This window comes from Streptomyces sp. NPDC096323 (assembly GCF_040302845.1).
GTDB lineage: Bacteria > Actinomycetota > Actinomycetes > Streptomycetales > Streptomycetaceae > Streptomyces.
Window position 1 is genome coordinate 799,127 of sequence record NZ_JBEOSI010000002.1, and the last position, 57,154, is coordinate 856,280.

General features: G+C 71.0%; 52 protein-coding genes and 1 riboswitch (1 of these 53 only partly in view). Of the genes, 32 read left to right on the top strand and 20 right to left on the bottom strand.

Annotated elements, in window-relative coordinates; all coding sequences use genetic code 11:
* From sucB to ABTX18_RS07575, 3 genes are all read right to left on the bottom strand, one after another.
* Positions 1–273, bottom strand: partial view of a 2-oxoglutarate dehydrogenase, E2 component, dihydrolipoamide succinyltransferase gene (sucB, locus tag ABTX18_RS07565; RefSeq protein ID WP_352121794.1) — the beginning only. Its footprint begins 1,557 nt before the window's first position; the window shows 273 of its 1,830 coding nt (coding positions 1–273); it begins with the start codon at positions 271–273; its stop codon lies beyond the left edge, outside the window.
* A gap of 60 nt (positions 274–333) precedes the next feature.
* The gene (gene lpdA, locus ABTX18_RS07570; protein WP_136330087.1) at positions 334–1,722 is read right to left on the bottom strand and encodes a dihydrolipoyl dehydrogenase; all 1,389 of its coding nucleotides are present in this window, start codon (positions 1,720–1,722) and stop codon (positions 334–336) included.
* 327 nt (positions 1,723–2,049) lie between these two features.
* Positions 2,050–3,603 carry a leucyl aminopeptidase gene (locus tag ABTX18_RS07575; protein WP_352121795.1) on the bottom strand — a complete coding sequence of 518 codons (1,554 nt, stop codon included), beginning with the start codon at positions 3,601–3,603 and terminating at the stop codon, positions 2,050–2,052.
* 228 nt (positions 3,604–3,831) lie between these two features.
* On the opposite strand from ABTX18_RS07575, the gene ABTX18_RS07580 reads away from it, so the two are divergent.
* Positions 3,832–4,689 (top strand): endo alpha-1,4 polygalactosaminidase, encoded by an 858-nt coding sequence (locus ABTX18_RS07580; RefSeq protein WP_352121796.1) that lies wholly within the window; start codon positions 3,832–3,834, stop codon positions 4,687–4,689.
* Positions 4,690–4,717: 28 nt separating this feature from the next.
* Here the strand turns inward: ABTX18_RS07580 and ABTX18_RS07585 are convergent, their stop codons facing one another.
* Entirely contained in the window at positions 4,718–5,497 is a 780-nt protein-coding gene (locus tag ABTX18_RS07585) for an adenosylcobinamide-GDP ribazoletransferase (protein ID WP_352121797.1), read from the bottom strand.
* Between the two features lie 88 nt (positions 5,498–5,585).
* On the opposite strand from ABTX18_RS07585, the gene ABTX18_RS07590 reads away from it, so the two are divergent.
* A complete protein-coding gene (locus tag ABTX18_RS07590; protein WP_352121798.1) occupies positions 5,586–6,347 on the top strand; it encodes a hypothetical protein in 762 nt (253 codons plus the stop codon).
* On the opposite strand, the gene ABTX18_RS07595 is transcribed toward ABTX18_RS07590, so the two are convergent.
* The 4 genes from ABTX18_RS07595 to ABTX18_RS07610 form a co-directional block, all read right to left on the bottom strand.
* The gene (locus ABTX18_RS07595; protein WP_352121799.1) at positions 6,290–7,006 is read right to left on the bottom strand and encodes a hypothetical protein; all 717 of its coding nucleotides are present in this window, start codon (positions 7,004–7,006) and stop codon (positions 6,290–6,292) included. The genes ABTX18_RS07590 and ABTX18_RS07595 overlap by 58 nt on opposite strands.
* Positions 7,003–8,886 (bottom strand): phosphatidylglycerol lysyltransferase domain-containing protein, encoded by a 1,884-nt coding sequence (locus ABTX18_RS07600; protein WP_352121800.1) that lies wholly within the window; start codon positions 8,884–8,886, stop codon positions 7,003–7,005. The genes ABTX18_RS07595 and ABTX18_RS07600 overlap by 4 nt, the downstream gene beginning before the upstream one ends.
* Positions 8,887–8,981: 95 nt before the next feature.
* The gene (gene cobT / locus ABTX18_RS07605) at positions 8,982–10,106 is read right to left on the bottom strand and encodes a nicotinate-nucleotide--dimethylbenzimidazole phosphoribosyltransferase (RefSeq protein ID WP_352121801.1); all 1,125 of its coding nucleotides are present in this window, start codon (positions 10,104–10,106) and stop codon (positions 8,982–8,984) included.
* A 309-nt stretch (positions 10,107–10,415) separates the two neighbouring features.
* Positions 10,416–11,618, bottom strand: a complete 1,203-nt coding sequence (locus ABTX18_RS07610) for a bifunctional adenosylcobinamide kinase/adenosylcobinamide-phosphate guanylyltransferase (protein WP_352121802.1) — start codon at positions 11,616–11,618, stop codon at positions 10,416–10,418.
* Between the two features lie 128 nt (positions 11,619–11,746).
* On the opposite strand from ABTX18_RS07610, the gene ABTX18_RS07615 reads away from it, so the two are divergent.
* On the top strand, positions 11,747–11,992 hold the full coding sequence (locus ABTX18_RS07615; RefSeq protein WP_352121803.1) for a hypothetical protein: 246 nt from the start codon (positions 11,747–11,749) through the stop codon (positions 11,990–11,992).
* 67 nt (positions 11,993–12,059) lie between these two features.
* Here the strand turns inward: ABTX18_RS07615 and ABTX18_RS07620 are convergent, their stop codons facing one another.
* From ABTX18_RS07620 to ABTX18_RS07630, 3 genes are all read right to left on the bottom strand, one after another.
* The gene (locus tag ABTX18_RS07620) at positions 12,060–13,151 is read right to left on the bottom strand and encodes a S1C family serine protease (RefSeq protein ID WP_352121804.1); all 1,092 of its coding nucleotides are present in this window, start codon (positions 13,149–13,151) and stop codon (positions 12,060–12,062) included.
* A 79-nt stretch (positions 13,152–13,230) separates the two neighbouring features.
* Positions 13,231–13,983, bottom strand: coding sequence for a class I SAM-dependent methyltransferase (locus ABTX18_RS07625; RefSeq protein WP_352121805.1), 753 nt, complete (start codon positions 13,981–13,983; stop codon positions 13,231–13,233).
* Between the two features lie 89 nt (positions 13,984–14,072).
* Entirely contained in the window at positions 14,073–14,672 is a 600-nt protein-coding gene (locus ABTX18_RS07630) for a DUF3043 domain-containing protein (RefSeq protein WP_352121871.1), read from the bottom strand.
* Between the two features lie 296 nt (positions 14,673–14,968).
* On the opposite strand from ABTX18_RS07630, the gene ABTX18_RS07635 reads away from it, so the two are divergent.
* The 5 genes from ABTX18_RS07635 (at position 14,969) to ABTX18_RS07655 (ending at position 21,631) form a co-directional block, all read left to right on the top strand.
* Positions 14,969–15,751, top strand: coding sequence for a PspA/IM30 family protein (locus tag ABTX18_RS07635; protein ID WP_352121806.1), 783 nt, complete (start codon positions 14,969–14,971; stop codon positions 15,749–15,751).
* Between the two features lie 9 nt (positions 15,752–15,760).
* Positions 15,761–16,039, top strand: a complete 279-nt coding sequence (gene pspAA, locus ABTX18_RS07640) for a PspA-associated protein PspAA (RefSeq protein ID WP_352121807.1) — start codon at positions 15,761–15,763, stop codon at positions 16,037–16,039.
* A 152-nt stretch (positions 16,040–16,191) separates the two neighbouring features.
* Positions 16,192–17,463: a sensor histidine kinase gene (locus ABTX18_RS07645; RefSeq protein WP_352121808.1), complete on the top strand. Its 1,272-nt coding sequence runs from the start codon at positions 16,192–16,194 to the stop codon at positions 17,461–17,463.
* Entirely contained in the window at positions 17,460–18,155 is a 696-nt protein-coding gene (locus ABTX18_RS07650) for a response regulator (RefSeq protein ID WP_352121809.1), read from the top strand. Before ABTX18_RS07645 ends, ABTX18_RS07650 begins: the two co-directional genes overlap by 4 nt.
* 323 nt (positions 18,156–18,478) lie before the next feature.
* On the top strand, positions 18,479–21,631 hold the full coding sequence (locus ABTX18_RS07655) for an efflux RND transporter permease subunit (protein WP_352121810.1): 3,153 nt from the start codon (positions 18,479–18,481) through the stop codon (positions 21,629–21,631).
* 76 nt (positions 21,632–21,707) lie between these two features.
* Here the strand turns inward: ABTX18_RS07655 and nadA are convergent, their stop codons facing one another.
* Positions 21,708–22,916 carry a quinolinate synthase NadA gene (gene nadA, locus ABTX18_RS07660; RefSeq protein WP_352121811.1) on the bottom strand — a complete coding sequence of 403 codons (1,209 nt, stop codon included), beginning with the start codon at positions 22,914–22,916 and terminating at the stop codon, positions 21,708–21,710.
* 224 nt (positions 22,917–23,140) lie between these two features.
* Between nadA and ABTX18_RS07665 the strand changes: the two genes are divergently transcribed.
* Complete coding sequence (locus ABTX18_RS07665; protein WP_024488899.1) at positions 23,141–23,497, top strand: HesB/IscA family protein; 357 nt, start codon at positions 23,141–23,143, stop codon at positions 23,495–23,497.
* Between the two features lie 91 nt (positions 23,498–23,588).
* On the opposite strand, the gene ABTX18_RS07670 is transcribed toward ABTX18_RS07665, so the two are convergent.
* Positions 23,589–25,061 carry a hypothetical protein gene (locus ABTX18_RS07670; RefSeq protein ID WP_352121812.1) on the bottom strand — a complete coding sequence of 491 codons (1,473 nt, stop codon included), beginning with the start codon at positions 25,059–25,061 and terminating at the stop codon, positions 23,589–23,591.
* Positions 25,062–25,193: 132 nt separating this feature from the next.
* The gene (locus tag ABTX18_RS07675) at positions 25,194–25,391 is read right to left on the bottom strand and encodes a hypothetical protein (RefSeq protein WP_352121813.1); all 198 of its coding nucleotides are present in this window, start codon (positions 25,389–25,391) and stop codon (positions 25,194–25,196) included.
* 190 nt (positions 25,392–25,581) lie between these two features.
* Between ABTX18_RS07675 and ABTX18_RS07680 the strand changes: the two genes are divergently transcribed.
* Positions 25,582–26,556, top strand: a complete 975-nt coding sequence (locus ABTX18_RS07680) for a carbohydrate kinase family protein (RefSeq protein WP_352121814.1) — start codon at positions 25,582–25,584, stop codon at positions 26,554–26,556.
* 6 nt (positions 26,557–26,562) lie between these two features.
* Here the strand turns inward: ABTX18_RS07680 and ABTX18_RS07685 are convergent, their stop codons facing one another.
* Positions 26,563–27,945, bottom strand: a complete 1,383-nt coding sequence (locus ABTX18_RS07685) for a cysteine desulfurase/sulfurtransferase TusA family protein (RefSeq protein WP_352121815.1) — start codon at positions 27,943–27,945, stop codon at positions 26,563–26,565.
* Positions 27,946–28,216: 271 nt separating this feature from the next.
* Between ABTX18_RS07685 and ctaC the strand changes: the two genes are divergently transcribed.
* From ctaC to ABTX18_RS07705, 4 genes are all read left to right on the top strand, one after another.
* Entirely contained in the window at positions 28,217–29,185 is a 969-nt protein-coding gene (gene ctaC, locus ABTX18_RS07690; RefSeq protein ID WP_352121816.1) for an aa3-type cytochrome oxidase subunit II, read from the top strand.
* Positions 29,182–30,918, top strand: coding sequence for an aa3-type cytochrome oxidase subunit I (gene ctaD / locus ABTX18_RS07695; RefSeq protein ID WP_352121817.1), 1,737 nt, complete (start codon positions 29,182–29,184; stop codon positions 30,916–30,918). The genes ctaC and ctaD overlap by 4 nt, the downstream gene beginning before the upstream one ends.
* Complete coding sequence (locus ABTX18_RS07700; RefSeq protein WP_352121818.1) at positions 30,915–31,313, top strand: cytochrome c oxidase subunit 4; 399 nt, start codon at positions 30,915–30,917, stop codon at positions 31,311–31,313. The genes ctaD and ABTX18_RS07700 overlap by 4 nt, the downstream gene beginning before the upstream one ends.
* Positions 31,314–31,435: 122 nt before the next feature.
* Complete coding sequence (locus tag ABTX18_RS07705; protein WP_352121819.1) at positions 31,436–32,692, top strand: L,D-transpeptidase; 1,257 nt, start codon at positions 31,436–31,438, stop codon at positions 32,690–32,692.
* Positions 32,693–32,738: 46 nt separating this feature from the next.
* Here the strand turns inward: ABTX18_RS07705 and ABTX18_RS07710 are convergent, their stop codons facing one another.
* Positions 32,739–33,140, bottom strand: a complete 402-nt coding sequence (locus tag ABTX18_RS07710; RefSeq protein ID WP_352121820.1) for a response regulator transcription factor — start codon at positions 33,138–33,140, stop codon at positions 32,739–32,741.
* Positions 33,141–33,342: 202 nt separating this feature from the next.
* Here ABTX18_RS07710 and ctaE point away from each other — a divergent pair, with 202 nt between their 5' ends.
* From ctaE to ABTX18_RS07740, 6 genes are all read left to right on the top strand, one after another.
* On the top strand, positions 33,343–33,963 hold the full coding sequence (gene ctaE, locus ABTX18_RS07715) for an aa3-type cytochrome oxidase subunit III (protein ID WP_136328381.1): 621 nt from the start codon (positions 33,343–33,345) through the stop codon (positions 33,961–33,963).
* Positions 33,964–34,019: 56 nt separating this feature from the next.
* Positions 34,020–34,829 (top strand): cytochrome bc1 complex diheme cytochrome c subunit, encoded by an 810-nt coding sequence (gene qcrC, locus ABTX18_RS07720; protein WP_352121821.1) that lies wholly within the window; start codon positions 34,020–34,022, stop codon positions 34,827–34,829.
* Entirely contained in the window at positions 34,826–35,878 is a 1,053-nt protein-coding gene (qcrA, locus tag ABTX18_RS07725) for a cytochrome bc1 complex Rieske iron-sulfur subunit (protein WP_352121822.1), read from the top strand. Before qcrC ends, qcrA begins: the two co-directional genes overlap by 4 nt.
* Positions 35,875–37,500, top strand: coding sequence for a cytochrome bc1 complex cytochrome b subunit (qcrB, locus tag ABTX18_RS07730; protein ID WP_352121823.1), 1,626 nt, complete (start codon positions 35,875–35,877; stop codon positions 37,498–37,500). Before qcrA ends, qcrB begins: the two co-directional genes overlap by 4 nt.
* A 121-nt stretch (positions 37,501–37,621) precedes the next feature.
* On the top strand, positions 37,622–38,686 hold the full coding sequence (trpD, locus tag ABTX18_RS07735; protein ID WP_352121824.1) for an anthranilate phosphoribosyltransferase: 1,065 nt from the start codon (positions 37,622–37,624) through the stop codon (positions 38,684–38,686).
* 88 nt (positions 38,687–38,774) lie between these two features.
* A riboswitch (SAM riboswitch) is annotated at positions 38,775–38,892 on the top strand.
* Between the two features lie 173 nt (positions 38,893–39,065).
* A complete protein-coding gene (locus ABTX18_RS07740) occupies positions 39,066–40,445 on the top strand; it encodes an aminotransferase class V-fold PLP-dependent enzyme (protein ID WP_352121825.1) in 1,380 nt (459 codons plus the stop codon).
* Positions 40,446–40,569: 124 nt separating this feature from the next.
* Here ABTX18_RS07740 and ABTX18_RS07745 read toward each other — a convergent pair whose 3' ends face one another.
* Together ABTX18_RS07745 and ABTX18_RS07750 are read right to left on the bottom strand one after the other, a co-directional pair.
* Positions 40,570–40,851, bottom strand: coding sequence for an Lrp/AsnC family transcriptional regulator (locus ABTX18_RS07745; protein ID WP_136328375.1), 282 nt, complete (start codon positions 40,849–40,851; stop codon positions 40,570–40,572).
* Complete coding sequence (locus ABTX18_RS07750) at positions 40,848–41,585, bottom strand: rhomboid family intramembrane serine protease (RefSeq protein WP_352121826.1); 738 nt, start codon at positions 41,583–41,585, stop codon at positions 40,848–40,850. Before ABTX18_RS07750 ends, ABTX18_RS07745 begins: the two co-directional genes overlap by 4 nt.
* 160 nt (positions 41,586–41,745) lie before the next feature.
* On the opposite strand from ABTX18_RS07750, the gene ABTX18_RS07755 reads away from it, so the two are divergent.
* The 5 genes from ABTX18_RS07755 to ABTX18_RS07775 all read left to right on the top strand — a co-directional run bounded on the left by ABTX18_RS07755 (position 41,746) and on the right by ABTX18_RS07775 (position 47,270).
* Complete coding sequence (locus ABTX18_RS07755; protein ID WP_014156692.1) at positions 41,746–41,988, top strand: hypothetical protein; 243 nt, start codon at positions 41,746–41,748, stop codon at positions 41,986–41,988.
* 37 nt (positions 41,989–42,025) lie between these two features.
* Positions 42,026–43,387: an NYN domain-containing protein gene (locus ABTX18_RS07760; protein WP_352121827.1), complete on the top strand. Its 1,362-nt coding sequence runs from the start codon at positions 42,026–42,028 to the stop codon at positions 43,385–43,387.
* 281 nt (positions 43,388–43,668) lie between these two features.
* Positions 43,669–44,694, top strand: a complete 1,026-nt coding sequence (locus tag ABTX18_RS07765) for a C40 family peptidase (RefSeq protein ID WP_352121828.1) — start codon at positions 43,669–43,671, stop codon at positions 44,692–44,694.
* A gap of 237 nt (positions 44,695–44,931) precedes the next feature.
* Positions 44,932–45,966, top strand: a complete 1,035-nt coding sequence (locus ABTX18_RS07770; protein WP_352121829.1) for a C40 family peptidase — start codon at positions 44,932–44,934, stop codon at positions 45,964–45,966.
* Positions 45,967–46,016: 50 nt separating this feature from the next.
* On the top strand, positions 46,017–47,270 hold the full coding sequence (locus ABTX18_RS07775) for a hypothetical protein (protein ID WP_352121830.1): 1,254 nt from the start codon (positions 46,017–46,019) through the stop codon (positions 47,268–47,270).
* On the opposite strand, the gene ABTX18_RS07780 is transcribed toward ABTX18_RS07775, so the two are convergent.
* The gene (locus ABTX18_RS07780; RefSeq protein ID WP_352121831.1) at positions 47,227–48,498 is read right to left on the bottom strand and encodes a glycosyltransferase 87 family protein; all 1,272 of its coding nucleotides are present in this window, start codon (positions 48,496–48,498) and stop codon (positions 47,227–47,229) included. The genes ABTX18_RS07775 and ABTX18_RS07780 overlap by 44 nt on opposite strands.
* A gap of 101 nt (positions 48,499–48,599) precedes the next feature.
* Here ABTX18_RS07780 and ABTX18_RS07785 point away from each other — a divergent pair, with 101 nt between their 5' ends.
* A complete protein-coding gene (locus ABTX18_RS07785) occupies positions 48,600–49,742 on the top strand; it encodes a glycosyltransferase family 4 protein (protein WP_352121832.1) in 1,143 nt (380 codons plus the stop codon).
* Between the two features lie 57 nt (positions 49,743–49,799).
* On the opposite strand, the gene ABTX18_RS07790 is transcribed toward ABTX18_RS07785, so the two are convergent.
* On the bottom strand, positions 49,800–51,596 hold the full coding sequence (locus ABTX18_RS07790; RefSeq protein WP_352121833.1) for an AMP-dependent synthetase/ligase: 1,797 nt from the start codon (positions 51,594–51,596) through the stop codon (positions 49,800–49,802).
* A 282-nt stretch (positions 51,597–51,878) separates the two neighbouring features.
* On the opposite strand from ABTX18_RS07790, the gene ABTX18_RS07795 reads away from it, so the two are divergent.
* From ABTX18_RS07795 to ABTX18_RS07820, 6 genes are all read left to right on the top strand, one after another.
* Positions 51,879–52,685, top strand: coding sequence for a metallophosphoesterase family protein (locus tag ABTX18_RS07795; protein ID WP_352121834.1), 807 nt, complete (start codon positions 51,879–51,881; stop codon positions 52,683–52,685).
* A gap of 96 nt (positions 52,686–52,781) precedes the next feature.
* Positions 52,782–53,231 carry an SRPBCC family protein gene (locus tag ABTX18_RS07800; protein ID WP_148017697.1) on the top strand — a complete coding sequence of 150 codons (450 nt, stop codon included), beginning with the start codon at positions 52,782–52,784 and terminating at the stop codon, positions 53,229–53,231.
* Between the two features lie 4 nt (positions 53,232–53,235).
* Positions 53,236–54,450, top strand: coding sequence for an ArsA family ATPase (locus ABTX18_RS07805; RefSeq protein ID WP_352121835.1), 1,215 nt, complete (start codon positions 53,236–53,238; stop codon positions 54,448–54,450).
* A gap of 82 nt (positions 54,451–54,532) precedes the next feature.
* A complete protein-coding gene (locus ABTX18_RS07810; protein WP_352121836.1) occupies positions 54,533–54,991 on the top strand; it encodes a DUF5304 domain-containing protein in 459 nt (152 codons plus the stop codon).
* A gap of 73 nt (positions 54,992–55,064) precedes the next feature.
* The gene (locus ABTX18_RS07815) at positions 55,065–56,006 is read left to right on the top strand and encodes an ROK family glucokinase (RefSeq protein ID WP_352121837.1); all 942 of its coding nucleotides are present in this window, start codon (positions 55,065–55,067) and stop codon (positions 56,004–56,006) included.
* Between the two features lie 78 nt (positions 56,007–56,084).
* Complete coding sequence (locus ABTX18_RS07820) at positions 56,085–56,894, top strand: endonuclease/exonuclease/phosphatase family protein (protein ID WP_352121838.1); 810 nt, start codon at positions 56,085–56,087, stop codon at positions 56,892–56,894.
* Positions 56,895–57,154 lie beyond the last annotated feature (260 nt).

Sequence of the window (57,154 nt, forward strand, 5' to 3'; positions counted from 1 at the left end):
GGCGGCCGGGGCGGCCTGGGCCGCGGGGGCGCCGGTGCCGTCGTCGATGACGGCCAGCTCGGCGCCGACCTCGACGGTCTCGTCCTCGGCGACCTTGATGGAGGCCAGAATGCCCGAGGCGGGAGCCGGGATCTCGGTGTCGACCTTGTCGGTCGACACCTCCAGCAGCGGCTCGTCGGCCTCGACGCGCTCGCCCTCGGCCTTCAGCCAGCGGGTGACAGTGCCCTCGGTGACGCTCTCGCCGAGCGCCGGAAGGGTTACGGAAACCGACATGGTTTCAGTTGCTCCTAACGAAAATGCGGAAGTGGTCGGTCGTCGCGCCCGGTCGACTGATCAGTCGTGGGAGTGCAGCGGCTTGCCGGCGAGGGCCAGGTGCGCCTCGCCCATCGCCTCGTTCTGCGTCGGGTGGGCGTGGATGAGCTGCGCGACCTCGGCCGGCAGCGCCTCCCAGTTGTAGATCAGCTGGGCTTCGCCGACCTGCTCGCCCATACGGTCACCCACCATGTGGACGCCGACCACGGCACCGTCCTTGACCTGGACGAGCTTGATCTCGCCCGCGGTCTTCAGGATCTTGCTCTTGCCGTTGCCCGCGAGGTTGTACTTCAGCGCGACGACCTTGTCCGCGCCGTAGAGCTCCTTGGCCTTGGCCTCGGTGATGCCGACGGAGGCGACCTCGGGGTGGCAGTACGTCACCTTCGGGACACCGTCGTAGTCGATCGGAACGGTCTTCATGCCGGCCAGCCGCTCCGCGACGAGGATGCCCTCGGCGAAGCCGACGTGCGCCAGCTGAAGGGTCGGGACCAGGTCGCCCACGGCCGAGATCGTCGGAACGTTGGTCTGCATGTACTCGTCGACGAGGACGTAGCCGCGGTCCATCGCGACACCCGCCTCCTCGTAACCGAGGCCCTGCGAGACCGGGCCGCGGCCGATCGCGACGAGGAGCAGCTCCGCCTCGAAGGTCTTGCCGTCGGCCAGGGTCACCCGGACGCCGTCCTGGGTGTACTCGACACCCTGGAAGAAGGTGCCGAGGTTGAACTTGATGCCGCGCTTGCGGAAAGCGCGCTCAAGAAGCTTCGAGCTGTTCTCGTCCTCGACCGGGACCAGGTGCTTCAGGCCCTCGACGATGGTGACGTCGGTGCCGAAGGACTTCCACGCGGAGGCGAACTCGACGCCGATGACGCCGCCGCCCAGCACGATCGCCGACTTCGGCACGCGGTCCAGCTTCAGCGCGTGGTCCGAGGAGATGACGCGGTTGCCGTCGATCTCCAGGCCCGGGAGCGACTTCGGCACGGAGCCGGTCGCCAGGAGCACGTGGCGGCCCTGAATGCGCTGGCCGTTCACATCCACCGAGGTGGCGGAGGACAGACGTCCCTCACCCTCGATGTAGTGCACCTTGCGGGAGGCGATGAGACCCTGCAGACCCTTGTACAGGCCCGAGATCACGTCGTCCTTGTACTTGTGGACGGCCGCCATGTCGATGCCCTCGAAGGTGGCCTTGACACCGAACTGGTCGGCCTCGCGCGCCTGGTCCGCGATCTCACCGGCGTGCAGCAGGGCCTTCGTGGGGATACAGCCGTTGTGCAGGCAGGTGCCGCCGACCTTGCCCTTCTCGATCAGAGCGACGTCCAGGCCCAGCTGCGCTCCGCGCAGGGCCGCGGCATAACCGCCGCTGCCACCGCCGAGGATCACTAGGTCGAAAACGGTGCTGGCGTCGTTCGCCACGTCACGTCCTCCATGCATGTGCGCCGTACGCCGGGGCCCCGTCATCGGGGTGTGACCGGCCGGTCGGCTGGTGTGCGGCCGCTTTTGTCATTCGGCCCTGTGGTGGGGGCCCTGTCCTGCCGAGAACCCATCTTCGCACTTGTCGACGGCGGGCGGGACGCGGGGCCCGTGTCCGGGACGGATGATCGTCCGTCCCAGGGGGTTACCGCTGCGTAGAGCCGTACGGATTTCGTCGAGAGCGAAACCCGCCCGGCCCCTGCCGCGGTGCCGTGGATGCAACACGTACGGCCCCGGACGTATGCCCGGGGCCGTACGGCGACGGTGACCTCAGCCGAGGTCTCCGGCCGCGGTGCGCTCCGCCAGCTTCACCAGGGTGCGGACCGCCGATCCGGTGCCGCCCTTCGGCGTGTAGCCGTACGGGGCGCCCTCGTGGAAGGCCGGGCCCGCGATGTCCAGGTGCGCCCAGGCGATGCCCTCGCCCACGAACTCCTGCAGGAACAGACCGGCCACCAGGCCGCCGCCCATCCGCTCGCCCATGTTGGCGATGTCGGCGGTCGGGGAGTCCATGCCCTTGCGCAGGTCGGCCGGGAGCGGCATCGGCCAGGAGGCCTCGCCGACCTCTTCGGCGATCTCGTGGATCGAGGTACGGAAGGCGTCGTCGTTCGCCATGATGCCGAAGGTGCGGTTGCCCAGGGCCAGCACCATCGCGCCGGTCAGGGTCGCCACGTCGACGATCGCGTCCGGGTTCTCCTCGGAGGCGCGGGTCAGCGCGTCGGCGAGGACGAGGCGGCCCTCGGCGTCCGTGTTGAGGACCTCGACGGTCTTGCCGCTGTACATGCGCAGCACGTCACCGGGGCGGGTGGCGTTGCCCGACGGCATGTTCTCGGCGAGTGCCAGCCAGCCGGTGACGTTGACCCGCAGGCCCAGACGGGCGGCCGCGACGACGGTCGCGAACACGGCGGCGGCGCCGGCCATGTCGCACTTCATCGTCTCGTTGTGGCCGGCCGGCTTCAGGGAGATGCCGCCCGAGTCGTAGGTGATGCCCTTGCCCACGAGGGCCAGGGTCTTCTCCGCCTTCGGGTGCGTGTACGCGAGCCTCACCAGGCGCGGGCCGCGGGACGCGCCCTGGCCGACGCCGAGCAGACCGCCGAAGCCGCCCTTGACGAGCGCCTTCTCGTCGAGGACCTGCACCTTGATGCCGTGCTCCTTGCCGGCGGCGGTGGCCACGGCGGCGAAGGACTCGGGGTACAGGTCGTTCGGCGGGGTGTTGACCAGGTCGCGGGCGCGGTTGATCTCCTCGACGAGCGCGAGGGCGCGCTCGGCGGCGGCCTTGAAGGCCTTGTCGCGCGGCTTGGCGCCGAGGAGGGCGACCTCGCCGAGCGGCAGCTTCGCACCGTTGGGCTTGTCGCCCTTGGGGGCGAGCTTGTTCGCGCCGCCCTGGTAGGCGGTGAAGGCGTACGCGCCCAGCAGCGCGCCCTCCGCGATGGCCTCGGCGTCCTCGACCGAGCCGACGGGCAGCGCGAAGCCGGCCTTCTTCGACCCGGCGAGCGCGCGGGCGGCCGCACCTGCGGCCCGGCGCAGCACCTCGGCGTCGTACGCGCCGTCCTTCTCCGGGACCGGGCCGAGTCCGGCCGCGATGACGACCGGGACCTTCAGGCCGTCGGGCGCGGGGAGCTTGGTCAGCTCGCCCTCGGCACCGGAGGCGCCCAGGGTCGCCAGGACGGTGGCGAGCTTCCCGCCGAACGCCTTGTCCACGGCCTCGGCGCCCGGCGCGAGGACCAGGGCCCCGGACTTGGAACCGGCGGCCTTGGCGACGCCGACGACGAGCGCGTCGGCGCGCAGCGTCGCCGCACCGGCAGTGCTGAGAGTGAGAGCAGTCACGGTGGTGAAATCTCGCTTCCGTTGAGTTCTTTTTCGGCCTGTGTTGGTCGAGGGGGTGGCCGACCGGGCCCGGCGCATCGTAGACGCCGCCGCGATGTGCCGGGAATGAGCCTACGCGCGCCTTTGCTGCCCGATTACGGCGGCGGGCCGTCAGCGCTCCGCGGCAGCCGTACGGTTGTCACGCCGGGATGATCTTTCCCGGCGAAAGGCCCTAGCCTGGGGAGAACGATGGACGACCGGATGGCCGCCCGGATGAGCGGCCGGCCGGCGGCGCTGCCCGTCACCGTACTGATTCTGTGGACGATGCTGGCCGGCTGCACCTCGGCGCCCGGGGCCGCCCCGTCGCCCGCCCCCTCCGGGAGGTCCGCCGCGGCGCGCTGGCAGCCGGAGCCGGGCACCGACTGGCAGTGGCAGCTCTCCGGCCGGCTGGACACGACGGTGGACGCCCCGGTGTACGACATCGACGGCTTCGACCACGACGCGGACCAGGTGGCCCAGCTGCACCGCAAGGGGCGCAAGGTCATCTGCTACCTGTCCACGGGCGCCTGGGAGGAATTCCGCCCGGACGCGGCGAAGTTCCCCGCCGCGGTCCTCGGCAAGGGCAACGGCTGGAAGGGGGAGCGCTGGCTCGACATCCGGCGCACCGACGTCCTGGAGCCGTTGATGGAGCGCCGGATCGCCATGTGCGCGAAGAAGGGCTTCGACGCCGTCGAGCCCGACAACATGGACGGCTACCGCAACCCCAGCGGGTTCCCGCTGACCGCCGCCGACCAGCTGCGCTACAACCGGCTCATCGCCCGCGTCGCCCACCGCCACCGCCTCGCCGTCGGCCTGAAGAACGACCTCCCGCAGATCCCCGAACTCGTCGGCGACTTCGACTTCGCGGTGAACGAACAGTGCGCCCAGTACGAGGAGTGCGAGGAGCTCTCCCCGTTCATCGAGGCGGGCAAGGCCGTCTTCCACGCGGAGTACGAGCTGCCCGTGGCGCGGTTCTGTCCGCGGTCCCGGAAGCTGCGGCTGAGCTCGCTGCTCAAGAAGTACGAGCTCGGAGTCTGGCGGCAGCGGTGCCCGGCGGCCGGGAGCTGACGGACCGGCCGGACGGCCGGGGAGGGGCTCAGCCGAGGGCCAGGCCCACCAGCATCACCGTCGCGGCCGTCTCCGCCAGTGCGCCGAACACATCGCCGGTCACCCCGCCGAAGCGCCGCACGCAGTGCCGCAACAGCAACTGGGCCACCCCGAGAGCGGCCAGGGCGGCTAGGGCGTACCGCACGGCCCCGTACCCGCCGAGCAGCGCCCCGGCGCCCGCGCAGGCCGCCACCGCCACCACCGCGGCCGCCGCCGCGCCGGCGGCGGGGACGGTGCCCGCGACCGCGGCGCCCAGCCCCTCCGGGCGGGCCGCGGGGACGCCCCGGCGGGAGGCCAGCGTGAGCGCGAGCCGGGCGACGACGGCGGACGCGGTGGCCGCCACCGCGCCCTGCGCCCAGCCCTGCGCGTACAGCTGCTGAAGGACCGCCACCTGCGCGAGCAGGACGAACAGCAGGGTGATCACACCGAACGGCCCAATGTCCGACTGCTTCATGATCCGCAGAGCGTCATCGGCCGGTTTGCCGCTGCCCAGGCCGTCCGCGGTGTCCGCGAGACCGTCCAGGTGCAGCCCCCGGGTGAGGGCGGCGGGCAGTGCGGCGGAGGCGACCGCGGCGAGCAGCGGACCCGAGCCCATCAGCAGCGACAGGCTGCCGGGCACCGCCGCGAGCACCCCCACGACGAGGCCGGCCAGCGGGGCGCACAGCATCCCGGCCCGGGCGGTCCCGCGGTCCCAGCGGGTGACGCGGACGGGGAGCACGGTGAGGGTGCCGAAGGCGAAACGCAGGCCGTGGCTGTTCAGGGAGGTCACGGCGCGCAGGCTAACGGGTGGGCGCGGCCGCTAGATTGTGCAGAACGGTGAAAATCGGGTCGCAAGCGATGTATCGGGAGTGGGTGGGATGGGTCACTGGTTCGATCGCAATGTCATCGAGCCGGGGAAGCTGCCCCTGCTCCTGTCGCTGGCCGCCTTCGTGCTGACCTTCGCCATCACGCGGGTCATCACCCGGATGATCCGGGCGGGCAAGGGGCCGTTCGGCAACATCACGCCGGGCGGGGTCCACGTCCATCACGTGGTGCCGGGTGTGGTGCTGAGCGTGGTCGGCGGGTTCGGCGCGGTGGCCAGCGGCAAGCACGGCTTCGCGGCCGGGGCCTGCGCGGTCGTCTTCGGGATCGGTGCGGGGCTGGTGCTCGACGAGTTCGCTCTGATCCTGCACATGGACGACGTGTACTGGACGGAGCAGGGCAGGCAGAGCGTGGAGGTCGTCGTCCTGACCGCCGCCCTGGTCCTGCTGGTGCTCGGCGGCTTCTCGCCGCTCGGCGTGGACGACCTGAGTGACGATCAGGAGCAGGGCCGGCTCGGTGTCGTCCTCACTCTCGTCGTCAACTTCTGTTTCGTGCTGATCGCCCTGTTCAAGGGCAAGGTGCGGATGGCGGTGGTCGGCACCCTGGTCCCGTTCGTCGCTCTGATCGGGGCCCTTCGGCTGGCCCGGCCGGCCTCGATGTGGGCCAAACGGTTCTACCGCAACCGGCACCGGGCCCGGGCCCGCTCGGTCCTGCGCGCCTACCACCACGACGTCCGATGGGCCGGACCGCGCCGCAGGTTTCAGGACTTGATCGGCGGTGCGCCCGACCGGCTCCCGGCGTCCTCGTCCAAACCCTGACCACGTCGGCCGCACAGGGCGGGGACCGCGCACAGCACGAGCGCCGCCGCGATGGCCGTCAGGTGCTCCTTGCCCGCCAGGTTCCCCTTCACCACCACCTCCGCCGCCATCGCCGCGACCACCAGCCCGGCGGTGCACCGGGCCCGGTAGGCCCAGCAGACGCAGACCGCGAGGGCGACCACCGCGGCCGAGGGGCCGGTGTCGACGATCCGGGCGTCGGACCCGGGCAGGCCCAGGAACCCGCCGGGGCCCACGGCGACGCCGATCCGCGCGTACAGCGTCCCGGCGAGCGTCGCGACGTACGCGATCAGCAGCGTCCGCCGCCGGCCGAGGCAGATCTCGGCGATCCCGAACACCAGCAGCACCTGGGCCAGCGCACCCCACACCGGCAGGTCGAGCGCCGGAACGAACAGCGACGCGGGGGTACGCAGCAGAGCCGTCAGGAGCGGATCCTCGGCCCGCACCGCCCCGAGTGCCTGCACCGGCCCGTAACCCCAGGAAGTGTTCTGCACCAGGTGCAGCAGTGCCGTCAGACCGACCGCGGCCAGGGGCAGCGGGACGGCCCGCAGCCCGTCGGCGGCGAGCGCGTTCCGGGTGTCCGTCCACAGAGGGCCCCACTCCCGGAGGGCCGCCCGGCGCAGCGCGCGGACCGGTCTCATCCACGCGGTCCGAGCCTCGAGCGGTGCAGCCACTTGGGCAGCCCCGGCGCCTCCAGGAATCCCTCGGCGCGGCCGGCGGCGACGCCGATGCGCGGGAGGTCCGCGCTCTTCTCGAAGAGCAGGTAGCGCGGCTCCCAGATCGGCCGGTACTTGGCGTTTGCACGGTAGAGCGACTCGATCTGCCACCACCGGGAGAAGAAGCTGAGCAGCGAACGCCACAGCCTCAGCACCGGCCCCGCGCCGAGCCGGGAGCCACGCTCGAAGACGGAGCGGAACATCGCGAAGTTCAAAGACACCTGGGTGACACCGATCTCCCCGGCCCGCTGCAGGAGTTCGATGACCATGAACTCCATCAGACCGTTGTCGGCGTCCCGGTCACGGCGCATCAGGTCGAGCGACAGGCCGCGTGGGCCCCAGGGGACGAAGCTCAGTACGGCCCGCAGCTCACCGCCCCCGGCGTCACGGCATTCGAGCATCACGCACTGCCCGTCGGCCGGATCGCCGAGCCGGCCGAGCGCCATCGAGAAGCCGCGTTCGGTCGCGCCGTCGCGCCAGTCGTCGGCCCGGCGCACCAGCCCGGCCATCTCGGCCTCGGGGATCTCCGCGTGGCGGCGCACCCTCACCTCGTAACCGGCCCGCTTCACCCGGTTGTACGCCTGGCGGACGGTCCGCATCGCCCGCCCCTCCAGGGTGAACTCGGCGGTCTCCACGATCGCCTCGTCACCCAGTTCCAGGGCGTCGAGGCCGTGCCGGGCGTAGACGGTGCCGCCCTCCTCGCTGACCCCCATCGCCGCCGGGATCCAGCCGTGCTCACGGGCCTCGGCCAGCCAGGGCTCGATCGCCCCGGGCCAGGCCTCGGGGTCCCCGATCGGGTCGCCGGAGGCCAGCGAGACGCCGCCGACCACCCGGTAGGCGACGGCGGCCTTCCCGGTCGGCGACCAGACGACGCTCTTCTCGCGGCGCAGCGCGAAGTAACCGAGCGAGTCCCGCTCCCCGTGCTTGTCGAGCAGGGCCCGCAGGGCCGCCTCGTCCCCGGGAGTGATCGGGTCGACCGCGCGGCGGGCGCGGAAGGCCGCGTACACGACGGCGATGAGCAGCAGGGTGGAGAGGATGTTGATGACGACGTTCACCCAGCCCGGCGTCGTGATGCCGGGGAAGCGGGCGTCGTCGGCGGCGACGGAGACCAGCCGCAGCGCGCCGAAGCGCCAGCGGTCCAGGAACGTCGAACGATGCTCGTCGTGTGCGGTGTTGGTGAGCGTGACCAGGCCGGCGGCGATCAGCGAGGTGGCCAGCAGCCCGCCGACCGCCACCAGCGCGGCGAGCTTCGGGTTGGACCTGTCCCCCTTCGCGTAGAACTCGCGCCGGCCGAGGGCGAGCGCCACGACGAAGGCGGCGGTCAGCGCGAGCGAGATCCAGTTCTGCGGGTACCGGCGGATCTCCGGGAAGCCGATCACCGCGGCGAAGAGCAGCAGCGTGAGCCCGCTCAGCACCAGGTTGACGATCCACGCGGCCCGTTTGCGCCGCCGCATCGTGACCGCGAGGAACAGGGCGACGACGCCGGAGGAGAAGCCCGCGGTGAGCAGGTAGGGCGTGAAGTAGTTCGCGGTGTTGTGGCGTCGGAGGTCCTGGCCGAAGGTGACCCAGACGGCGCTCAGGAAATTGATGAACGACACGACGCGCAGATACCAGATGGCGAAGGCCGCGCTGCGGCGCGACCGGCCGGTGCTCGGCAACCGCCCGCTGCTCCGCTCCCGCGCGGCGGACTGCTCCCGCCCCCGCCCGCTGCTCTTCGGCCGGTCCCTGTTCTGCGGTTGTCGGGTCTTCTGCGGCCGGACGGCAGCGCGCCCGGATTCCTCGCTGGCCAATCGGACCTCTCCCATGAAAAGCGATCATATGGGGCATCGCGCTTCATGAAAGGGGCCGCGCTGCGGCCGGTGTCCGGACGGCCGCGGTCCGACGGGTCAGCTGCCGCTCGTCACTCCCCGGCCGGGTCGCCCGGGCCGGCCTCCCCTTCGGCGGACGCCTCCTCGCCGTCGTCCTGCGCGTCGTCCTCGTCGCTCTTTGGCGCCCGTTCGGGCAGCTCCGCCGCCAGCGCGGCCGCGGCCTGCACGAACGGAAGCGCGAGCAGCGCCCCGCTTCCCTCGCCGACGATGACGCCGTGGTCCAGCAGCGGGTTGAGCGCCATCCGGTCCAGCGCCTTCGCCTGCGCCGGTTCACCGCTCAACTGGCCCGCCAGCCACCAGTCCGGCGCCCGGAACGCGGCCCGCTGGCCGACCAGCGCACACGCCGCGGAGACCACACCGTCCAAGATCACCGGGAGCCGGCGCACCGCGCACTGCAGCAGGAAGCCGGTCATCGCCGCCAGGTCCGCACCGCCCACCGTGGCCAGCAGCTCCACCTGGTCGCCCAGCACCGGCCGGGCCCGGCGCAGCGCGTCACGGACCGCCGCGCACTTGCGCATCCAGGCCAGGTCGTCGATGCCCGCACCGCCGCGCCCGGTGACCACCGAGGCATCGGTGCCGCACAGCGCCGCGATCAGCGTGGCCGCCGCCGTCGTACCGCCGACGCTCAGATCACCGAGCACCACCAGATCGGTACCCGAGTCGGCCTCCTCGTCGGCGATCGCCATGCCGAGGCGCACCGCTTGCACGGCCTCCTCGACCGTCATGGCGTCCTCGACGTCGATCCGGCCGCTCCCGCGCCGCACCCGGGTCCGCACGACCGCTTCCGGCAGCAGCTCCGGCTCGCAGTCCAGACCGGCGTCGACGATCCGTACCGGCACGGAGAACCGGCGGGCCAGCACGGCGAGCGGCGTCGAGCCGTCCAGCGTGGCGCGCACCAGCTCGTGCGCGCTGCCGGCCGCACGGCCGGAGACCCCCAGCTCCGCCACCCCGTGATCACCGGCGAACAGCACCACGCGGGCCTGCTCGATCGGCCTGACCGGCACGGCCTGCTGCGCGGCCGAGAGCCATTCGCCCAGCTCGTCGAGGCGGCCGAGGGCGCCCGGCGGCACGCTGAACCGCTCCCGGCGTTCCTCGGCGTCTCGCCGTACACCCCCGTCGGGGCGTTCGATCAGGTCGGAGAAGTCGTCCAGATTCACGGGGGTCTGCCTCGCGGGTCGATACGTGATGGGAGCCCGGCGGCGGGCTCAGAGGCGGCCGGGTGGCCTGCGACCGGAGCCTCATACCGCTGAACAGTACCCGCCGCGATTTGCGGCCCGCCCGGGTGCGCCGCCCGGCCTCCGGACCGCGGTTGCACGGGCGCGGGCGGCCTTGGAGAGCAGCCGCCCGCCCGGCCGCCACCGGCCCCGTTCCGCCCGTTCACGCACGGGCCGCGGAGCCACAGACCGCGGAGCCCCAGATCGCGGAGCCACGTGCTGCGGGGCCACAGGCCGCCCAGCCGCCGGCCGTCAACCGCGCAGCGTCAGCGCCTGCCCGGCCACCACCAGCAGCACCTGCTCGCACTCGTCGGCGAAGGCGGCGTTCAGCCGGCCCAGCTCGTCCCGGAACCGCCGCCCCGCAGCGGTCGCGGGCACCACTCCGGAACCGGTCTCGTTGGTCACCGCGACCATCGTGCGGCGCGTCCCGCGCACCGCCGCGACCAGCTCGGCCGTCCGCTCCCGCAGCGCGCGCTCGCCGCCGCCCGCCCAGGCCGCGTCGTCCCAGGCGTCCACCCGGTCCATCGCGTCCGTCAGCCACAGCGACAGGCAGTCGATCAGCAGCGGAGGCCCGTCCGACTCCAGCAGCTCCACCAGCTCGCAGGTCTCCTCGGTGCGCCAGGCCGCCGGTCTGCGCTCCCGGTGCACCCCGATCCGCGCCGCCCACTCCGCATCGCCCTCCCGGCCGCCGCCGGTCGCCACGTACACGACCTCGGGGTACGTCTCCAGCCGCCGTTCGGCCTCGACCGACTTCCCCGACCGGGCGCCGCCGGTGATCAGAGTGCGCCGGGGGAGGTCCGGTTCGCCGCGGTACCCGCCGACCGTCAGCGTCGTCCCGTCGGGTACCGCCCGGGCCCCGCCCGCCGCCAGCCGGCGGTCGAGTTCGGGGCCGGGCGGCGCGTCGTGGTCCAGATGGACGGCGATCACCTCGGTGGCCGGCCCGATCGCCTCGACGGCCCGCAGCCGGGCCACCGCGTCGGGCCGCCCCACGACATCCGCGACGACCATGTCGTACGGCTCCGCCATCCGGTCGGCGAGACCGGCCGGTGCGCCGCCCGGCGGCAGGTACAGCAGCCGCTCGCCGACGGGCGAGGTGACCTCGTACCCCGTGCCGGGGGAGTCCATCGGCACGGCACGCACCCGGTGTCCGCTGATCAGCGTCAGCACCTGCCCGTCCGGCACCCGGCCCGCCGGGGGCAGCCCGGCGGGCAGTTCGACCGCGGGGCCGTCGTGGGGATGGGTGAGGAGCACCTGCCGTACGCCGGTGAGCGAATGCCCCGCGCGGGCGGCGGCGAACACCGCCCCCGGGGTCAGATCGAGCAGGAGCGCGTCGTCGATCAGCAGGGCCGTCGCGGCCCGGGCCCACGCCCCGCGGGCGGTGGCGCAGGAGGCGCAGGGACAGTCGGGCCGCGGCAGCCCGTCGGGGGATCCGGTGCCGAGCAGAGTCAGTTCCACGCTCCGATACTCCCGCGTCCCCGCACCGGGTGCGCGACATGGGGGTCACCGGTGGTGTCGGGGCCCCCTCCCGCGCTGGTCGTAACCACTAGGCTGCGGGACGGAACAAAGTGACCCAGGAGGCGGACATGGCGTGGACGTGGCGGTTCGAGAAGTCCGACGGTACGGAGACGGAGCCGGCCCTGCAGCCGGAGGAATTCACGACGCAGGGCGACGCGGAGTCCTGGATCGGTGAGTACTGGAAGGAACTCCTCGACGGCGGGGCGGACCAGGTGACGCTCTTCGACGACACGACGAAGATCTACGGCCCGATGAGCCTCCAGGCCGAACAGGGCACCGAGCAGAGCACCGAAGAGAGCGCCGAGCCGAGCTGACCAGGACGGCCGGTGTCCCGCCGGGCACGTCTGCCGGGCGGGACACCGGCCGGCCGCTTTCGCGGCGTCAGATCTCGCCGAGCGTGACCTCGGCCTTCTTCTCCGCGTCGCTGCGCAGATACGTCACGGTGACCTTCTGGCCGGGCTTGTCGGAGGCCAGTGCCTCGGACAGGGACGTGATCGTGGTGACGGAGGCGTCGCCGACCTTGGTGATGATGTCGCCGACCCGCAGCCCCGCCTTCTGCGCCGCGCCGCCCTGCGCCACACTGACGATCGCCACTCCCGCCGGCCGGTAGCTGTCGTCGACGACCGTGCGGCCGGTGATGCCCAGGGCGGCACGGCCGGAGTCGGTGACCTTGCCGCTTCTGATGATCTGGTCGGCGACCGTCCTCACCATCGAGGCGGGGATCGCGAAGCCGATGCCGGGCGCCGCACTGTCACCCAGCTGCGGGTCGGTCGCCGCGAGCGTCGGGATGCCGATGACCTCGCTGTCCAGGTTCACCAGGGCGCCTCCGCTGTTGCCCGGGTTGATCGCCGCCGAGGTCTGCACCATGTCCGCGATGGTCGCGCCCGTGCCGCCGCCCGCGCGGCCCTCGCTCACGGTCCGGCCGAGCCCCGAGACGATGCCCTGGGTGACGCTGCTGGACAGCCCGAGCGGCGAGCCCATCGCCAGCACGATCTGGCCGGCCGCGACCTTCTCCGAGTCGCCGAACCTCGCGGGCTTCAACCCGTCCGGGATGTCGTCCAGCTTGATGACGGCCAGGTCCTGCTCGGGATAGGCGGCGACCAGCGAGGCGCTCAGCACCTTCTCGCCGGTGGCCACGGTGACCTTGAAGGTCTTCTCGTCGCCGACGACGTGGGCGTTGGTGACGATGTGGCCCTTGGCGTCGTAGACGACGCCCGAGCCCAGGCTCTCGGAGGCGTCGATCTGCACCACGGACGGAAGCACGTTCTTGATGACGGACTGGTAGTCGCCCTCGAGATCGCCGGTGGCCTTCGGGGCCGAACCCTGCTGGGTCGGTCCGGACCTGGTCGAGGCCGCGTTCGAGGCGCCGGAGTCCGCGTCGGAGCAACCGCTCACCAGCGCGATCGCGCAGACGCCTGCGGACAGGGGCAGCAGCAGCCGGCGCACCCGGCTGCGGGGGTGAAAGACATCCATGTCCGGATTGTCACGTTGAACCCCTTGGGCTGCCCGCCGAGAGCATCCGCGCGGGTCCCGCGGCCGGGCACGAGAGGCCCTAGCCCCGCACCCCGCACAGATGCAGCAACGCGGCCACGCCGCGGTACGGATCCGTCCGCCCCGCCCGGTCCTCCGCCGCCAGCACCCGCTCCAGCTCCGCCGCGGACGGCAGTTCCACGTCGTTGCCCACGTTGTCCGTGAAGATCCGCACCCCGTACCAGGCGTGCAGCGGCGCGGCGATTCCGGCGAGCGTGGCGGTGAGGGCGTCGAGCCGGTCCGCGCGGACGGAGAGGCCGAGGCGGTTGGTGTACCGGTCCGAGTCGAACGCGGCCAGTGCCGCGTCCCAGTCGCCGGCCATCCCGGGGCGCATCGCCAGCGCGTCGGCGTTCCGCACGAGGAGCGACAGCAGCCCGCCCGGAGCCAGCATCCTGGCCAGGCCGGCCACCATGGCGTCAGGTTCCTGGACATACATCAGCACGCCGTGGCAGAGCACCACGTCGAAGCTGCCGGGCAGGAAGTGGACCCCGGTGTCCTGGCCGTTGCCCTCGATGAAGCGGACCCGCTCGCGGATGCCCGCGGGCTCGCCGGCGAGTGCCTCCCGGGCGAACCGCAGCATCTCGGCGTCGGACTCGAGACCGGTGACGGTGTGGCCGGCCCGGGCCAGGCGCAGGGCCTGGGTGCCCTGGCCCATGCCGACGTCGAGGATCCGCAGCCGCTGCCCCACGGGGAAGCGTGCCGCGATCTGTTCGTCCAGCTGCCGGGCGACCAGTTCCTGGCGCACGGTGTTGCGCAGTCCGCCGAGCCCCTTCATCCACACCGACGAAGCCCCCGAGAACCCGGAGACCGCATCATCCGGCCGGCCCGCGGACGTACCGCCGGCCGGACCGGGGAGATCCGTACTCAGGGCCGCTCTCCGCGCTTGACCTGCGGCTTCGGCAGCCTGAGGCGACGCATCTGGAGCGTGCGCATCAGCGCGTAGGCCACCGCGCCACGCTTGGGAGTGTCGGGGAAGCGCTCGTTCAGCTGCTTGCGCAGCCGGAACGTGAGCCCGATCGAGTCGACGACGATCAGCACGATCACGCCGAGCCAGAGCAGCAGCGAGATGTTCTGGATGCCCTGGACCTGGATCACGCTGAGAATCAGGATGACCACGGCGAGCGGCAGGAAGAACTCCGCGATGCAGAAGCGCGAGTCCACGAAGTCGCGGACGAAGCGGCGCACCGGGCCCTTGTCACGAGCCGGCAGATACCGCTCGTCGCCACTGGCGAGAGCCTCGCGCTGCTTGGCCATGTCGACGCGGCGCGCTTCGCGCTGCCGCTTCATGGCCTCCTTGCGGTCGGCCGGCGCCCCACTGGAGGCACGGCGGCGCTGCGACTGGGCGTCGCTTCGCTTGGGGGTGGGGCGACCCTTGGGAGCCTGCGGGTCGCGGGACGTCTTGGAGAGGTCCGCCGTCACCTTGTCGGTGGGGGCCTTCTCTTCCTTGGAGCGGCTACGGAACACAAGGCCCAAGGGTACGGGGTCGATCGCCACGACACCGGGCCGGCCGGGAACGATCCGGCAACGGCCTGCGTCCTTGCTGGTGTCCGAGCGGGACGATACGGGCGTCATCACCGGTTTCCCCGACCGTCACCTACTCCCTGGGCCGGAGCGGGCACCGGTGGCAGTCGTCCTTGGGGAGGACCCCATCGCCGCTCGAACAGTGCGGTAATAGAGACAGGGCCCGTACTGTGGGTTCTGTCGGAGTGCTGGTGACCGGTTGAGTCAGAAGGGGGCGCGCGAAGCCCATGAGCGGTGTCATGAAGCGTATGGGGATGATCTTCCGCGCGAAGGCAAACAAGGCCCTTGACCGGGCCGAGGATCCGCGCGAGACCCTCGATTACTCGTACCAGAAGCAGCTGGAGCTGCTTCAGAAGGTGCGCCGCGGTGTCGCCGACGTGGCGACGTCGCGCAAGCGCCTGGAACTGCAGCTGAACCAGCTGCAGGGCCAGACGTCCAAGCTGGAGGACCAGGGCCGCAAGGCGCTGGCGCTCGGCCGTGAGGACCTGGCCCGCGAGGCACTGTCCCGCCGCGCGGCGCTCCAGCAGCAGGTCACCGACCTGGAGACGCAGCACACCACGCTGCAGGGCGAGGAGGAGAAGCTCACCCTGGCGGCCCAGCGGCTGCAGGCCAAGGTCGATGCCTTCCGTACGAAGAAGGAGACCATCAAGGCCACCTACACGGCCGCACAGGCGCAGACCCGGATCGGCGAGGCTTTCTCGGGCATCTCCGAGGAGATGGGCGACGTCGGCCTGGCCATCCAGCGGGCCGAGGACAAGACCCAGCAGCTGCAGGCGCGCGCCGGCGCGATCGACGAGCTGCTCGCCTCCGGCGCCCTGGACGACCCGACCGGCACGGCGAAGGACGACATCGCCGCCGAGCTGGACCGGATCTCCGGTGGTACGGATGTAGAGCTGGAGCTGCAGCGCATGAAGGCCGAACTGGCCGGCGGCTCCACCGCGCAGCAGGCCATCGAGGGCGGCCCGCAGGACGCCGCCCAGCAGCAGCAGGACCGGACCCCGCACAAGTTCGACAAGAATTAAGGCAGCGTCATGATCGTACGGATCATGGGGGAGGGCCAGGCAGTCCTGGCCGACAGTCATCTCGCCGAGCTCAACGAGCTCGACAACGAACTGCTCGCCGAAATGGAGCGGGGCGACGGCCCCGGCTTCCGCTCGACGCTCCACGCGCTCCTCGCCAGGGTGCGCGCACTCGGCACACCCTTGCCGGACGACTCCCTGGAGCCGTCCGAGCTGATCCTGCCGTCGTCCGACGCGACCCTCGAAGAGGTCCGCGCCATGCTCCGCGACGACGGGCTGATCCCCGGCTGACACCCGGCAGCCGACAGCTTCGGCACCCGCACCCGCACTCCCGTGGACCGGCCCGCCGGCCCACGGGGCACGGTGCCGTGCGCGGCGCTCCCGGGTGCGCTGTGGGGCCGCGCGGACCGATGCGCGTGCGACACGCCGTAACGTAGCTTGACGTGACCACCCTCGGAACCGGGGTTCTGCGCATCCGGAACTGGCTGCGCGACCATCCCCTCGCGCTGGACGGCGCGCTCGCCCTGGCCGTGTACGTGGCCATGGTCGTCGGATCGTTCGCCGATCCGGGCGCCCACCACGGGCCCACCTTCGGCACCCGCGTGCCCGCGGCGGGCAGTGTGGTCCTGATGGCGCTCGGCGCTCTCGCCCTGGTCTGGCGGCGCCGCCGGCCGATGGCCGTGCTCGCCGCCACCGGTGTGCTGGCCGTCGTCGAGCTGGTGGCGGCCGATCCGCCGGCCCCCGTCGTGATGAGCACCGTCATCGCGCTCTACACCGTCGCCGCCCGCACCGACCGGCCGACGACCTGGCGGGTCGGGCTGCTCACCATGGCCGTGCTCACCGCGGCCGCGATGTTCTTCGGGGCGGCCCCCTGGTACAGCCAGGAGAATCTCGGGATCTTCGCCTGGACCGGAATGGCGGGCGCCGCGGGGGACGCCGTCCGCTCCCGGCGGGCGTTCGTCGACGCGATCAGGGAACGCGCGGAGCGGGCCGAACGCACCCGCGAGGAGGAGGCCCGGCGCCGGGTCGCCGAGGAGCGGCTGCGGATCGCCCGCGATCTGCACGACGTCGTCGCCCACCACATCGCCCTGGTCAACGTGCAGGCCGGGGTCGCCGCCCATGTCATGGACAGGCGCCCCGACCAGGCGAAGGAAGCGCTCGCCCATGTCCGGGAGGCGAGCCGGTCCGCGCTCAACGAACTGCGCGCCACCGTCGGGCTGCTGCGGCAGTCCGGCGATCCGACGGCACCGACCGAACCCGCACCGGGCCTCGCCGTACTCGGCGAGCTCGTGGACACCGTGCGGCGGGCCGGGCTGCCCGTCGAGGTGGCCTGCTCGGCGAAGGACGGCCCGCCACTGCCCGCCGCCGTGGACCTGGCCGCGTACCGGGTGATCCAGGAGGCGCTGACCAACGTGCGCAAGCACGCGGGCCCGGGGGCGAAGGCCGAGATCAGTGTCGTACGGGTCGGGGCGACGGTCGAGATCATGGTGCTGGACAACGGCCGCGGAACGGCGGGCGGCGGCAGCGGGGACCTCGTCGGCGGCGGCCATGGCCTCCTCGGCATGCGCGAACGCGTCACCGCACTGGGCGGCACCCTCACCGCCGGACCCCGTTACGGCGGCGGATTCAGGGTTCATGCGATCCTGCCCCTCAAGGCCCGTGCGCAGGAGCCGGATCAGCCGGACGCGGCGGGCCGGACGGGGGAACACGCATGACACCGGCCATCAAGGTCCTGCTCGTCGACGACCAGGCGCTGCTGCGCAGCGCGTTCAGGGTGCTCGTCGACTCCGAGCCCGACATGGAGGTGGTCGGCGAGGCGGCGGACGGGGCCCAGGCCGTGGAACTGGCCCGCTCGACCCGCGCCGACGTGGTGCTGATGGACATCCGGATGCCCGGTACGGACGGGCTCACCGCGACCCGGATGATCAGCGCCGATCCGGAACTCGCGGATGTCCGCGTGGTCATGCTCACCACCTTCGAGGTGGACGAGTACGTGGTGCAGTCGCTCCGGGCCGGGGCCTCGGGCTTCCTCGGCAAAGGGGCGGAACCGGAGGAACTCCTCAACGCCATCCGGATCGCGGCAGGGGGCGAGGCGCTGCTGTCGCCCGCCGCGACCAAGGGGCTGATCGCCACGTTCCTCGCCCAGGGCGGCAGCGCGGGCGAGGACGGACCGGGCGCCGCCGAGTACTCCGCGCGCCTGGAGGCCCTGACCACCCGGGAGCGCGAGGTGCTGGTGCTCGTGGCCGGCGGGCTGTCCAACGACGAGATCGCCGAGCGCCTGGTGGTCAGCCCCCTCACCGTCAAAACCCATGTGAACAGGGCGATGGCGAAGCTGGGGGCCCGGGACCGGGCCCAATTGGTGGTAATCGCGTACGAATCCGGCCTGGTCCGCCCCCGGGTGGAGTGAGGGTGCAGCCGCGGCGTACTCCACCTGCGGTATGAGCGGCATAAGAAAGCAACCCTGGGACCGACGATTCCCGGACGGTCGGTGGGCGATCGTATGAGGACCGACCGACACATGGGGGGCGGCGTCGCGGGGCTGGGCACGCGCATCTGCGGCGTCGTCGTCAATCACCATGGCTCCGCCATGGCTCAATCCTCCGCCTTGCAGCTGCACGCACCCAGCCCCGCTCCTTCTTCCGCCCCCCATGCGCCGGTCGGTCCGGGCCGGTTCTGTCCCCGAGTTACCCGCCCACCTGCCGCGTAAGCCACAGAAGAGAGACCTCACCCATGTCCTGGCTGTCCAGATTCAGCCTCGCGCAAAGGGCCCTGATCGGGCTGATCTCGGTCGTCGCGCTCGTATTCGGAGCCATCGCGATCCCGCAGCTCAAGCAGCAGTTGCTGCCCACCATCGAACTCCCGATGGTGTCGGTGCTCGCCCCCTACCAGGGAGCGTCCCCCGATGTGGTCGAGAAGCAGGTCGTCGAACCGCTCGAGAATTCGATCAAGGCCGTCGACGGTGTCACCGGACTGACCTCGACCGCCAGCGAGGGCAACGCCGTCATCATGGCGACGTTCGACTTCGGCGACGAGGGCACCAAGCAGCTCGTCGCGGACATCCAGCAGGCGGTGAACCGCGCCCGCATCCAGCTGCCCGACGATGTGGACCCGCAGGTCATCGCCGGCTCGACCGACGACATCCCGACCGTCGTCCTCGCCGTCACCTCCGACAAGGACCAGCAGGCGCTCGCCGATCAGCTGGACCGCACCGTCGTCCCCGCTCTGGAGGACATCGACGGCGTCGGACAGGTCACCGTCGACGGTGTGCAGGACCTCCAGGTCTCCGTCACCCCCGACGACGGGAAGCTCGCGGCGGCCGGACTGAACGCCGGCTCGCTCGCCCAGGCGCTCCAGGCCGGCGGCGCGACCGTTCCGGCGGGCTCCTTCTCCGAGGCGGGCAAGAGCCGCACCGTCCAGGTCGGCGGCGCCTTCACCTCGCTGCAGCAGATCGAGGACCTCCGGGTCACCGGGCAGAACCCCGCGGGCAAGCCCGGCAAGCCGGTCCGGGTCGGTGACATCGCGACGGTGAGGCAGGAGCCGTCCACCGCGGTCTCCATCACGCGGACGAACGGCAAGCCGAGCCTCGCCGTCATGGCGACGATGGACAAGGACGGCAGTGCCGTCGCCATCTCCGACGCCGTCAAGGACAAGCTTCCCGACCTGCGCAAGGACCTCGGCGCCGGCGCCGAGCTGACGGTCGTCTCCGACCAGGGCCCCGCCGTCTCCAAGGCGATCTCGGGTCTGACCACTGAAGGTGCGCTCGGCCTGCTCTTCGCGGTCATCGTGATCCTGGTCTTCCTGGCCTCGCTCCGCTCGACCCTCGTCACCGCGGTCTCCATCCCGCTCTCGGTGGTCCTCACCCTGATCGTGCTCTGGACCCGTGACCTGTCACTCAACATGCTCACTCTGGGCGCGCTGACCATCGCGATCGGGCGCGTCGTCGACGACGCGATCGTCGTCCTGGAGAACATCAAGCGGCACCTCGGCTACGGCGAGGAGCGCCGTTCCGCGATCATCACCGCGGTGAAGGAAGTGGCCGGCGCGGTCACGGCCTCGACCCTGACCACCGTCGCCGTCTTCCTGCCCATCGGCCTCGTCGGCGGCATGGTCGGCCAGCTCCTCGGCCCGTTCTCACTGACCGTCTCCGTGGCCCTGCTGGCCTCCCTGATCGTCTCGCTGACCGTGGTCCCCGTCCTGTCGTTCTGGTTCCTGCGCGCGCCCAAGGGCACCTCGGAGGACCCGGACACGGCCCGCCGCGAGGCCGAGGAGAAGGAATCCCGCAGCAGGCTCCAGCAGCTGTACGTCAAGGTGCTGCGCTTCGCCACCCGGCGCCGCATCACGAGCATCGTCATCGCCGTCGTCGTGCTCATCGGCACGTTCGGCATGGCCCCGCTGCTGAAGACCACCTTCTTCGACCAGGGCGAGCAGGAGGTCCTGACCATCAAGCAGGAGCTCGCCCCGGGCACCAGCCTGGCCGCCGCCGACGAGGCGGCCAAGAAGGTGGAGAAGGTCCTCACCGACGACAAGGGCGTCAAGACCTACCAGGTCACCGTCGGCTCGTCCGGCTTCATGGCGGCCTTCGGCGGCGGCACGGGGGCCAACCAGGCCTCCTACCAGGTCACGCTGAAGGACTCCGGGGAATTCGAGGCCGCCCAGGACCGCATCGACGAGGCTCTCGGCAAGCTCGACGGCATCGGCGACACCACCATCGCCGCGGGCGACGGCTTCGGCAGCCAGGACCTGAGCGTCGTGGTCAAGGCCGCCGACGCGGACACCTTGAAGAAGGCCTCCGAAGAGGTGCGCGCGGAGGTCGCGAAGCTCAAGGACGTCACCGATGTCCAGAGCGACCTCGCGCAGAGCATCCCGCGGATCTCGGTCACGGCCAATGCGAAGACCGCCGACGCCGGCTTCAACCAGGCCGCCCTCGGCGCGGCCGTCGCCGGAGCGGTGCGCGGCACCCCGTCCGGCAAGGCGATCATGGACGACAGCGAGCGCGACGTCGTCGTCAAGTCCGCCCACCCGGCCACCACGATGGAGGAGCTGAAGAACCTCCCCCTGGGCCCGGTCAAGCTCGGCGCGATCGCCGATGTGGAGCTGGTCCCCGGGCCGGTCTCCATGACCCGCATCGACGGCCAGCGCGCCGCGACGATCACGGCCAAGCCCCTCGGTGACGACACCGGCTCGGTCAGCAGCGACCTCAGCAAGAGGATCGACGCACTGGACCTCCCGGACGGCGCCACCGCCACCATCGGCGGCGTCAGCGAGGACCAGGCCGACGCGTTCGTGAAGATGGGCCTGGCCATGCTGGCGGCGATCGCGATCGTCTTCATGCTGCTGGTCGCCACCTTCCGCTCGCTCGTCCAGCCGCTGATCCTGCTGGTCTCCATCCCGTTCGCGGCCACCGGCGCCATCGGTCTGCTGCTCATCACCGGCACGGCGATGGGCGTCGCCGCGATGATCGGCATGCTGATGCTGATCGGCGTCGTGGTGACGAACGCGATCGTGCTGATCGACCTGATCAACCAGTACCGGGCCCAGGGCCTCGGCGTCGTCGAGGCGGTCATCGAGGGTGGCCGCCACCGTCTGCGTCCGATCCTGATGACGGCGCTGGCGACGATCTTCGCCCTCCTCCCGATGGCGCTGGGCGTCACCGGCGAGGGCGGGCTCATCTCGAAGCCCCTGGCCGTCGTGGTCATCGGCGGTCTGGTCACCTCGACGCTGCTGACGCTGCTGCTGGTGCCGACGCTGTACACGATGGTGGAGCTCTTCAAGGAGCGCCGCGCGACGAAGAAGGCCGCGAAGCGCGCCAAGAAGGCCGGCCTCCCGGCCCCGGACGCCCCGGAGGAGACCTCCTCCGAGGAGCCGGAGCCCGCGAAGGCCTGACCGGTCGCACAGGAAGGCCCCGGTAACCTCGCATCGAGGTTGCCGGGGCCTTCCCGTTGCCGGGGCGCGCGAAGCCCTACGGCAGTGCCAGCATCCGCTCCAGCGCCAGCTTCGCGTACTTCTCCGTCTCCGGGTCGACCTCGATCCGGTTGACCAGGTTGCCCTCGGCCAGCGACTCCAGGGTCCACACCAGGTGCGGCAGGTCGATCCGGTTCATCGTCGAGCAGAAGCAGACCGTCTTGTCGAGGAAGACGATCTCCTTGTCCTCCGCGGCGAACCGGTTGGCCAGGCGGCGCACCAGGTTCAGCTCGGTGCCGATCGCCCACTTGGAGCCGGCCGGGGCCGCCTCCAGCGCCTTGATGATGTACTCCGTCGAGCCGACGTAGTCCGCGGCCGCGACGACCTCGTGCTTGCACTCCGGGTGCACCAGCACGTTGACGCCGGGTATGCGGGCCCGCACGTCGTTGACGGACTCCACCGAGAAGCGCCCGTGCACCGAGCAGTGCCCGCGCCACAGGATCATCTTCGCGTTGCGCAGCTCCTCGGCGGTCAGGCCGCCGTTGGGCTTGTGCGGGTTGTAGAGGACGCAGTCCTCCAGGGTCATCCCCATGTCCCGCACCGCCGTGTTGCGGCCCAGGTGCTGGTCGGGGAGGAACAGGACCTTGACTGCCGAGGGCTCCCCCTGATCGAAGGCCCACTCCAGGGCGCGCTTCGCGTTCGACGAGGTGCAGATCGTGCCGCCGTGGCGGCCGGTGAAGGCCTTGATGTCCGCGGAGGAGTTCATGTACGAGACCGGCACGACCTGGTCGGCGACGCCGGCCTCGGTCAGCACGTCCCAGCACTCGGCGACCTGCTCGGCGGTGGCCATGTCGGCCATCGAACAGCCCGCCGCCAGGTCCGGCAGCACGACCTTCTGGTCGTCGCTGGTGAGGATGTCCGCGGACTCCGCCATGAAGTGCACGCCGCAGAAGACGATGTACTCGGCCTCCGGCCGGGCCGCCGCGTCCCGGGCGAGCTTGAACGAGTCTCCGGTCACATCCGCGAACTGGATGACCTCGTCGCGCTGGTAGTGGTGCCCGAGGACGAAGACCTTCTCCCCCAGCTTCTCCTTGGCCGCGCGGGCGCGCTCCACCAGGTCCGGGTCGGACGGGGAGGGCAGGTCGCCGGGGCATTCGACGCCCCGCTCGCTCCTGGGGTCGGCGTCGCGGCCGAGCAGGAGCAGCGCGAGGGGCGTCGGCTGGACATCGAGGTCCTGGACGGGGTGGGCCGTGGTCACGTCACGCACCCTTTCTTCTCTGCGGGGAACGCCTTTTCGTCTAATTGACGCTATCTATCATAACTGCTTCACGTCACTTTGACGATGCCGATAGCGTCGATGTGACGCATCCGCCCGCGCGGCCGGTGTGCGAGCATGAATGGAACAGGCAAACGCTCGGCCCGGAATGAATCCGCGGCCTCGACGGTTGCAACGTCGGCAAGCAGTCTCCGTACAACCCGGGAGAGAAGCAGATGTCCGTATCGGACGAGACCACCACCGTGAGCGACGGCATCCTCCTGTCCGACGCCGCCGCAGCCAAGGTCAAGGGCCTGCTGGAGCAGGAAGGCCGTGACGACCTGGCGCTGCGCGTCGCCGTCCAGCCCGGCGGCTGCTCGGGCCTGCGTTACCAGCTCTTCTTCGACGAGCGCTCGCTGGACGGCGACGTCGTGAAGGACTTCGGCGGCGTCAAGGTCGTCACCGACCGGATGAGCGCCCCGTACCTGGGCGGCGCCTCCGTCGACTTCGTGGACACCATCGAGAAGCAGGGCTTCACGATCGACAACCCGAACGCCACGGGTTCCTGCGCCTGCGGCGACTCCTTCAGCTAAAGCGCGTACAGCGGCGACGGTACGGCGGCGGCCCCGGGATTCCGATCCCGGGGCCGCCGCCGTCGTCCCGTGTATGGGGAGGGGCGCGGGGTCAGCCGCGCGGCACCACGGTGCCGGACGCCGCGTCGACCACGTTCCGCTCACCGAGCGGCTGGTCCAGCGTGACCGTGCGGGTCAGCTCCTTCGCGATCATGATGCAGACCTTCCCCTTCTCCGGCTTCGACTCCGTCACGGACACCCGCACCGCGGAGCCTTCCTCGCTCGCGCTCGCCGTGTACGTACTGCAGACGCCGCCCCAGAACGTCACCGAGAGCGTCCGCCCGTCGGCGCTGTAGGACAGGACCGTGCGCCCGGACTTCGTCGTGCCGCCGCCGTCCGGGGTCTTCTCGGAGGGCGTTTCCTTCGCCAGGTACGCCGGATCCACCGCGACCTGGGTGACGGTGTCACCCGTGCCGCCCGCGCCCGGCCGGACCGTGAAGATCCAGGACGGCACGAGCAGCTGCTTCCCGTCCACGTACCGGGCGGCCAGTCCGAACGTCGCCTTGTCGACCGTCACCGTCGTCGTCGTGGGCTCCGCCCCGGTCCGCTTGCCGCAGCTCATGCCGGAGGACTTCACGCCGTCCTCCAGCGGCGCGGGACTGGCGCAGCCGCCGATGTCCCCGCCGCGCGACGGCTGGGCGGCGTTCAGCTGCTTCAGTGCCTCGCCCGCGCCGATCACCGGGTACTCGGCGCCCTTCTCCAGGCCCTTCAACTGCCCGCTGCCACCGACCACTTCACCCTCGGGGCCGACCTGGACGCCGGTCGTCCAGCCGTACGTCGGCAGCCCGGCCACCACCGGGTCGGCGTTCACCACCCGGACCGAGCCCATCAACTGGCGGGCGTCCAGGGCCGCGTCGTCCTGGCCGACCGCCTTCAGCACCGGCACCGCGGCGGCCTTCGCGACCTTCTCGCTCACCGGGTTCCCCGACACGCCCGGCCGCACCGGCTTGCTCGAACAGACCGTCGTGCTCTCGCAGTTGTCCGTGCCGCCGGAACCGTACCGGGCGAACGTCCATGTCCCGGGCGCCTGCTTGGTGACTCGTAGCAGCGGCCCCGAACCGTCCCCGTCGGAGCCCACCTTCCACGACGTGCCCTCGGCCTGCGGGGTGCCCTGCACGCCCAGCGCCTTGGCCAGCCGGGCCACCTCGGACGCCGAAACGGTCCCCGTGGCGCGCTGGACCGCCGCCTTGTCCGGACCGTCCGGCAGGGCGCCGGACGCACGGTAGACCAGTCGGCCGCCGTGCGGATCGGGCTCACCCGGAGCGATGCCCTGCGTCGGCGCCGACGGGCGGGGAGAGGGAGTGTCGGGGCCGCCCGCCCGCTCGTCCAGGGAGAGCAGTGGGGGAGCGGCGCCGGACCTGTCCGCGGCGCTGTCCGTGCCCCCGCCGTCCGCCGCGGTCGCCGCCCAGTACGCGCCGCCGCCGCCCGCCAGGAGTACGGCCGCCGCCACCGAGGCCACGGCGAGCGGCGACCGCCGCCGCTGCCGGGGGCCGGTCACATCGTTGTCGGGTCGCTCGGTGCTCACCGGTTCGCTCCTTCGCCGTCGTGCGCCATGGCCCGGCAAGGGCCCGTCCGCCGGTGCGGACACCGTTGGGACGGGGCGCGGGCGCACACGGTTCCCTCCTGGGGCGGCCGGTGCGACGAGGAGGCCGGCCGCTCAGTCGCCGTACTCCGCCGTCGCGTCGATCAGCCGGGCCGAGGCGGGCGGCACCGTCACGCCGTGGATGAGGGAGAGCGCCACGGGCGTGGGAGTGGTCTTCGCGGGTACCACCCAGTGCGGAGCCATCCGTGCGCAGTCTCCGCGCAGCTCGGCCAGACCGGTCCGGGACTCGCGCGAGGCGATGTGATTCGACATATCCGCACCGTAAGCACCCCCGAGCTCAGGAGGAAAGACCTACTATCGGGTAGTTTTCCCCCCTTCGCTCGAGCGCCGGAACCGGTAGCGTGGAAGGGCCCGAAAATCGGGGGGTGGGTGCAGGCTCACCCGGCACGCCGCCACGGGAACCGTCACCGTTCCCCTCGACCTCCCCAGGAGCAGTCTCCCCGTGCGTATCGCAGTCACCGGCTCCATCGCAACCGACCACCTCATGACCTTCCCCGGCCGATTCGCCGACCAGTTGGTCGCCGATCAGCTGCATACGGTCTCGCTCTCCTTCCTGGTCGACAACCTGGACGTGCGCCGGGGAGGTGTCGCCGCCAACATCTGCTTCGGCATGGGTCTGCTCGGCACCCGTCCGATCCTGGTCGGCGCCGCGGGCTCCGACTTCGACGAGTACCGCGCCTGGCTCGACCGCCACGGCGTCGACACCGGTTCGGTGCGGATCTCCGAGGTCCTGCACACCGCCCGCTTCGTCTGCACGACGGACGCCGACCACAACCAGATCGGCTCCTTCTATACGGGCGCCATGAGCGAGGCCCGTCTGATCGAGCTGAAGGCCGTCGCCGACCGCGTGGGCGGCCTCGACCTCGTCTCCATCGGCGCGGACGACCCCGAGGGCATGCTCCGCCACACGGAGGAGTGCCGCTCGCGCAACATCCCGTTCGCCGCGGACTTCTCGCAGCAGATCGCGCGGATGGACGGCGACGAGATCCGCATCCTGCTCGACGGCGCCACCTACCTCTTCTCCAACGAGTACGAGAAGGGGCTCATCGAGTCCAAGACCGGCTGGACCGACGCCGAGATCCTCGCCAAGGTCGGCCACCGGGTCACCACCCTCGGCGCCCAGGGCGTGCGCATCGAGCGCGTCGGCGAGGAGCCGATCGAGGTCGGCTGCCCCGAGGAGAACGTCAAGGCCGACCCGACCGGCGTCGGCGACGCCTTCCGGGCCGGGTTCCTCTCCGGTCTCGCCTGGGGCGTCGGCCTGGAGCGGGCCGCCCAGGTCGGCTGCATGCTGGCCACCCTGGTCATCGAGACGGTCGGCACGCAGGAGTACACCCTGCACCGCAACCACTTCATGGACCGCTTCACCAAGGCGTACGGCCACGAGGCCGCGGCCGAGGTGCGCACCCACCTCGCGTAAGGGACGTCAGGACAGCCGGCGGACCACATAGGCCGAGCCCCGGTCCGCCGGCTCCTCACCCACGTACTCCTGCTCACGCATCGCACACCAGGCCGGAATGTCCAGGCGCGCCGCCTCGTCGTCGGACAGGACCGTCACCGTCCCGCCCACCGGTACCTCCCCGATCACCTTTGCGAGCTCGATCACCGGGACGGGGCAGCGCCGCCCCAGCGCGTCGACGACCAGCGAGGCCGCCGGTGCGGGGGAGGGGGCGGCCGCGGCGGGCGCCCCCAGCTTCTCCCGTACGCCCGCCACCGCCGGGGACAGCACCTCCAGGAACCGGTCGACGTCCTCCTCGGACGTGCCCGCCGGCAGCGACACCCGCACGTTGCCCTCCGACAGCACTCCCATCGCCTTGAGCACATGGCTCGGCGTCAGCGTGCTGCTCGTGCAGGACGAACCGGACGATACGGAGAAGCCGGCCCGGTCCAGCTCGTGGAGCAGGGTCTCCCCGTCGACATAGAGACAGGAGAACGTCACCAGATGCGGCAGCCGCCGCACGGGATCGCCGACCACCTCCACATCGGGCACCAGCGCCGGCACCCGGGTCCGGATCCGTTCGACCAGGGCCCGCAGCCGCACCGACTCGGCGGCCGCCTCCGCCCGTACCGCCCGCAGGGACGCCGCCGCGGCAACGATCGCGGGAATGTCCTCGAAGCCGGCCGCCCGCCCCGACTCCCGTTCGTCGGCGGGGCCTTGGGCCGCGAACCGCACACCCTTGCGTACCGCGAGGAGTCCGACCCCGGCCGGTCCGCCCCACTTGTGGGCGCTCGCCGTCAGCAGCGACCAGCCGGCCGGCACCGGCCCCCACCCGAGCGACTGCGCGGCGTCCACCAGCAGCGGCACGCCCGCGGCCCGGCAGAGTCCGGCCACCTCGGCGACCGGCTGCTCGGTGCCCACCTCGTGGTTGGCGGACTGCAGGCAGGCCAGCGCGGTGTCCTCACGCAGGGCGTTCCCGTACGCCTGCGCGTCCACCGCTCCCGTGCGGTCCACGGGGACCTCGGTGAACGATCCGCCCCCGCTCTCGTGGGAGGCGGCCGAATGGAGCACCGCCGAATGCTCGACCGCCGACACCACCAGATGGCGGCCGACACGCCGACGCCCCGCGAGAGCTCCGGAAATTCCGGAGTGGATCGCGCGGGTGCCCGACGAGGTGAACGTCAGCTCGTCGGGGCGGCAGCCGACGGCCTCCGCGGCCGCTTCCCGGGCCGCGTCCAGCAGCAGCCTGGCCCGCCGCCCCTCCCGGTGCAGGCGGGCCGGGTCGGCCCAGCCCTCGTCCAGTGCGGCAAGCAGCGCCTGGCGGGCGACGGGATGGAGGGGGGCGGCGGACGCGGCGTCGAAGTAGGGCACCCGGCCACGCTAGCCCGGGAGCGGCCCCCGGCCGGGACCGGCTGCCCGCACGACAGGGGAGAGGGGGCGTCAGATGGTGGCCGGAGGCCCGGATTCCACCCCTTCGGGGAGTCGGGCGGCGCGTTGGGCACCCTCCCCGCGCGACCCCAAATAGCGTCCAGTAGGGTTTGGTCCGCATAAACATCCAAACCCCTGCCCGCGTCAGGGCCGGCGACCGACCAGCGAGACGGGCGCGCCGACCGTGCGGGCGAGACTCTCGGGAAGGCGCTACGTGAGTCCCAACGGCTCCGACCGCTTGTCGCGGCGCCCGATGCGGCGGAAGCTGCCGCAGGTGCTGACTGCGGGCCTGGTCCTGGCGACGGCCTCCGGTTGTTCATACAACTGGGAGGATTTCCCCCGCCTCGGTATGCCCACCCCGGTAACGGAAGAGGCTCCTCGGATCCTTTCCCTCTGGCAGGGCTCGTGGGCGGCAGCGCTCGCCACGGGTGTCCTTGTCTGGGGACTGATCATCTGGAGCGTCATCTTCCACCGGCGCAGCCGGACCAAGGTGGAGGTACCTCCGCAGACCAGGTACAACATGCCCATCGAGGCGCTGTACACCGTGGTCCCTCTGATCATCGTCTCGGTGTTGTTCTACTTCACCGCACGCGATGAAACGAAGCTCCTCGAGCTCTCCCCGAAGCCCGCCCACACCGTCAACGTGGTCGGCTACCAGTGGAGCTGGGGGTTCAACTACATCGAGAACGTGGACGGCTCCGCCGCCACGGGCAACGAGGTCCCCAAGGAGCTCGACGCCATCCCGGACCGGTTCGTGAAGGACTTTCCCAAGGGTGCGGACGGCGTCTACGACGTCGGCGTCCCGGGGACCCGGAACCCGCAGACCGGCAACCCGGGTCCGACCCTGTGGCTGCCCAAGGGCGAGAAGGTCCGGTTCATCCTGACTTCGCGTGACGTCATCCACTCCTTCTGGGTGGTGCCGTTCCTCATGAAGCAGGACGTCATTCCGGGCCACACCAACTCCTTCGAGGTGACTCCCAACCAGGAGGGCACCTTCATGGGCAAGTGCGCCGAGCTCTGCGGCGTCGACCACTCCCGGATGCTCTTCAACGTCAAGGTCGTCTCCCCGGAGCGCTACCAGGCGCACCTGAAGGAGCTGGCCAAGAACGGCAACACGGGCTACGTGCCGGCCGGCATCGAGCAGACTGACCCGGCCAGGAATGCGGAGACGAACAAACTGTGAGCATCCTCAATGAACCTCAGGGTGCCGCGGCAGCAGACGACTCGTACGAGGACGAGCTGCCGGTCCGGCGCAAGCAGCCGGGAAACGTCGTCATCAAGTGGCTGACCACCACTGACCACAAGACGATCGGCACGATGTACCTGGTCACGTCGTTCGCGTTCTTCTGCATCGGCGGACTGATGGCGCTCTTCATGCGCGCCGAGCTGGCCCGTCCGGGCACGCAGATCATGTCGAACGAGCAGTTCAACCAGGCGTTCACGATGCACGGCACGATCATGCTGCTGATGTTCGCGACGCCGCTGTTCGCCGGGTTCGCCAACTGGATCATGCCGCTGCAGATCGGCGCGCCCGACGTGGCGTTCCCGCGGCTGAACATGTTCGCGTACTGGCTGTACCTCTTCGGCTCGATCATCGCGGTGGCAGGCTTCCTCACCCCCCAGGGTGCGGCCGACTTCGGCTGGTTCGCCTACTCCCCGCTGTCGGACGCGGTCCGTTCGCCGGGCGTCGGCGCCGACATGTGGATCATGGGTCTGGCCTTCTCCGGCTTCGGCACGATCCTCGGCTCGGTCAACTTCATCACCACGATCATCTGCATGCGCGCCCCCGGCATGACGATGTTCCGCATGCCGATCTTCGTCTGGAACGTCCTGCTGACCGGTGTTCTGGTCCTGCTGGCCTTCCCGGTGCTGGCGGCGGCGCTCTTCGCGCTGGAGGCGGACCGTAAATTCGGTGCGCATGTCTTCGACGCGGCCAATGGCGGGGCGTTGCTCTGGCAACACCTCTTCTGGTTCTTCGGGCATCCAGAGGTGTACATCATCGCCTTGCCCTTCTTCGGGATCATTTCGGAAGTGATCCCGGTGTTCAGCCGCAAGCCGATGTTCGGTTACATCGGCCTGGTGGCCGCGACGATCTCCATCGCCGGTCTCTCCGTGACCGTGTGGGCGCACCACATGTACGTCACCGGAGGCGTGCTCCTGCCGTTCTTCTCCTTCATGACGTTCCTCATCGCGGTGCCCACCGGGGTGAAGTTCTTCAACTGGATCGGCACGATGTGGAAGGGCTCGCTGTCCTTCGAGACGCCGATGCTCTGGGCGGTCGGCTTCCTGATCACCTTCACCTTCGGTGGTCTGACCGGCGTCATCCTGGCCTCGCCGCCGATGGACTTCCACGTCTCCGACTCGTACTTCGTCGTCGCGCACTTCCACTACGTCGTCTTCGGCACCGTGGTGTTCGCGATGTTCTCCGGATTCCACTTCTGGTGGCCCAAGTTCACCGGCAAGATGCTGGACGAGCGGCTCGGGAAGATCACCTTCTGGACGCTGTTCATCGGCTTCCACGGCACGTTCCTGGTGCAGCACTGGCTGGGCGCCGAGGGCATGCCGCGTCGTTACGCGGACTACCTGGCCGCGGACGGTTTCACCGCGCTGAACACGATCTCGACGATCTCCTCGTTCTTGCTCGGCCTGTCGATCCTGCCGTTCTTCTACAACGTCTGGAAGACCGCCAAGTACGGCAAGAAGATCGAGGTCGACGACCCGTGGGGCTACGGCCGTTCGCTGGAGTGGGCGACCTCGTGCCCGCCGCCGCGGCACAACTTCCTCACGCTGCCCCGGATCCGTTCCGAATCCCCGGCCTTCGACCTCCACCACCCGGAGATCGCGGCGCTCGAACAGCTTGAGCACCACTCCGAGAGCGACAAGGCCCTCGCCGGCGGCAAGGAGGCGGGCAAGTGAAGATCCAGGGCAAGATGTTCCTCGGTCTGGCGCTGTTCATCCTCGTCATGGCCATCACCTACGGCGTGTGGTCCAAGGAGCCGGTCGGCACCACCGCGCTCGTCCTGGCCTTCGGCCTGAGCGTCATGATCGGCTTCTACCTGGCCTTCACGGCCCGGCGGGTCGACGCACTGGCGCAGGACAACAAGGAAGCCGACGTGGCGGACGAGGCCGGCGAGGTGGGGTTCTTCTCCCCGCACAGCTGGCAGCCGCTCTCGCTGGCGATCGGAGGCGCGTTCGCCTTCATGGGAGTCGTCTTCGGCTGGTGGCTGCTCTACTTCGCGGCCCCGGTCATCCTGATCGGTCTGTTCGGCTGGGTCTTCGAGTACTACCGCGGTGAGAACCGCACCCAGTGACATCGCACCACCCGTGACACCGCTCCACCCGACGGGGGGCCCGCACTTCGACGAGAAGTGCGGGCCCCCCGTTTGCAGTCGTCCGACGCGCTGAATCGAATGAATCTTCTTAGCGTGGGTTCATGAACCACACGCCGCGTATCCGTCCCGTCATGAGCTGCGCTCTGCTGGTCGCGTCCCTGGCCGCAGGGGCGAGTGCCTGTGGGGAGTCCGACGGCCATCCGCTCTCGGCCCAGCCGTACGACGCGGCGGACGAGATCTCCTCCAACGCCCCCGACGGCGGTGAGAAGGCCGACCCCGACAAGCCCCTGGAGTTCAGCGTCGACGGGGACGACGGCCGGATCACCGATGTGAGCGCCATCGACTCCGAAGGCCGCCATCTGGCGGGCGAACTCGCCGCCGACGGCCACCGCTGGCACTCCACAGCCCCGCTCGCCGCCGGAACCACGTACACCGTCAAGGTCAGCATGGAGGACGACGACGGCGCCCCAGGCGTCCGTACGCTCTCCTTCGAGACCGCGGCGGCCCAGAAGTTCCTGAAGGTCACCTTCGGCCCGCAGGCGGGCACCTACGGCGTCGGACAGCCCGTCACGGCGGTACTCAGCGCCCCGGTCGCCGACAAGGCCTCCCGCGCCACCGTCGAACGGGCCCTGAAGGTGCGCTCCACGCCCGCCGTGACCGGTTCCTGGTACTGGGTCGACGACAAGACGCTGCACTACCGGCCGCGGGACTACTGGCCGGCGAAGGCCACCATCGAGGTCAGCAGCGCGCTGACGGGCATCAAGGTGACCAACGCGCTGTACGGCGCCCCCACGAAAGCGTTGAAGATCACGACCGGCGACCGCATCGAGGCCATCACCGACGCCTCGGAGCACTCCATGACGGTCAAGCGCAACGGCGAAGTGATCCACACCATTCCGGTGACCACCGGCAAGCCCGGCTTCTCCACCCGCAACGGCGTCAAGGTCGTGCTGGGCAAGGAGTACTACGTACGTATGCGCGGGGAGTCCATCGGCATCGCCGAGGGCTCGGACGACTCCTACGACCTGCCCGTCTACTACGCGACGCGGGTCACCTGGAGCGGCGAATACGTGCACGCGGCCCCGTGGTCCACCGGATCACAGGGCTACGCGAACGTCAGCCACGGCTGCACCGGCATGAGCACCAGCGAGGCCGAGTGGTTCTTCAACACCGTCCGCGAGGGCGACATCGTCACGGTCGTCGGCAGTGACGGCGAGACCATGACGCCGTTCGACAACGGCTACGGCGACTGGAACCTGTCCTGGGCCAAGTGGCAGAAGGGCAGCGCCCTGAGCAACGACGCCACGCCCGACCGCGTCGACACGGTCAGCGCGGCGCGGCTGCGCCCCAAGGTCTGACGGCGGGGTGCGCCGCGCCCCGGAGCCACGGCAGGACCGCGGGCCCTCAGGCCCCCACGGAGAGCCTGCTGCGCAGCAGGGCGGCCAGGGCGTCCGCGAACTCGACCGGCTCGACCGGAAGGGTCACCGCGGCGTCCGCGCGGCTCCACGTGGCCAGCCAGGCGTCCTGCGGGCGGCCCATCAGGACCAGCACCGGCGGGCAGCGGAAGATCTCGTCCTTGATCTGCCGGCACACGCCCATGCCGCCCGCCGGAGCCGTCTCGCCGTCCAACACGCAGGCGTCGACGCCTCCGTGGTCCAGCGCGTCCAGTACGGCGGGCAGGGTGGCGCACTCCAGGAACTCGACCTGCGGTACGTCCGCGGCAGGCCTGCGCCCGGCTGCCAGCCTCACCTGCTCACGGGTGTGTGCGTTGTCGCTGTAGACCAGGACCGTGGCGGTCGGCTGCATGGTTCCTCCGTGACATCCGTGTCTTCGGGGCTGTCGGGGCCCTCGGTGCGCGAGGGCTGTCCGATGCGCGGATCGTACTCCGCCCGATGGCCTGTCAGCATCGCCCCGGACAGCCGTTTGCTGGGCCGTTCGGGGAGGACACACCCCTCTGACACACCGAACGGCACCCCCCGGAGTGAGGGCGGGATAAGCGACCGACATAATGTCGGTCGTGGCGACAGCAACGACAGTAGAAACCGGGCACGCGCACCCGTCGGTCAATCGGCCGAACCTCACCAGCGTCGGAACCATCATCTGGTTGAGTTCCGAGCTGATGTTCTTCGCGGCCCTCTTCGCGATGTACTTCACCCTGCGATCGGTGACCGGAGCGGATCACTGGAAGGAAATGGCGTCAGCCCTGAACTTCCCGTTCTCGGCGACGAACACCACGATCCTGGTGCTCTCCTCACTCACCTGCCAGCTCGGCGTCTTCGCCGCCGAGCGGGGCGACGTGAAGAAGCTCCGCGCCTGGTTCGTGATCACCTTCGTGATGGGATCGATCTTCATCGGAGGCCAGGTCTTCGAGTACACGGAGCTGGTGAAGAAGGACGGCCTCTCGCTGTCCTCGGATCCGTACGGCTCGGTGTTCTACCTGACCACCGGCTTCCACGGTCTGCACGTGACAGGCGGTCTCATCGCCTTCCTGCTCGTACTGGGCAGGACGTACGCGGCCAAGAGGTTCACCCACGAGCAGGCGACCGCAGCCATCGTCGTGTCCTATTACTGGCACTTCGTCGATGTCGTGTGGATCGGCCTGTTCGCCACGATCTACATGATCAAGTAACCGGGCTCGCACCCGATCCATCATCGACGCAGAAGATCCTGACACCGGGGTAATCCGTGAAAAAGCTCTCCGCACGACGACGCCATCCGTTGGCGGCGGTCGTCGTACTACTCCTCGCGCTTGCGGCTACTGGGGGGCTGTACGCCGCGTTTGCGCCCGCGAGTAAGGCGCAGGCCGACGAAACCGCCCAGTCCCTCGCCATCGACGAGGGCAAGAAGCTGTACTCCGTCGGTTGCGCCAGCTGCCACGGAACCGGCGGTCAGGGCAGCACCGACGGGCCCTCGCTTGTCGGCGTGGGCTCCGCCGCCGTGGACTTCCAGGTCGGCACCGGACGCATGCCGGCCCAGCAGCCGGGCGCCCAGGTCCCGAAGAAGAAGGTCATCTACACCCAGGCCGAGATCGACCAGCTCGCGGCGTACGTCGCGTCGCTCGGCGCCGGCCCGATCGTCCCCACCAAGAGCCAGGTCAGCCCCGAGGGTGCGGACATCGCCAAGGGTGGTGACCTGTTCCGTACCAACTGCGCCCAGTGTCACAACTTCACGGGTGAGGGCGGTGCCCTGACGAACGGCAAGTACGCCCCCAGCCTCGAAGGCGTGAGCCCGAAGCACATCTACGAGGCCATGCAGACCGGCCCGCAGAGCATGCCGTCCTTCCCCGACTCGACGATGCCCGAGCAGCAGAAGCGGGACATCATCGCGTACGTCAAGACCGTGAACGGCTCCGAAGCCGAGTCCCCCGGCGGTCTCAGCCTCGGCGGCCTCGGTCCCGTCAGCGAGGGTCTGTTCGGCTGGATCTTCGGACTGGGTGGTCTGATCGCAGTTGCCGTCTGGGTCGCGGCCCACACCGCTAAGGCCAAGAAGTCATGAGTAGCCAAGAGATTCCAGAAGAGAACCTGCCCGCAGAGCAGGCCCCCGCGCACGACGCGGTGGACCAGGCGCACGACCCGTTCGCCGACCCGGGACTGCCGGCCCACAGGCCGCGCATCCAGGACATCGACGAGCGGGCCGCGAACCGGTCCGAGCGCGCGGTCGCGTCCATGTTCCTGTTGTCCATGCTGGCGACGGTGGGCTTCATCGCCTCCTACGTCATCTTCCCGGTCGACAAGATCGTCTACATCTTCCCGTTCGGTCATGTCAGCGCGCTGAACTTCTCCCTGGGGCTGACCCTGGGCCTGGCGCTCTTCCTGATCGGCGCGGGCGCCGTCCACTGGGCGCGCACCCTGATGTCCGACGTGGAGGTCGCCGACGACCGGCATGCCATCGAGGCCCCGCCCGAGGTCAAGGCGAAGGTTCTCGCCGACTTCAAGGCAGGCGCCGAGGAGTCGGTGCTCGGACGGCGCAAGCTGATCCGCAACACCATGTTCGGCGCGCTGGCCCTGGTGCCGCTCTCCGGAGTCATGCTGCTGCGCGACCTGGGTCCGCTGCCGGAGAAGAAGCTCCGCAAGACCCTGTGGGCCAAGGGCAAGCAGCTCGTCAACATGAACACCATGGAGCCGCTGCGCCCCGAGGACGTCGTCGTCGGTTCGCTCACCTTCGCCATGCCCGAGGGCCTGGAGGAGGACGCGCACGACTTCCAGACGCAGATCGCCAAGGCCGCGCTGATGATCATCCGCATCGAGCCGGACAACATCAAGGACAAGCGCGAGCGCGAGTGGGCCCACGAGGGAATCGTGGCCTTCTCGAAGATCTGCACCCACGTCGGCTGCCCGATCAGCCTGTACGAGCAGCAGACGCACCACGTGCTCTGCCCGTGCCACCAGTCCACCTTCGACCTCTCCGACGGCGCCCGCGTCATCTTCGGTCCGGCCGGTCACGCGCTTCCGCAGCTGCGGATCGGCGTGAACAGCGAGGGCAACCTCGAGGCGCTCGGTGACTTCGAAGAGCCCGTCGGTCCTGCATTCTGGGAGCGCGGATGAGTACTGCGACCGATACGAACCGCAAGGCGCCCGCCGGTGAGCGGGTGGCCGACTGGGCGGACGGGCGGCTGGGGATCTACTCCCTCGCCAAGTCCAACATGCGCAAGATCTTCCCGGACCACTGGTCCTTCATGCTCGGTGAGATCTGCCTCTACAGCTTCATCATCATCATCCTCACGGGTGTGTACCTGACGCTGTTCTTCCACCCGAGCATGAACGAGGTCATTTACCACGGCCCGTACGAGCCCATGCAGGGCATCCGGATGTCCGAGGCCTACGCGTCGACGCTCGACATCAGCTTCGACGTCCGCGGTGGTCTGCTGGTCCGGCAGATCCACCACTGGGCAGCGGTCATCTTCCTCGCCGGCATGTTCGTGCACATGTTCCGGGTGTTCTTCACCGGTGCGTACCGCAAGCCGCGCGAGATCAACTGGCTGTTCGGCTTCCTGCTGTTCGTCCTCGGCATGTTCACCGGCTTCACCGGCTACTCGCTCCCGGACGACCTGCTGTCCGGTACGGGTGTGCGCTTCACCCAGGGCGCGATCCTGTCGATGCCCGTCGTCGGTACGTACATCTCGATGTTCCTGTTCGGCGGGGAGTTCCCCGGCGGCGACATCGTCGCGAGGTTCTACTCGATCCACATCCTGCTGCTGCCCGGCATCATGCTCGGGCTCGTGGTCGGCCACCTCATCCTGGTCTTCTACCACAAGCACACGCAGTTCGCGGGTCCGGGCAAGACGAACAAGAACGTCGTCGGCATGCCCCTGCTGCCGGTGTACATGGCCAAGGCCGGCGGGTTCTTCTTCCTGGTCTTCGGCTTCATCGCGATCATCGCGGCCATCGCCTCGATCAACCCGATCTGGGCCATCGGCCCGTACCGTCCCGACCAGGTGTCCACGGGCGCCCAGCCGGACTGGTACATGGGCTTCGCCGAAGGCTTCGTCCGTGTGATGCCCGGATGGGAAATCAACCTCTGGGGCCACACGCTGGTCCTGGGCGTCCTCATCCCGCTGGTCCTGTTCGGCGTGATCCTCGCCGCGCTGGCGCTGTACCCGTTCATCGAGTCCTGGATCACCGGGGACAAGCGCGAGCACCACATCCTGGACAAGCCGCGCAACGCCCCGACCCGCACGGCGCTCGGCGTCGCCTGGGTGACGATCTACATGGTCATGCTGATCGGCGGCGGCAACGACATCTGGGCGACGCACTTCCACCTGTCGCTCAACTCGATCAGCTGGTTCGTCCGCATCGCCTTCTTCGTCGGACCCGTCCTGGCGTTCATCGTCACCCGGCGGATCTGTCTCGGCCTCCAGCGCCGCGACAAGGACAAGGTGCTGCACGGACGTGAGTCCGGCCTCATCAAGCGCCTGCCGCACGGTGAGTTCGTCGAGGTCCACGAGCCGCTCGGACCGGAGCAGCTGCACACGCTCACCGCGCACGAGCAGTACAAGCCGGTCGAGATCGGCCCGACGGTCGACGAGAACGGTGTCGAGCGCAAGGTGTCGTCGCTGCAGAAGCTGCGGGCCAGGCTCAGCAAGGCGTACTACGGCGAGAACAACCAGATCGCCAAGCCCACCGCCGAGGAGTACAAGGAGATCACCAGCGGCCACGGCCACCACTGATCACCTGAACTGATCGCCACAGCAGGAGCCCCGTCCATTCGATGGACGGGGCTCTTCGCTGTCCCCGGGCCTCGATAGGGTGGTCCCATCCCTTTATCGGCTGTGGACCCAGGAGCGGACCATGAACGTTGTGACCCCGGACGGCGGCGACAGCGTGGCGGCTCGTACCTGGCCCGGCGTGCTGACCCCCCTGCTGCGTGGCCAGGACCTGACCGAGGACGACACCGCCTGGGCGATGGACCGCATCATGAGCGGCGAGGCGACCGATGTGCAGATCGCCGGCTTCGCGGTGGCGCTGCGTGCCAAGGGCGAGACCGTCACGGAGGTCTCCGGTCTGGTCCGTGCGATGTACGAGCACGCCACGACCATCCATGTGCCCGGCCGCACCGTCGACATCGTGGGCACCGGCGGCGACATGGCCAAGACGGTCAACATCTCCACCATGTCGGCGATCGTCGTCGCGGGGACCGGCGCCAAGGTCGTCAAGCACGGCAACCGCGCCTCGTCGTCGGCCAGCGGCTCCTCCGACGTGCTCGGCAAGCTCGGCGTCAACCTCGAACTGCCGCCACAGCGCGTCGTCGAGGTCGCCGAGGAGGCGGGCATCACGTTCTGCTTCGCCGTGAAGTTCCACCCCGCCCTGCGGCATGCGGCGAAGGCCAGGGCGGAGCTCGGCGCGCCGACCACGTTCAACATCCTCGGCCCGCTCACCAATCCGGCCAAGGTGCGCGCGCAGGCGATCGGCGTCGCCGACCTGCGGATGGCGCCCATCGTCGCGGGCGTCCTCGCCGAACGCGGCAACTCCGCGCTCGTCTTCCGGGGCGACGACGGCCTGGACGAGCTGACCACCACCGCGACCTCCCGCGTCTGGATCGCCAGGAACGGCACGGTGCGCGAGGAGACCTTCGACCCGCGGTCCGTCGGCCTGGACCTGGTGCCGGTCGAGGCGCTGCGCGGCGCCGACGCCTCGTACAACGCGGATGTGGCCCGCCGGCTGCTCGCAGGGGAGACGGGGCCCGTACGGGACGCCGTCCTGCTCAACTCGGCGGCGGCGCTCGTCGCGCTGGACCCGGGGGAGGGCACACTCGCCGAGCAGCTCACCGCGGGGATCGCCAAGGCCGCCGATTCCATCGACTCGGGCGCGGCGGGCCGGGCGCTGGAGCGCTGGGTCAGGGCCAGCAACGCCTGAGGCGGGGCGCACGGATGTGAGGCGGGGCGCAGTCCAGATCATGGACTGCGCCTTGCGCGTTCGGGTACGTATGGCAAGATACTGCGCAGGTCATGAGTGACAGCGACTACGGCCCCGGCCCGCTGTCCGGCAACCCTCCGTCCGTGGCGGGGTGCCCCGGGTGAAGACCAGGCCGCAGGCAGCGAGGTCTGCGGCAAGCGCGGACCCCTCGACATCATCAGATGTCCACCCGTGGGGTCCTGGTCCTCAGGGAGCCTCTTGTGAGCACGCGAATGCGATAGGGCTTTTCGGCCCTTCTCCGCGCACCCTTTTTCTCTTCTCCGTGCTGCCGCGTATCCGCAGGCGCGCGGAATTCGCCTGCCTGTTACGGGAGTTCGCCATGTCTGTCCTCAGTGCTGCCACCGACCAGTCGCTTTGTGCCCCGCTGCCGGTTCTGGGTGCGGATGTGACGGTTCCGCTCGTCACCGGCGGTGAGGTCACCTACGCCGCGCTCGACTACGCCGCCAGCGCCCCGGCGCTCCAGCGGGTGTGGGACGACGTGGCCGCGTACGCGCCGTACTACGGCAGCGTCCACCGGGGCGCCGGCTACCTCTCGCAGCTCTCCACGGACCTCTTCGAGAGCAGCCGCGAGACCGTCGCGGAGTTCCTCGGCTGCCGCGCCGAGGACCAGGTGATCTTCACCCGGTCCACCACCGACTCGCTCAACCTGCTCGCGGCCGCCCTCCCCGCCGACTGCCAGGTGTTCGTCTTCGAGACCGAGCACCACGCCTCGCTGCTGCCCTGGCGCGACGCCCGGGTGACGTACCTGAACGCCCCGCGCACCCCGGCCCAGGCGGTCGAGACCCTGGAGCGCGCGCTCGCCGACCGCGATCCCTACGGTCCCGCACTGGTCTGCGTGACCGGCGCCTCCAACGTCACCGGTGAGCTGTGGCCGGTCAGGGAGCTCGCCGCCGCCGCGCACGCCCACGGCGCCCGGATCGTGCTGGACGCCGCGCAGCTCGCCCCGCACCACCCCGTCGACATCGCCGGGCTGGACGTCGACTGGGTCGCGTTCTCCGGGCACAAGCTGTACGCCCCGTTCGGCTCGGGCGTCCTCGCCGGCCGCTCCGACTGGCTGCGCGACGCCGAGCCGTACCTGGCCGGTGGCGGCGCCTCCCGCCAGGTCGCCCGGCGCGCCGACGGCGGGGTGGACGTCCAGTGGCACACCACCGCCGCCCGCCACGAGGCCGGTTCGCCCAACGTCATCGGCGTCTACTCCATCGCCTCCGCCTGCAAGGCGCTCACCGAGGCCGGATTCGACAGCCTGGTCGCCCGGGAACAGCGGCTCGTCTCCCAGGTCCGCGCCGGACTCGCCGAGGTCCCCGCCGTCAAGGTGCTCTCGCTGTTCGGCGACGACGCCCCGCGGGTCGGCGTCATCTCCTTCGTGGTGGAGGGCTGGAACAGCTCCCACTTCGCCGCCGCGCTCTCGGCCGAGTACGGCATCGGGGTCCGCGACGGGCTGTTCTGCGCCCACCCCCTGGTGCGCACCCTGCTCGGCAGCGACGCGCGGGACGTCGGCGAGTGCGGCGCGCCGGAGGCGGAGCCGGGCGAGAAGTCGCTCAACGCCATCCGCGTCAGCTTCGGCGCCGGTACGCCGGACGAGCACGTCGAGCGCTTCCTGCGGGCGGTCCGGGAGCTGGTCAGCGAGGGCGCCCAGTGGAAGTACCGCACCGAGGACGGCCGTTGCGTCCCGGACCGGGGCACGGCCACCCAGGTCTGAGGCCGGGGAGCACGTTCGGCCGGGTACGGACAGCTGTCCGTACCCGGCCGAACGTGTTCGGACTAGGTCTTTCGTTTGGATCAGGCCGGACCCCGCGAGCCCGGCATGATCCAAACGAGAGGCCCTAGGCGTCCAGGCCGATGGCGAAGGCCGCTTCGAGGTCGTGCTGCGAGTACGTACGGAACGCCACGTGCGTGTCCGTTCCCTCGACGCCGGGGATCTTGCTGATCCGGCCGGGGATGACATCGGCGAGGTCGTCGTGCTTGGACACCCGGACCATGGCGATCAGGTCGTAGGTACCGGTGACCGAGAAGACCTCGCTGACGCTGTCCAGCGCGGCGATGGCCTCGGCGATCTCGGGAATCCGGTCCACGCTGGTTTTGATGAGCACGATCGCGGTGATCACGGCTGGCTTTCTCCCTCGGTGGCCGCTGCTGGAGACTTCACTCTAGTCCCACGCCGGTAGCGCCCCCACGCGTAGAGAAACCCGGTCGCGAAGCCGGCCACATGGGCGAGGTAGGCCACCCCCGGTCCGCTGCCCGCGCCCTCGGCCGCCAGCCACTGCAGGACGAACCAGAAGACCAGCACGATCCACGCGGGGAAGCGCAGCGGCAGGAACAGCAGGAACGGGAACAGGCTGGTGACCCGGGCCCGGGGGAAGAGATAGAGGAAGGCGCCCAGCACCGCCGAGATCGCCCCCGAGGCGCCGACGAGCGTCTGGTCCGAGGTGGAGTGCGCGGCGGCGTAGGCGAGCAGGGCGAGATAGCCGCAGCCGACGTAGAAGAACGCGAACTCGGTGTGGCCCATGCGCTCCTCGGCCATCGCCCCGAACACGTACAGGAACAGTATGTTGCCGAGCAGATGCAGCCAGCTGCCGTGGACGAACAGCGCGGTGAGCGGGGTGAGCACGGCGTGCGCCGAGCCGTCCCAGAGCTCGCTCGGGATCACGCCCCAGCGTTCGAAGTACCCGGCCTGGGCGGCGAGCAGGGCGTCCGCCGTGCCGTACACCGGGTTGAACCCCGACAGTGGGCTGATCACGAAGACCACGCAGCACAGGGTGATGACGGCGTACGTCACCGGCGGCCCGCCCGAAGTGGCCGCCCGCAGGATTCTGCCGGCCGCAGCCCGCCGATCGATCATGAACAGAGCATGGCGCAAGCGGAGGGAACGGGACAGACCGCCTCGCCGTGCCGGCGGGAAGCGCCGAGGCCGTAGGGTGACGGGAGGACATCCGCTGTTCGACGGCGCACCGCGAGATCCTTGTCCGGCAGCTCACGGCTCGAGATAAGAGGACACAACGATGACGACGGTTCCCCAGCCGACCGACGGGACCCGCTGGCGCTGCACGCTCTGCGGAAACCTGACGAGGTTCGACGTGACACGTTCGTCCAAGGTCGTCGAGTACGTTCACCTCGACCTGGCCGGTGAGTCCAGCGTCGAGGAACGCGAGGTGGTCAGTGAGACCATCGAGTCGGTGCGCTGTCGTTGGTGCAACGCGGTGGATCAGATCGAACTAGTCGACAGGCCGGGTGCCGACTCCTGACGGGGCCGTGCGGACATAAAAAATGAGGTGACGGAAGGTGGAGCAGCCCGCTGGCGGCGCCACGCCGGCCGACGCGGCCGGCGATGCCGTGGAGGTGCTCGACCGCCCGCTGCCCGAAGGTGTGCGGCGACGGGTCGTCGCGCTGGTCTCGGACGCCTTCGGCGGCCTCACGGTCTCCGAACTCCCGGCCCAGCTCCGGCAGTACGCCCGCTTCACGCCGACCCGGCGCGCCAAGTTCGCGGGGAACGCGATGGCTGCGGCGCTGGAGAGCGACGCGCCCTTCCGCCGGCGCATCGGTGAACGGCTGAAGGAGGCCCAGCCGGAGCTGGCCGCCGCGCTGGTGGCGGGGGCTCCGCCTGCCGCCGCGGACCCCATCGACGTGGCTGCCGCGGCCTATGTGCTGCGCCCGGCCGGCTGGGTCAAGCTGGTGGCCGCCGCCGGCGAGGAGGCCGAGCGGGCCGGCGCCGAGCGGGCCGACGAGGAGATCCGGCTCGAACTGGAACGGCTGCGCGAGGAACTCGCCCGCGCCCGTGCCCAGACGAAGAGCGAGAACGAACGGCTCCGCGCCGAACTGGACGCCGCCCGCAAGGAGGCCGACTCGCTCCAGCGCAAGCTGCGCAGCGCGGCCAACGAGGTGAAGCGCGGCGAGGCGGCGCTGCGCCGCGGCAAGGCCGAGAGCGACGCCCTGCGGGCCGAGACGGCCGCCCGGGTGTCCGCCGCCGAGAGCGAGACGCGGCGGCTGCGCGCGAGGCTCGGCGAGGCGGAGGCGTCCGTCGAGGCGAGCCGCAAGGCCGCGAGGGAGGGGCGCTCGGTCGAGGACATGCGGCTGCGGCTGCTGCTCGACACGGTGCTCGAAGCGGCCGGCGGGCTGCGCCGCGAACTGGCGCTGCCGCCCTCCTCGATGCGTCCCGCGGACAGTGTGGACGCGGTCGAGCCCGGACGGATGTCACCCAAGGACATTGCCGCCAGGGCCCTTTCGGAGACCGATCCGGCCCTGCTCGACCAGCTGCTCGCGCTGCCGCAGGCCCATCTGATCGTGGACGGCTACAACGTCACCAAGACCGGCTATCCGCAGATGCCGCTGGAGAAGCAGCGGCTGCGGCTGCTGGGCGGTCTGTCGGTGCTCGCGGCCCAGACGGGCGCGGAGATGACCTGTGTCTTCGACGGGGCGGAACTGGCCGCGCCGGTCCTGCTCGCGCCGCCGCGCGGGGTGCGGGTGCTGTTCAGCAAGCCGGGGGTCACGGCGGACGAGGTCATCCGTCAACTGGCGCGCGCGGAACCGCCCGGGCGGCCCGTCGTGGTGGTCTCCACCGACCGCGAAGTGGCCGACGGGGTGGCGAAGGCGGGAGCCAGGCCCGTCGCGTCCCTCTTGCTCCTGAAGCGGCTTTCGCGCGTATAGCGCGAGTTGGGCGACTTGCCGGGAATCGGGGAACGGACCGTCAAGTCGCCGCTACAGCCTGTGTGCTGTGGGTAAAGAAGTACCTCCTGTGACGAGATTTTGCCTGTGAGGATTTGAACTGATCACAAGATGGTCACTAAGGTCGGGCCTCGAACCTTCGCACGGTTGATCACCCATCCGGGGTGGCAGTGAAGGAACCGCCGAGGCCGTGACGTGCACGGAGCTGGGGATCCGTCCCCCATAGCCCGGTAGGCGGCTCGAGGAAGAAGGAGCTCGCCTTCGTGGGGTCCCACCGTCGTCCCAAGCAACCGAGCCGCACCCGCGTGACCGTGCTCGGCGTAACTGCCGCAGCGGCCGTTGCCCTGACCTCCCAGGCGGCGCACGCCGACCCCAAGCCGACCAAGAGCGAGGTCAAGGAGAAGGTCGACAAGCTCTACGAAGAGGCGGAGAAGGCCACCGAGCAGCACAGCCTGGCCAAGGAGAAGCAGGAGAAGCTCGAGAAGCAGATCGGCGCCCTCCAGGACAAGGTGGCCCGCGGTCAGCAGGAGCTCAACAACCTCCGCTCCGGACTCGGTTCCCTCGCCGCCGCGCAGTACCGCTCCGGAGGCATCGACCCCTCCGTGCAGCTCTTCCTCGCCTCGGACCCGGACAGCTTCCTCGACCAGGCGTCCGCACTCGACCAGTTGACGGCCAAGCAGGCCGAGGCGCTGTCCAAGGTCCAGGAGAAGCAGCGGTCCCTCGCGCAGGAGCGCAAGGAGGCCCAGGACAAGCTGAGCGATCTCGCGGACGTGCGCAAGACGCTCGGCGAGAAGAAGAAGAAGCAGCAGGGCAAGCTCGCCGAGGCCCGAGAGCTGCTCAACACCCTCACCCAGGCCGAGCGCGACAAGATGCGCGCGGACGACCAGCGTGCCAGCCGCACGGCGAACAGCCGGGTCGACCTCGGCAACGAGGCCCCCGCCTCGGGCCTCGGCGCCGCCGCCCTCCAGGCGGCCGCCTCCCGGATCGGCATGCCGTACTCGCCCGGCCAGGCCGGCCCCGGCTCCTTCGACTGCTCGGGCCTGACCATGTGGGCCTACGCCCAGGCCGGCGCCAACATCACCCGCACCACGTACACCCAGATCAACCAGGGCACGCGGATCGGGCAGGGCCAGCTGAAGCCGGGCGACCTGGTCTTCTTCAACGGCAATGCGCACGTGGGTCTCTACGCGGGCAACGGCACGGTGCTGCACGCCCCGCACTCGGGCGCCTACGTCCGCTACGAGTCGATGAGCACCATCGGCAGCTTCTACGGCGCGGTGCGCATCTGACCACGCCCGAACGGGCGAATTCCCGCGCCCCGCACTGACACCCGCCCCGCCGGAGACCACAGGTCACCGGCGGGGCGTCACTGTGTGTGCCGTCCCCGCGACCGGCGCGCTCTTTGTCCGCTCCGTGATCGTCCGACTACTGTCTGCCTGCTGTGCAGCTCCCGTGCGTCGGTCCGCCCGCCCCGGGTGGCAGGGGCTGCGCACGTCTGCGTACAGCGGAAGGGAGTGCGGCGTCCTGTGGTGTCCCATCGCCGTTCCACACAGCCCGGCACGAGCCGGAGCGTCCGGGTGACCGTTGCGTCGGCTGCGGCGGTGACAGCCGCGGCGGCGCTCGGCACGGCCACCGCGAGCGCCGACCCGCAGGACACGCCGCGGACCGCCGGAGCCCGGGTGGACCGCCTCTTCACCGAGGCCGAGCAGGCGACCGAGCACTACAACGAGGCCGGCGAGAACGTCGCACGGCTGCGCGGCGAGGTCGGCCGGGCCCAGGACCGGGCGGCCCGGGGCCAGGAGCGCATCAACCGGATGCGTACGGAGATCGGTTCGGCCGCCCGCGAGCAGTACCGGTCCGGCGGCATCGACCCCTCCCTCGCACTGCTGCTCTCCTCCGACCCGGACAGTTACCTCGACCGGGCCGCCACCCTGACCCGGATCAACGACCGCAGGGTCATGGCCCTGGCCGGCCTCCGCAAGGCCCAGCAGGCGCTCGCCCAGACGCGGGCGGAGGCCGCCCGTTCGCTCGCCGGCCTGGAGCGCAGCCGTGCGGCGGTCAGCCGCCACAAACGCACCGTCGAGCGCAAGCTCCACCAGGCCAGGCAGCTGCTGAAGGAGCTGCCCGGGCCCGAGCGCGCCGCCTTCGAGCGGGCCTCGCGCACCGGCCGCGACGACGGGGCCGGCGAGCCGCCGGCCGGTCTGTCCGCGGGTTCGTCCCGGGCGGCGGCCGCCCTCGCGGCCGTGCACCAGGCGCTGGGCCGCCCGTACGTCTGGGGGGCGAACGGGCCCTCCGGGTTCGACTGTTCCGGGCTGATGCAGTGGGCGTACGCCCAGGCCGGGGTGAGCCTGCCGCGGACCTCGCAGGCCCAGCGGTACGCCGGCCGGATGGTGCCGCTCTCCGAAGCCCGCCCCGGTGACCTCGTCACCTACCGCTCGGACGCCAGTCACATCGGGATGTACGCGGGGAACGGCCAGGTGATCCACGCCCCGTACCCGGGAGCGCCGGTCCGCTACGACCCCGTCGGCATGATGCCCGTCTCCTCGGTCACCCGGGTCTGACCGCACACGCTTTCCACCCCCATGTGCCGGTCGGCCTTACCCTCGGTCATGTGGCTGATCAAGGGCGTACCGCGCGGCGGGCACGCGGCGGACGACGGCGCGCGGCGGGTGCCGTGCTCGCCGCGCTGCTGTGCGCGGCCGCCTGCACCGCCCCGGCCGACGATCCCCCCGACACCGCGGCCCGGGACATCCGCGCCACGCTGGACCGCAGGGCCGCCGCGGTGCTGCACCACGACGAGGACGCCTACGTGGCCACCGTGGACCCGGACGCCCCCGCGCTGCGGAGCACTCAGCGCAAGGAGTTCGGCCATCTCGCGGACGTGCCGATCGGCAGCTGGACGTACCGGGTCACGGACCTCGCCGCGCACGGGGCCGACCGGGCCACCGCCGACGTCCGGCTCGGCTATCGGATCGAGGGCTACGACAGTGCGCCGGTCTCCGTCGACCGGGTGCTCGACCTGGAGCGCGACCCGGCCGACGGCCGCTGGTACCTCACCGCCGACCGGGCCGCCGACGGCGGGGGCAGGCAGCTCTGGGAGCAGGGCGACGTCGAGGTCGTGCGCGGTGCGTCCAGCCTGGTGCTGGGGGTCGGCCGGCCCCGGGACGAGCTCAAGGAGATCGCCGCCACCGCGGACCTGGCCGTGCCCGACGTCTCCGCCGCCTGGCCGGAGCACTGGGCGGGGCGCGTGGTCGTGCTGGTGCCCGGCACCGTGACGGACATGGCGCAGCTGCTCGGATCTCCCGCCGCGAACTACCGGGGCATAGCGGCCGTCACGACCGGGGAGACCGGCGGTTCGGGGAAGGCGCCCGCCGACCGGGTGATCGTCAACCCGGAGGCGTACGCCCTGCTCGGTTCCTTCGGGCAGCGCGTCGTCCTCACCCACGAGACCACCCATGTGGCCACCCGCGCCGACACCTCCGCCGCCACCCCGGCCTGGCTCTCCGAAGGCTTCGCGGACTGGGCCGCCTACCGCGACCGGGAACGCACCGCCACGGAGATCGCCCCCGAGCTGGCCGACGCCGTCCGCCGGGGCGACGTGCCCGCCGCGCTGCCGGCCGACGAGGACTTCGGCTTCGCCGAGGACGCGGACCGGCTGGCGAGGGCGTACGAGGGCGGCTGGATGGCCTGCGAGCTCATCGCCGGGGAATGGGGCGAGGCGAAGCTGTACGCCTTCTACCGGGCCGTCGGGGGGCACGCGGGGCGGGACGGAGCGGTGGAGCAGGCCCTGCACGAGGTGCTCGGCACGACTCCCGAGGACTTCACGGTGCGCTGGCGGGAGTATCTGCGGAGCCGGCTCGGCTGAGCGGGGCGGCCCCGGCGGGTACGTCAGCCGCCGCGGGAGCGCCGTCGGCCGTTGAGCGCACCGTCTCCCGCCACAGCCGCGCGCACGCCATCAGCGACGCCGCGACCAGGAGCCCGTTGCGTACGAACATCAGGGTCACGCCCGTCGCGTCGCTGTTCACCACATGGCCGAAGCCGACCGGGAACTCCAGCTGGGTGACGCCCGTCGCCACCAGCACCAGGGCCGCCGGACAGACCATCCGGCTCTCCCGGAAGACCAGGCACACGGCGGCCAGACCCACCAGCCACAGCATGTACTGGGGGCTGATCACCCGGCTCGTGGTGGTGAACAGCAGCACCGCGGTGAACGCCGCGTCCGCCGTCGTACTCACCCCGAACGTACGGGCCCGCAGCCGCCACACCAGCAGCCAGCCGAACGCGGCCAGGCTCAGCACCAGGGCGAGGTTGCTCACCAGCGGGACGTGCGGCCCCAGGAACTCCAGCGAGCCGTAGTGCAGCTCCACCCGGCCCTGCCAGCCGAACTGCCGCGCCACATGGAAGACCAGCGCCCCCAGCGACTCGACCTCGGTGCCCCGGTCCCGCTGGAAGCCGAGGAAGGCCAGCGCGCCCGGCGCCGCCGCCGTGCACAGCACCAGCAGCCCGAGCGCCACCCCGCCCGCCGTCGCCCACGCCAGGCGGGTACGGCGGCCCCGGGCGGTGCCGGCGAGCAGCAACGCCGGCCACACCTTCAGCAGCGCCCCGAACGCCGCCAGCGCCCCCAGCAACCGCGGATGCCGGATCCCCGCCAGCAGCGCCGCCACCGCGACGGCCGTCACCATCACGTCGTACCGGGCGTACGCGGTCGTACCCAGCAGCGGGACCCCCGCCACCCACACCCATGCCCCGGCCGTCCGCCGGGCGGCGCCCCGGCCCGCGTACAGCAGCAGGGCCAGCACCAGGGCGTCGCACAGGAACGCCAGGACGAAGAAGGCGGAGGCGTAGTCCAGGAACGGCAGCAGGGCGGGGGACAGGATCGCGAGGGCCGCGACCGGCGGGTACTGCCAGGTGACGTCGGACTGCGGATAGGTGCCCGACCTCAGCACGTCGTACCAGCCGTGGTAGATCACCGACACGTCGCTCGTCACGTCGAAGCCCGGTGGCGTGATCACCTTGCTGACCCAGAGCAGCAGCAGCGCTCTGCTGAGCGCCCATACCGCGAAGGCCGCCGTCCGGCCGCTCGAACCCGTCATGACCCGCCCTCGCCCGTTCCATTCCCCGTACGAGGAGCCATGATGCCCGTCCCCGCTGTGGGCGAGCCATCAGGCGGGGCCGCCCGGTACTGTCGGCGGCGATGGACAAGACCTTGATCGTGACCAATGACTTCCCGCCCCGTCCCGGTGGCATCCAGGCGTTCCTGCACAACATGGCGCTCCGGCTGGACCCGGAACAGGTCGTCGTCTACGCCTCCACCTGGAAGCGTGGCGCCGAGGGAGCGGCGGCGACCGCGGCCTTCGACGCCGAGCAGCCCTTCACCGTGGTCCGCGACCGTACGACGATGCTCCTGCCGACCCCGCGGGTGACCCGGCGCGCCACGGAACTGCTGCGCACCCACGGCTGTACGTCCGTCTGGTTCGGTGCCGCCGCTCCCCTCGGCCTGATGGCGCCGGCGCTGCGCCGGGCCGGGGCCCGCCGGCTGGTCGCCACCACTCACGGGCACGAGGCAGGCTGGGCGCAGCTGCCCGCCTCCCGTCAGCTGCTGCGGCGGATCGGCGAGGGCACGGACACGATCACCTACCTCGGTGAGTACACCCGCTCCCGGATCGCCGCCGCGCTCACCCCGGCCGCCGCCGGGCGCATGGTCCAGCTCCCGCCCGGCGTCGACGAGAAGACCTTCCACCCGGACTCCGGCGGCGACCGCGTCAGGGCCCGGCTCGGGCTCACCGACCGGCCGGTCGTCGTCTGCGTGTCCCGGCTGGTGCCCCGCAAGGGCCAGGACACCCTGATCCTCGCGATGCCCGCGATCCTGGCCGAGGTGCCCGACGCGGTCCTGCTGATCGTCGGCGGCGGGCCGTACGCCGGGGAGCTGAGGAAGCTGGCCGCGCAGACCGGGGTGGGGGACTCGGTGCGGTTCACCGGTCCGGTGCCCTGGGAGGAGCTGCCCGCGCACTACGGGGCCGGTGACGTCTTCGCGATGCCGTGCCGGACCCGGCGCGGCGGCCTCGACGTGGAAGGCCTCGGCATCGTCTACCTGGAGGCGTCCGCGACCGGGCTGCCGGTCGTGGCGGGCGACTCGGGCGGAGCGCCGGACGCCGTGCTCGACGGGGAGACCGGGTGGGTGGTGCGCGGCGGCTCGGCCGAGGAGTCGGCGGAGCGGATCGTGGCGCTGCTCGGTGACGCGGAGCTGCGGCAGCGGATGGGGGAGCGGGGCCGGGCCTGGGTCGAGGAGAAGTGGCGCTGGGACCTGCTGGCGGAGCGGCTGCGGGAACTGCTCTGAGCCCGCGTACCCGGAAGGGGCCCCGCTGCGGCGGGGCCCTTTCCGCGTACGTCCGGATCAGGCGCGGTAGATCGACTCCACCTCGTCCGCGAAGTCCTTCGCCACCACGTTGCGCTTGAGCTTCAGCGACGGCGTGATGTGGCCCGCCTCCTCGGTGAACTGGGCGGCCAGGATGCGGAACTTGCGTACGGACTCGGCCTTGGAGACCGCGGCGTTGCCGTCGTCGACCGCGCGCTGCACCTCGGCCAGCAGCTCGGGGTCCTCGCGCAGCGACAGGGCGGTCGAGCCGGCGGGCTTGCCGTGCTCCTCGGCCCAGTGGCCCAGGAACTCCTCGTCCAGCGTCACCAGCGCGCCCACGAACGGGCGGCCGTCGCCGACGACCATGCACTCCGCCACCAGGGCGTGCCCCCGAATGCGGTCCTCGATGACGGCGGGAGCGACGTTCTTGCCGCCCGCCGTCACGATGATCTCCTTCTTGCGGCCGGTGATCGCGAGATAGCCGTCCTCGTCGAGGGTGCCGATGTCACCGGTGTGGAACCAGCCGTCGGCCAGCGCCTCGGCCGTCGCCGCCTCGTTGTTCCAGTAGCCGGCGAACAGGTGCTCGCCGTGCAGCAGCACCTCGCCGTCGTCGGCGATGCGCACGACGGAACCGGGCAGCGGCTGGCCGACCGTGCCGATCTTCTGCCGGTCCCACGGGTTGAAGGCGGTGGCCGCACACGTCTCGGTGAGGCCGTAGCCCTCCAGGACGGTGAAGCCGATGCCGCGGTAGAAGTGGCCGAGCCGCTCGCCCAGCGGTGCGCCGCCGGAGATCGCGTACTCGCCGCGACCGCCGAGCACGGCCCGCAGCTTGCTGTAGACGAGGCGGTCGAAGACCTTGTGCTTGAACTTCAGGCCGACGGACGGGCCCTGAGGGGTGCCCAGTGCGCGGCTGTAGGCGATCGCCGTGTTCGCGGCCTTGTCGAAGATCTTGCCCTTGCCGTCGGCCTGGGCCTTGGCGCGCGCCGAGTTGTAGACCTTCTCGAAGACGCGCGGCACCCCGAGGATCAGGGTCGGCCGGAACGCGGCCAGTTCATCGGTGAGGTTCTTGATGTCCGGTACGCAGCCGAGCTTGATCGGCGCCATCACGGAGGCGACCTCGACCAGCCGGCCGAAGACGTGCGCGGCGGGCAGGAAGAGCAGCACGGAGCACTCGCCGGTACGGAACAGCGGCTTCAGCCGCTCCACCACGTTGCCGCACTCCGCGAAGAAGCTGCGGTGCGTCAGCACACAGCCCTTGGGGCGGCCGGTGGTGCCCGAGGTGTAGACGATGGTGGCCGGGTCGTCGGCCTTCGCGCTCGTCATCCGCAGGTCGAGCGCCTCGTCCGAGATCTCCTCGCCGAGCGCCGACATCCGGCGGATCGTGCCATCCTCGATCTGCCAGATGCCCTTCAGAGCGGGCAGATCCGCCTGGACCGAGACCACGGACGCCTGGTGCGCCTCGGACTCCACGATGCACAGGGTGGCGCCCGAGTCGCCGAGGATCCACTGGATCTGCTCGGCGGAACTCGTCTCGTACACCGGCACGGTGACGGCGCCCGCGCTCCAGATCGCGAAGTCGAGCAGCACCCACTCGTAACGGGTGCGGGAGAGCAGGGCGACCCGGTCGCCGGGTTCGACACCGGAGGCCATCAGCCCCTTGGCGACGGCTCTGACCTCGGCCAGGAACTGGGTGGCGGTGACGTCCGTCCAGACGCCCGCCACTTTGCGGCTCATCACCGCGACATCGGCATGCTGAGCGGCATTGCGGCGGATGAGATCCGTCAGGTTGCCGTCCGAGGGGACCTCGTACAGGGCCGGAAGGCTGAACTCGCGCAAGACTGCTGCTCCTCATCGGGCTCCGGTGCCACGGCTCTGTGTGACGCACCGGCTGCGGTCCAAGACAGGCGGGTGCTCAGTGGGGTGAGCACGACTGGACTGCCCGGACGTTACCCACCGGTACTCGGTTCCCGATAGGGGGTTCGGGCCAGATGTCTTATGCATCACACATATCGGTCGTGGTTATCCGCGCAGAGTAGTCCACCCCGCACGGCCTCCGTAGGTATCCGCAGGTCCAGGGGTCCCTACCCACGTCGGCCACCGAGTTCTAGGGTGATCGTCATGCGAGCAGGACGGAACAGCCCGAGTGCCTCAGCCGGACGGCGCACCCGCGTCCACGTGGTCAGCGACGTACACGGGAACACCGAGGCGCTGGCCCGCGCCGGAGAGGGCGCCGACGCCCTCGTGTGCCTCGGTGACCTGGTGCTCTTCCTCGACTACGCGGACCACTCGCGCGGCATCTTCCCCGATCTCTTCGGCGTCGAGAACGCCGACCGGATCGTCGCCCTGCGCACCGAGCGCCGCTTCGAGGAGGCCCGGGACTTCGGCCGGGAGCTCTGGGCGGGGATGGACCGCAACGCCGCGATCGTCTCCGCGGTGCGCAAGCAGTACGCCGAGATGTTCGCCGCGCTGCCCACGCCGACGTACGCCACGTACGGCAACGTCGACATCCCCGGCCTGTGGCCCGAGTACGCGGGTCCCGGCACCACCGTCCTGGACGGCGACCGCGTCGAGATCGGCGGCCGCGTCTTCGGCTTCGTCGGCGGCGGCCTGCGGACCCCGATGCGCACCCCGTACGAGATCGGCGACGAGGAGTACGCGGCCAAGATCGAGGCGGTCGGCTCGGTCGACGTGCTCTGCACGCACATCCCGCCCGAGGTCCCCGAGCTCACGTACGACACCGTGGCCCGCCGCTTCGAGCGCGGCAGCCGGGCGCTGCTCGACGCCATCCGCCGCACCCGCCCCCGCTACTCCCTGTTCGGCCACGTCCACCAGCCGCTGGCCCGCCGGATGCGGATCGGCGACACCGAGTGCGTGAACGTCGGCCACTTCGCCTCGACCGGCCGGCCCTGGGCGCTGGAGTGGTGACCCAGGCCCTCGCCCGAACCGGCCTGGCCCTGGGATAGCCTTCTGGCGGCAGGCCTCTGCCGACCGACCGGTACACCGCACTGGAGGGCCACAGCGATGGCTGAACACACCAGCTCGAGCATCACGATCGAGGCGGCACCGGCCGACGTCATGGGCGTGATCGCCGACTTCGACCGCTATCCGGAATGGACCGGCGAGGTCAAGGAGGCCGAGGTGCTCGGCACCGACGACCGCGGTCGCGCCGAGAAGGTCCGCCTCGTGCTGGACGCCGGCGCGATCAAGGACGACCACACCCTCGCCTACACCTGGATCGGCGACTACGAGGTCAGCTGGACCCTGGTCAAGTCCCAGATGCTGCGGGCCATCGACGGCTCGTACGCCCTGGCGCCGCTCGGCGACGGCGACCGCACGGAGGTCACCTACCGGCTGACCGTCGACGTGAAGATCCCCATGCTCGGCATGATCAAGCGCAAGGCCGAGAAGGTCATCATCGACCGCGCCCTGGCCGGCCTCAAGAAGCGTGTCGAGTCCGTCCCGAAGGCCTGACCCGGTGCGTACGGTCCTGGTCACCGGCCTCGGCGGCGCCGGCCGCAGCACCGTCGCGGCGGCCACCGCGCTGGCCGGCGCCCGCGACGGCGCCCGCACCCTGCTGATCTCCGCCGACACCGTGCCCGGCTTCCCGACGGCCACCGAACCGACCGCCGTCGCCGACGCGCTGTGGTCCGTCCGGATCGACTCCGGCGCGCACTTCCGCAGCGAACTCCTCGCCCTCCAGGACAAGTTGTCCGGCGTGCTCGACCTGCTCGGCGGCAACCGCATGGACGGCGAGGAGCTCACCGAACTCCCCGGCAGCGCCGCACTCGCGATGCTCCACGCCCTGCGCCGCGCCGCACAGGGCGACTGGTCCCGGGCCGGCTACGACCTCCTCGTCGTCGACCTGCCGCCGCTGCACGAAGCCCTCGCCCTGCTCGCCCTGCCCGGACAACTGCGCCGCTACCTGCGCCGGCTGCTGCCCCAGGAACGCCAGGCCGCCCGCGCCCTGCGCCCGATGCTCGCCCAGCTCGCCGGCGTGCCCATGCCCGCCCAGTGGCTGTACGAGGCCGCCGCCCGGCGCGACGCCGAGCTGGCCGACGTCCAGGCGCTGATCGAGGACCGCGCGACGACGCTCCGGCTCGTCGCCGAACCGGGCCCGGCCGCCGAGGACGCCCTGCGCGCCGCCCGCACCGGGATCGCCCTCCACGGGCTGCGGGTCGACGCCCTGGTCGCCAACCGGGTGCTGCCCCGGCACGCGGCCGACCCCTGGTTCGCCGCGCTCGCCGGGCAGCAGGAGAAGTGCCTCGGCCACTGGCACGAGGAACGGTCCGCCGAGACCCCACCGCTCCACATGCCGCACCTCGGGCGCGATCCGCAGGACCCCGGCGACCTCGCCGGCCTCGCGGACGACACGCCGGGGCTGCTCCCGGACAGCCGCGACGGAGGCCGCGCCGAGGACCCCTGGTGGATCGAGGAGGCCGGAGCCCCCGAAGGACAGGACGACGCCGACGGCATACTCGTCTGGTGCCTGCGCCTCCCCGGCGCCGCCAAGAAGGACCTCCAGCTGGTCCGGCGCGGCAACGAGCTGCTCCTCACCGTCGGTCCGTTCCACCGCATCGTGCCCCTGGAGTCCGCACTGCGCCGCTGCACCGTCTCCGGCGCCGCCCTCACGGACGGGGTGCTGCGGGTCCGCTTCACGCCGGACCCCGGGCTGTGGCCGAACAGGAGCTGAACGGCGTACCACCGTTCGGGTACCGTCGTTGGTAGAAGCCCCCGGCTGCCGGCCGCCGGCAGCCACATCGCAGGAGTCCGCCATGAGCGAAGCCACCGATCGTCCCGCCGACGACGACGCGTGGGCGCAGGCCTGCGCCGAGGACCTCGCCGCCGAGAAGGCCCGCCGCCGCGCCGCGTACGGCCCGCCGCCCGGCTCCGCCGCCGAGGAGCTGCGCAAACTGGTCGACGCGGTGGCCGACAAGCTCGGGTCCCTCCAGACGCCTTTGTTCGGCATGGCTGCCCAGGGGGCCGTACAGCAGGTCATCAAGCAGGCGAAGTCCGCCGTCGAGCCCGTTATCGAACGCAATCCGGACGTTTTCGATCACATTGCCGCGGCCGGCAGTGAACTGCTCGCCGCCTACCGCTCGGCGGTCGAGGGCCAGGAACGCCGCTGGACCCAGGGTGCGGGGGACCCCGCAGGCACCGAATCGAAGGCGGACGACCCCACGGACCCTCGTGACGAGGGGCCCGGCGCCGGCGAACACATCGACCTGGACTGACCGGCGCCGACAGGAGGGGGCCCCGCCTCGGGTACGGTTGCCCCAGCGGGGCTCGACCGAAACTGAGGGATTCATGGGACTCACCATCGGCGTCGATATCGGCGGCACGAAGATCGCAGCTGGAGTGGTGGACGAAGAGGGCCACATCCTCTCGACCTTCAAGGTGCCGACCCCGCCGACGGCCGAAGGCATCGTGGACGCCATCGCGGCGGCGGTGTCCGGCGCGAGCGCGGGACACCCGGTCGAGGCGGTCGGCATCGGCGCGGCCGGATACGTCGACGACAAGCGGGCCACGGTGCTGTTCGCACCCAACATCAACTGGCGGCACGAGCCGCTGAAGGACAAGGTCGAGCAGCGCGTCGGCCTCCCGGTGGTCGTCGAGAACGACGCCAACGCCGCGGCCTGGGGCGAGTACCGCTTCGGCGCCGGGCAGGGCCACGAGGACGTCATCTGCATCACGCTGGGCACCGGCCTCGGCGGCGGCATCATCATCGGCAACAAGCTGCGCCGCGGACGCTTCGGCGTGGCCGCCGAGTTCGGCCACATCCGGGTCGTCCCGGACGGACTCCTCTGCGGCTGCGGCAGCCAGGGCTGCTGGGAGCAGTACGCCTCCGGCCGTGCCCTCGTCCGGTACGCGAAGCAGCGCGCCAACGCCACCCCCGAGAACGCCGCGATCCTGCTGGCGCTCGGTGACGGCACGGTCGACGGTATCGAGGGCAAGCACATCAGTGAGGCCGCCCGGCAGGGCTGCCCGGTGGCCGTCGACTCGTTCCGCGAGCTGGCCCGCTGGGCCGGCGCCGGACTGGCCGACCTCGCCTCGCTCTTCGACCCGTCCGCCTTCATCGTCGGCGGCGGCGTCTCGGACGAGGGCGAACTGGTCCTCGACCCGATCCGCAAGTCGTTCCGGCGCTGGCTGATCGGCGGCGAGTGGCGCCCGCACGCCCAGGTGCTCGCGGCCCAACTGGGCGGCAAGGCCGGTCTCGTGGGCGCGGCGGACCTGGCCCGCCAGGGCTGATCCGGCTGGACACGGACACACCGGACGCCCGTCGCGCCCCTCTCGGGGAGCGGCGGGCGTTCGCCGTATCGTGACCGCATGGCCATGATGTCGCTGCCCGACTCCCGTACCGAGAAGGACGGCTCGGCCGTCGTCAGAGTGCTCAGCTACAACGTCCGCTCGATGCGCGACGACTGTGACGCACTGGCCCGCGTCATCCAGGCCTGCGCACCCGATCTGGTCCTCGTGCAGGAGGCGCCGCGCTTCTTCCGCTGGCGCAAGGCCGCCGCCCGGCTCGCCGCCCGCAGCGGCCTGGTGGTCCTCGGCGGCGGCGCCACCGCGGCAGGGCCCCTGTTGCTCTGCTCGCTGCGCGCCACGGTGGAGCGCACCGAGGACATCCTCCTGCCGCTCACCCCGGGACTGCACCGCAGGGGCTTCGCGACCGCGGTCGTCCGGATCGCGGGCGCCAGGATCGGTGTGCTGAGCTGCCATCTGAGCCTCGAGCGCGCCGAACGCCTCGCCCAGGCCGAGCGGTTGCTGGAGACGGTGGACGCGATGGGCGTCGATCACGTGGTCGTGGCCGGCGACCTCAACGACGTACCCAGCGGGCGCGCCTTCCGGCTGCTCGCCGGGCGGTTCCAGGACTGCTGGGCGGTCCGGCCCCGGGGCGGTGAGCACACCTTCCCGCCGCACGACCCGCACAAGCGGATCGACGCCGTCTTCGCGACCGGCGGCATCGAGGTGCTCGGCTGCGGGGTCCCCACGGGACTGCCCGGCGTCCGCGAGGCGGACCTGATGGCCGCGACCGACCACCTGCCGGTCCTGGCGGCGCTGCGGGTGCCGGGTTCCTTGCGGGGTGCGGGTCGCTCCGGCGGGGCGGTTCCGTCCTCAATCGCCGGACGGGCTTGAGACGCAGGTGCGGGTGCCACGCGCTGCGCGGGGGTGCGCCTGCCCGGTGGGTGGGGGGTGGGGTCCCTCCGGGGAGACTCCTCAGAAATGGCATGTGCGGCCAGGCGGTTGCCTGACCCCCGTCGTACGCCATTTCCTGCGGGGACTCCCCTGCACGCCCCCACCCGGCCGTCCTGCGTCTGCAGATCAGCCCTGCGACTGTCGCAGACGCACGGCGGCCGGGTCCGGGGGCGTGCAGGGGAGTCCCCGCAGGACGACGA

Bases quoted from the DNA above. Each gene is read 5' to 3' on its own strand.
- ABTX18_RS07625 (WP_352121805.1), bottom strand. From the start codon at position 13,983: ATGAAGGGGCTCGGCGGACTGCGCAACACCGTGCGCCAGGAACTGGTC.
- ABTX18_RS07600 (WP_352121800.1), bottom strand. From the start codon at position 8,886: ATGGGAGAGGTCCGATTGGCCAGCGAGGAATCCGGGCGCGCTGCCGTC.
- ABTX18_RS07820 (WP_352121838.1), top strand. From the start codon at position 56,085: ATGGCCATGATGTCGCTGCCCGACTCCCGTACCGAGAAGGACGGCTCG.
- qcrA (WP_352121822.1), top strand. From the start codon at position 34,826: ATGAGTAGCCAAGAGATTCCAGAAGAGAACCTGCCCGCAGAGCAGGCC.
- ABTX18_RS07755 (WP_014156692.1), top strand. From the start codon at position 41,746: ATGACGACGGTTCCCCAGCCGACCGACGGGACCCGCTGGCGCTGCACG.
- ABTX18_RS07710 (WP_352121820.1), bottom strand. From the start codon at position 33,140: ATGCAGCCGACCGCCACGGTCCTGGTCTACAGCGACAACGCACACACC.
- ABTX18_RS07635 (WP_352121806.1), top strand. From the start codon at position 14,969: ATGAAGCGTATGGGGATGATCTTCCGCGCGAAGGCAAACAAGGCCCTT.
- ABTX18_RS07620 (WP_352121804.1), bottom strand. From the start codon at position 13,151: ATGGATGTCTTTCACCCCCGCAGCCGGGTGCGCCGGCTGCTGCTGCCC.
- ABTX18_RS07615 (WP_352121803.1), top strand. From the start codon at position 11,747: ATGGCGTGGACGTGGCGGTTCGAGAAGTCCGACGGTACGGAGACGGAG.
- trpD (WP_352121824.1), top strand. From the start codon at position 37,622: ATGAACGTTGTGACCCCGGACGGCGGCGACAGCGTGGCGGCTCGTACC.
- ABTX18_RS07740 (WP_352121825.1), top strand. From the start codon at position 39,066: ATGTCTGTCCTCAGTGCTGCCACCGACCAGTCGCTTTGTGCCCCGCTG.
- ABTX18_RS07705 (WP_352121819.1), top strand. From the start codon at position 31,436: ATGAACCACACGCCGCGTATCCGTCCCGTCATGAGCTGCGCTCTGCTG.
- ABTX18_RS07665 (WP_024488899.1), top strand. From the start codon at position 23,141: ATGTCCGTATCGGACGAGACCACCACCGTGAGCGACGGCATCCTCCTG.
- ABTX18_RS07780 (WP_352121831.1), bottom strand. From the start codon at position 48,498: ATGACGGGTTCGAGCGGCCGGACGGCGGCCTTCGCGGTATGGGCGCTC.
- ABTX18_RS07750 (WP_352121826.1), bottom strand. From the start codon at position 41,585: ATGATCGATCGGCGGGCTGCGGCCGGCAGAATCCTGCGGGCGGCCACT.
- ABTX18_RS07650 (WP_352121809.1), top strand. From the start codon at position 17,460: ATGACACCGGCCATCAAGGTCCTGCTCGTCGACGACCAGGCGCTGCTG.
- ABTX18_RS07590 (WP_352121798.1), top strand. From the start codon at position 5,586: ATGGGTCACTGGTTCGATCGCAATGTCATCGAGCCGGGGAAGCTGCCC.
- pspAA (WP_352121807.1), top strand. From the start codon at position 15,761: ATGATCGTACGGATCATGGGGGAGGGCCAGGCAGTCCTGGCCGACAGT.
- ABTX18_RS07795 (WP_352121834.1), top strand. From the start codon at position 51,879: ATGCGAGCAGGACGGAACAGCCCGAGTGCCTCAGCCGGACGGCGCACC.
- ABTX18_RS07785 (WP_352121832.1), top strand. From the start codon at position 48,600: ATGGACAAGACCTTGATCGTGACCAATGACTTCCCGCCCCGTCCCGGT.
- ABTX18_RS07580 (WP_352121796.1), top strand. From the start codon at position 3,832: ATGGACGACCGGATGGCCGCCCGGATGAGCGGCCGGCCGGCGGCGCTG.
- ABTX18_RS07800 (WP_148017697.1), top strand. From the start codon at position 52,782: ATGGCTGAACACACCAGCTCGAGCATCACGATCGAGGCGGCACCGGCC.
- ABTX18_RS07810 (WP_352121836.1), top strand. From the start codon at position 54,533: ATGAGCGAAGCCACCGATCGTCCCGCCGACGACGACGCGTGGGCGCAG.
- ABTX18_RS07655 (WP_352121810.1), top strand. From the start codon at position 18,479: ATGTCCTGGCTGTCCAGATTCAGCCTCGCGCAAAGGGCCCTGATCGGG.
- ABTX18_RS07675 (WP_352121813.1), bottom strand. From the start codon at position 25,391: ATGTCGAATCACATCGCCTCGCGCGAGTCCCGGACCGGTCTGGCCGAG.
- ABTX18_RS07815 (WP_352121837.1), top strand. From the start codon at position 55,065: ATGGGACTCACCATCGGCGTCGATATCGGCGGCACGAAGATCGCAGCT.
- ctaE (WP_136328381.1), top strand. From the start codon at position 33,343: ATGTCGGTCGTGGCGACAGCAACGACAGTAGAAACCGGGCACGCGCAC.
- ABTX18_RS07595 (WP_352121799.1), bottom strand. From the start codon at position 7,006: ATGAGACCGGTCCGCGCGCTGCGCCGGGCGGCCCTCCGGGAGTGGGGC.
- qcrB (WP_352121823.1), top strand. From the start codon at position 35,875: ATGAGTACTGCGACCGATACGAACCGCAAGGCGCCCGCCGGTGAGCGG.